Here is a 53,773-nt window from a genome sequence, read left to right as displayed (position 1 = left end):
AGGCCGCCCTCGGCTTTGATTTCCTCTTCCTCTTCCTCGAAGCCCCTATCGGGCTCGTGAAAGCCGCCCCGCTTCATTCGGTTGAACATGCTGCGTTTCGAATAGGCGCCCGCCTGCCAACCCGCGACCGTGGCCATGATCTCCTGCGCCGAAATCTCATGCTCGAAGAAGTCCAGGTTCGGCGTGACCTTTACGTCATCCGGGTTTGCGCCGATCCACAGCGCGATGTTCTTCAGCGCCCGTTCGAGGCCCGCGGCGCTGGTCATCGCAATGGTTTTCAGCGTCGCGGTCTGCTTGCCGAGACGCAGTTTCAGCGCCTCGCCGCTTTCCGCGGTGCGGTTTCGGTCTACGAGCAGTTGCGACCCGAGCGCGACGGCTCGATCGAGGGATGCCTGGATCGCCGTGCTCTGCGCCTCAAGACCGGCGCCTTCAAATTCGAGATACTTCGCATCGCCGCCCTTCGGCAATATCCATAGCACGGACGAGCCGATGGTCGCCGGCGCGAGACCATCTGCAACAGCGGCTTTCGGATCGTCAAACCCGATCGCCACGGGCGTCGGCTCCGACGTCATGTGCAGCGCGAAGGTATAGTCGGCATCGAGGCGGTAGATCCGCACCGCGACCTTGCCGAGCCCGTAGAGCGGCACATCGTCCGGGTCGGCCTGAAGATCGTTGGTGTTGACGAAGACGAACGGGATGAAATCGAGTGGGCGCCGTCGCGGGTCGGTCGCCCCGACAGGGTCACCCGGCACCCATGAATCGTTCATCTTCGTCCATTCGCGCGACTGAAACCGGCCGTCCTCGAGATAGCTCTCGCGATAGACCTCTTTGCTCTCCCACTTCCCGGTCTCACGGTTGAGCACCGACCCGCTTTCATCAAGCACCAGATAGTCGAGCTTCCGGTTCACGACGGCCCAGTTGATCGGCGCCTCCGCGACATAGCCGGCGATGTAGGGATCGCCACCCTCCGCGATGCCGGGCATCAGCCCGTAGCGGCCGACCGTCAGCAGCTCGATCGATATACGCCGATGAAGCGCCTCCAGCGTCAGCCCGTCACCGGTTGCGTTCTCGCGCAATCCCTCCATCGTCGACGGGAGCTTGATGTCGGCGGCCTGGTCGAGCATGGTGCCCACCGAGCCTCGGACCGTCGGCGCGACCAGCTCGGGAAACTCGGCGCGGGTCTTGTAGGCCTCATATGCAGCCTTCTTCTTGGCCGCGTCTTTCATCGCTGCGGTGCCGGATTTCATCGGCAGGTAGGTTTCGCCGGCACGCTTGATCGCGTCCTCGCCGTCGAAGGCGTCGCGCATCAGCTTCCACGCCGGCGCGAAGGCCTCATACATCGGGTGGCGGGTCGTGATGGCATATTCCATCAGTAAAATCCTGTGTCCTGGACCGCCGCGCCGGGATCGGCAGGCTTGTCGACATAAGTCAGAACGTAACCGTCTGCGTAGTCGGGGCTGGCGACCCCGCGCTTGGCGAGCGCTTCCTTGCGCTCGATGACGATCTTGCCCTTGTCGTTTTTTCCCCACTTCACCAGTGACAACTGGTGGCACAGGGCGTCGCTGTCCTTGTCGCCGCTCGGCAGGGAGACCAGCTCGTCGACCGGGTGCTCTTTGCCCCCGTCCTTGCCTTCGAGAAACAACACATGCTCATGCGTGCGCTGGAGGGCCGTCCTGGCGAGCCACCAGATCTCAGCCTTCAGGTTCCCGAACATCTCCTCGGATGTCCGCTTGTCCGGCCAGATGCGCTTCGTCGGCGGCAGCCCGGTGTTGACCGGCACGACGGAGAGCCCAGCGACGGGGTTCTTCATCAACGTCGATGAGACGCCGGCACCAACGCCCGGCGCGTCGAAGTTGAGCTGCTGGACGCCGCACTCTTTCGCGATGTCGAGGGCCCAAAGAGCCGTCTCGGTCGTGTCCGGTTCGCCGCGCGATCGTGGCTTGCCGACGACAGGGCCGTGCCGAGGGATCGCGATCGATTTGGCCTTGCCGGCGCCGACGTCGACCCCGAGCACGCCAAGCGCGGAGGCCTTGAGTCTCGGCTCGAGCACAGCCACCCGCTTCGCGCTATCGACCAGCTTGGCCGGGATACAGATGCCCTCGACCGATGCCGAATAGTCGATGTCGTACTCGCTCGCCCAGCCGCTCGGATCGGAATAGCTGGCCTCTTTCGCGGCCGCCCATTCCTCGGTCTTGCGCGGGTCGTCTCGCCAGTGGAGCCGGAACACCTGATGCGGCTTCAGTATCGAGTGACGCTTTCGGGCGAAGAGATTGCCCATGCCGTTGACCGACGAAACCCAGATCACGCAATCCGTGTTGCCGGAGAGCGCCTTCTCGACCGCTTCGGCGTTCGGCACGAAAGCCGCTTCATCAACGATGTAGATCGAGGAGCGGCCGCCGCGGCCCATTTCCTCGCCGCCCTCGCCCGATATCACCGCGCCGTTTTCGGGGTTGACGATGCGCATGTAGTTGTCGTTCTGCGCCGAGTTGTAGCCCACCGGCATCAGCTCGGGCGGGAGGCGCTTCAGCATGATCCGGAGTTTCGCGAAGATGCTGTCCGGATTGTCCTTCTTGTCGACCAGGTCGACTTTGCGGGAGCCGAAGGTCGCCTTGAAGCCGTTCAGAAAAAGCCAGCGATGGACCGTCCAGCCGCCGCAGAGATAGGTGACGCCGGTGTCGCGGCTCTTCTCGGCAAGCCCTTCCTCGGACGCTTCGAACCGCTCATCGAGCCAGTCGATGAACTCGCGCTGGCGCGGCCAGAGTTCGAAGCGGACATACGGGCTCTTGCGGGTCCCGTCCTCGTTCTTTTGCTGCAGCAGGCGCGGATCGTAGGTCCAGAGCCACTTGTCGAAAAAATAGTGGATGTCGTCCGCGCAGCGCTTTTTTTCGATCTCCCACCCGCCGCGCCGTCGTTCGACCTCGCGCCGCGCCTTTTCCGCGCGAACGGCGGCGAGCCCTTCACTGTAGTTTTGCAAGCGCCGTCTCGAGGACAGAGAGCTCGGCGTCGGTCATCCCTTGAAGCTTTTCGGGATCGAACTTCAAAACGCCGACCGCGCCGCCAAACCTGACCTTCTCGCTCTTGCCGCCGCGTGTCTTGTCCCACCAGATGAGGGCCCCAAGGTCGCCGTCCATAGCCTTTTCATACAGCTTGACGCCGATATTGTGGTTGGCCTGGATCAGCGACAAGTCGAGCTCATCGCGGTAGTGCAGGCGTAGCGTCTTGGAATCGATCCCGATATGGCGCGCGATGTTTTCCTGAGGGGTGCCGGTGCCACCCATCGACTTGACGGCGGCGCGCGTTGCGGCCGTCGGCTCGTGTGACGGCCTGCCGCCCTTCGGGTTTGCGACCTTCTTGGCCTTGGGCGTCGCCCTGGCTGTCTTCTTCGGTGCGGGCCTCGCCCGCGTCTTCGATGGCTTCGCCATTCTCTACCTTCCGCGCCGGCGCGCGGTATCACCGGACGCCGATGAACTTGTGTGTCTGGATGCTGACGCGCCAGCCTCGCTCGCGCGCCACCTCGATGCAGAGTTTCGTCGCCTTCTCGCTTTGCGAGAGCGGCTGGAGCCAGATCGCGCCGCGTACCCCGCATGGCGGCATGGCGGCGAGCAGCTTCTCGACATCGGCCATCTTGCCGACCGGCATCTTGATTTCGTCGGCGCGGCCGAACGCTTCGGGAAGCACCGACAAGCCGCCCGGCATGCCGATCTTGGGGCTCAGCGTCACCCAGGCATTGTCGGCCGCCCGGATATCCGCCGTGCCGCTGGTCTCGATCTGCACACTACGGCCCCGACCGAGAAGTGCTGCGGTCAGCGGCCGCAGGTCGTGGATGCAGGGTTCGCCGCCGGTGATGACGACATGCCGCGACTTCATGGCGCAGACGAGATCGACAAGCTCGGCCTCCTCGACATCGGCACATGTTGCCGTGTCGTAGACTTTTTCGACCATCTCGACCGTTGCGATCCGCCGCGCCTCCGCAAGCGGCCATGTGTGCTTCGTGTCGCAGAACGCACAACCGACATCGCAGCCCTGCAGCCGGATGAATACCGCCGGCGTCCCGGTCCACGCCGCCTCACCCTGCACGGTCTCGAACAGTTCGTTTACCGGCAAGGCCGTCATTTGGTTCGCTCCACGATCGCGCCGTTGCCGTCATGCTCGCGCAGCTCGACGCGCGCCACCCGGCACCGGCCCGAGGTGTCGTGCTCCGCAAGCCAGGCCTCGGCCCGCTCGAGGATCAGCCGGGCGAAAGCCTCGCAACCCGTTGCCGGCACGACGAGCAGGTCGATCACACCGGTCGAAGCGCCGAGCGTGAACCATTCGAGGTCCGGGTCGTCGGCGGCCACCAGCGTCTTGTGGTCGAATGTCGCCTCGAGCCAAGCCTTGAAGGTTTTCAGGCCGCCGAAGTCGACGACCCAGTTTCGCTCATCGAGCTGGTCGGCTTCGAATTCGACGCGGACGCTCAACGCGTAGCCATGCATGAACCGGCAATGGCTTTCCGCGCGCCACTGGCGAAAGGCGCAGCTCAGGCCGACCGCATGCGGCCAGGTCTTGGTCGATCGATAGGTCAGCGGCATGAGAACCCCTGACCCGCGATCGTCGCCAGAAACTCGGCCCGCGCCTTGGCGTCCGTCTTGAACAGGCCGCGCATGACCGATGTCGTCATGCTGGTTTCGTGCTCCATCACGCCGCGGAGCGTCATACAGCTATGGCGTGAGCGGATCACGACCGCCAGCGCCCTCGGCTTGATCAAGTCCTCGAGCTCGTCCGCGAGCTGGACGACCGCCTCCTCCTGGATCTGGGGACGCGCGAGAACCCATCGAGACAGGCGGGTGAACTTCGACAGGCCGATCACCTTGTCGCCCGGGACAACGCCGCACCATGCCTCGCCCTCGATCGGGCAGAAATGATGCGAGCAGGTCGAGCGCACCGCGATCGGGCCCACTGTGTAAAGCTCGTCGAGGTTCCGCGCGTTCGGGAAATCGGTCATCGCGGGGCGCTTTTCGTATCGCCCAGCGAATATCTCGCGCACGTACATCTTGGCAACCCGCTTCGCGGTGCCTTGCGTGTTGTGGTCGCGCTGTATCAGAAGCGCGTCCAGCACGTTCTCGAAGCGCTCGGCGACCTCGCCCTCGATCGCCGCGATGTCCTCGGCCGACAAATGCTCGGCTATCGAGTCGTTCGCGGCGAACGGCACGCGGGCCGAAATCAGACGATTGAGCAGAATATCCGCTTTGGGGCTCTGGCTCATGCCGGAAACCCGCAGGTTTCCGCGTGAAAATATCGTCCGCCCCCTGACGGAATTCTCTTGTCTGCCCCCGAAGAACAGGTGACGAGAATGGAACTCGGAACAAGGTGTTCCGTGGCCCAACGGAGGACACGATGGAAAAGACCTACTCCAACCGCTCCAACGCAAAGCGCGCGGCCACCGCACAAGGCATCGCCGACGAGGTGGACATCGTTCAGGTCGGTTCGCGGTTCTGCCTCGCGTGGAGGAAGGCGACAAAGGCCCTTCCGGCCAACCCAAGCCTCGTCGGCACGAAGCCGGTGATGCTCGCAACCGAAGACGGCGACCTCGGCCTGATCGAAGCGGCCAAAGCGCTGCAAGAGGCTAGCGAGGTCGCGAACGAGACCAATGCACCGGTGACCGTTCGCGACCCCGTCACCGACGACGTACTGGAAACAGTAGCGCCGGACCCCAAGCCCGCTGACGAGAACGAGGACATTCCGTCGTTCCTGCAGCGCCCCAAACCCACCCCGGAACAGGAGAAAGAGATGGCACGAGAAATCAAGGCGATCGAGGCGAAGGAGCGCGCCGCCAAGAAGGCCAAGGACGAGCAGAAGAAGGCCGCCGCCGCAAAGGCCAAGGCCCAGAGCGGTTCGAAGGCCACGAAGACCGGAACGAAGCGGCCGCGCAACGCCGGGCCCTCGGACAAGGTGAAGGAAATCATTCGCCTTGCCTGCCGCAAGAACGGCGTCACCCCGACCGAGCTCAACGAGTTCACCGGATGGACCGGCGCGCCGTGGAAGTGGCTCTTCGCAAACAAGAAGAAAACCGGTTACGCCGACCGCTTCGGCTACAGCTTTGTAGCGGAGAAGGTCGACGGCCAGACGCGGTACAAGCTCACCCCCAAGGCCTGACCCGCCGCCATCAGAAGGCCCTCTGGCATCGCCGGGGGGCCTTTTGCCGTTCTGCGTCGTCTCGACCGTTGCGCCGCACTCCCCGTCTTCCCAGACCGACACCTTGAAGCCGCGATCGAAACGGGCCGCCAGCGCCGCACCGAGCGTCCGCGCCATCGTCTCGCAGGACTGCGCACCCATGCGGCCGTCCTTGCCGAGCGCCTCGAAACCGGCCTTGGCCGCGTCCCTCAAATCGTGGAACTCGATGTCGCGCTCGTCATGGAAGACCTGCGTCGACACCTCGACCAGAAACAGGTGCCGGTGCTCGACGGCGAGATAGGCCCGGTGCGCCGGCGCGTCCGGCCAGCAATGCCAGCCCTCGACCGAGAAGCGGACCGTGATCGTCGCCGGGCTCATAGCGCGGGCCCCGCGATGTCGCAGCCCAGCGCCTCTTGCTGCTCGGCGGCCATCACCCGCATCGTGCTGCAGGCAAAGGTCGCGTTGTAGCCGCAGAACTGAACCGCCTTGTCGCGCCTTTCGTCGCTGGCGTCGGGCGACCCGGCCAGCGGATAGTTGAACCCCCGGTCGATGTCCCAGCAGCGCTTGTTCGCGACGACCGCCGCGTGAAAACCCCAGCGGATCGAGGACAGCCATGTGCTCGAGTCGCAGGAGTTGACCGGCCAGGCCGCGACCATTTCGCTTGCCGTCAGCCCGAGCGCATGGATCCAGAGATGCGGATGCTTGCGCCGGCGCTCCCATGCCGTCGCCATCAGGCGACGCCGGGTTTCCATGTCGGCCTGCACGACGTTGCCGATGCAGATGCGATCGTAGCGCGAGGCCAGCTCGTCGAAATAATCCCACCCGTCGTTGAGCGGGTGATAGACCGGGATCGGCCTCAGTCCGAGCGCCTCGAGCTTCGCGCGCGTCCTGATCTTGTTCTCGCGGCCGCCCTGGTCGATCTCGATATAGCCCCAGACCCGCTCTCCGATGTCGGTGACGAGCGAGACATAGCGCTTGAACAGATCCTCGAAGCCGTCGACGTCGGTCGGCGCCAGCGCCAGCGCCTCGTTCATCTTTAGGCCGTGGGACTTCGCGTGCTGCGTCGAGAGGTAGAAGACGCCGCTGTCGATCAGCACCGACTTGCCGGCCTTCAGGAAGCCGCGAAGGAACTTCATCTGATGCTCGCCGGCGAGCTCGTTCACCGCACAGAGCAGATAGTCGTGAAACGGCGCGCAGTATTGCAGCGTGTCGGGCTTCGAGGCCGTAAAATAGACCGGCCAGACATCCGGGCTCCATTTGCCCCCGGTGGCGATACGGGCGGTCATGCCGAAACCTTGCGGACAGACCGCCGCCCGTGGATTTCCGCGAAGCGATCGAGCACATGCCCGGCCGTGTAGGGATCGGGCTGCACCATCACCAGCGGATGCTCGCGCGCCTTCTTGCCATAGGCGACGAACGGGCCGGGGTACGGGCAGAAGATCGCTTCGCCTTCGAGGAACGGCGCCCACAGGTGCCAGTCCGTCATCACGCCGGCGCAGAACAGGCGGTGGCGCTTGTCGAGCAGCCAGACGTCGCCGCGTTCGACCTTGTGGCGCGGCTCGGCAATCGTGACCTTGATCAGATCGAGCAGCGCGCCGGACGTGTCGGCGTCTTCCTCGTCCGTCCGCGCGCCCTCGACGGCCTCATCGCCCGTCGCGGTCGCTTGCAGTTGACCGAGCTCGAGCATCGTGAAGCCGAGCGGCTCGATCTGAAAGTCGGCCTGCTTCAGACCCTCGATCTCGAGTGTCAGCGTCGCGATGTCCCAGGCGCTGAATTCTGCGACCCGGTTGTCTGCGAGCCGATAGGCCCGAGCCTCCTCCGGCGTCAGATCAGAGGCCACATGGATCGGGACGGTCTTGAGCTTAAGCTTCCGCGCGGCAAGGAGCCGGGTGTGGCCTGCGACCACGACCCCCTCGCGATCCACCACGATCGGCTGGCGAAACCCGAAGGTCTCTATGGACTTGGCAACCTTGTCCACAGCCTCGGCAGGGATGCGGCGCGGGTTCTGCTTGTACGGTTTCGGCCGGGAAACCGGCCAGAATTCGACGGCGAGCGTATTGCTGTTCTGCATGACACCAGACACAATTTCCCCGGCTGCGTGCGCGGCTGGCGGGGATGGCCGCACTAGGCGGCCGATGGGGCGGTCATGCGAGAGTTACGCTCGCGGCTAACGGCGTTGGCGCGCCGTTATCCCCCCGTCTCCTGTCGGAGGGGGCGGGTCTTTTTTTAGTCGGGAAAAACCTCGGCAAAGAGGATGGAGCGGCCCGCGGGAATCGAACCCGCTTCCTCAGCTTGGAAGGCTGGTCCCTGACCAATCGGGCAGAGCCGCGAACTTGTTTCGGGGAGCCGGTATCACCGGCAGGCTTGCGACGACGGCTCCGGAGAGCTGTCTGTCAGGCCCGCGTCACGGGCCGAGGCGCTTCGGTGCTGTCCGCCGTTCGGCGGGGCCGTGCCTACCTCTTGAGGTCGGCGCTATGTGTGCGCGATACCTGTGGGTGGAATTATTACGCGCGATGAAGGAGCGTTGTCAAATTGGCGCGGAGATTTGGTTATTAATAACCACGCTTCGCGGCCGCGGCTTCATAGCCTCACCGTCCGGTTCCTTCCTTCTCCGTCACCAGCATAGTCGGATCGACCGAGAGGCGCTTCCCCTTGAAGCCGTCGATCCAGAGACGAACCGCGCTTCCGCCCTCGAAATCCTGCGCCACCGTTGCGAGAAGCCCGGTGAGCGGGCTTTCCTCGGAAAAGGTGACGCGCTCCCCGCGCTTGAACAGGCGGGGCGGCGGTGGTGCCTCTTCGTCGATCCGCCTCACGATGCCATCCGCGTCCGCCCGCCCGAAAAGCGCGTCCATCACCTTGGCCGGCACGACGAGCGGGGTCTCCCCGCTGTGCAGGATCATCGTCAGACCCTTCGTCTCAGCCGCCGCGTAGAGCCCCTGCCCCGGCCGCACTCCGAAGAAAACATAGTTCGGGTAGAGCGGCAGGTTGCGCCATTCCGTCACCGGCTTGCGGCCGCGATAGATTGTCTTGCGTCGTCGCTCGAGCAAAAGCAGCGTGGCGTAGTTGAGCCGTCGGAACTCCTCCTCGACCTTCATTTCGGCTTTCGGCTCGGTGTAGGCAACGTGCCAGCTTTCAACGATGTCTTCGGTCATCGGGCCCCCTTACTCGTTTCACGTGAAACCTCTGCGCGCCGAGAGGCTCCCTGGTGCGCTGTTAGCAACGGCAGGCTCTTGCGCCATACTCTGCGCCAGCGGATTTCGCCTTCGCGGAGATGCTGGTTCCGGCCAATAGCGAGTAAGATTTCGGCGGCGTCGGTGGCGAAGTCGCGCCCTACCGAAAGCACGATCTCGTGCGTGACCCGAGTTTCCGGAACGATGATCCTCATGCAGCCGTCATCCATTCCGCCGTCCATATGCCTTGGTCATAACCTTCTCGATCTCGGATTTTGCCGCGGCGGTCAGCTCCGCGAATTGATGCGGCAGGATCAACGCCCCGCCGGCATGCCAGAATTTCCGGGCATAGCGGTTGATCGTGTTGGGATCGCCGGCGCCGGGCCCGATCAGCTTTCCGAGCGGCGATGTCGGGTCGGTCAAATGACCCTCCCGATCACCATGCCGGCATAGAACGCGATGAAGGCGACGCCGAACCAGTGGCGCGCGCAAGCGTCGGCGAAGCCCGCGAGAAAGGTCCACGGCGAACGCTGCGGTGGCGGCGCGGCGGCCTTCTCGAACTCCGCGTTCACCTCTTTCAGTGTTGCCAGCACGCGCTCGGCCGCATCGGCGACGTGCTTCATGTCCGGTTCCGGTGCGAGCGGCCAGACCGTTTCGACCGCACCGCCGACGGCAATCGCGTCCGCGACCTTGTAGAGCGCGGCGCTCGCCTCCCTGCGACCGTGAATGTCGGAGAGCGAATCGCCGATCTCCCAGAGGCACCGATGCGCCGACGCCATCCCGATGCTTTCGCCCGAAGCGGCATAGACGTGGTAGAGGCTCTGCCTGACCGACGCGCCGAAGATGCGGGGCTGATGGTTCATGCCGTTTTCTCCCGATAGGCCGCGAGCGACGCGCGGTCGACCAGCACCGCTTGCTGTACGGTTTCGATCTCGTCGATTTGCCGATAAGTCTTCTTGGTCGAAGGGTCGAAAACTTCGCCGTCTGCCACCACAAGCCAGTGCCCGGCGCCGCGGATGTTGATTGACGGGACACCGAGAACAGCGATCTCGGTTCTGATCGTCTGGAGCATGTCGGCTTCGGTGGGCCAGTAGAGCGCCGCACCGTGACGACGGAGCCAGCTGTCTTCCGGGAAGCAAGAACCGATGTTCCACCAGAGGTAGTTCGATATCCCGCGTTCAAACAGGCAGAGCGACAGCTCCTGTTCGATAACGCCGATGTATTCAACCTCGGGGTCGTCGGTTTTATCCTCCGTCGAGCGCTGTATGACGCTCGCGACGTCGGCCGAGTGTTGTAACCCGAGGATCATTGCGAGCGCCGCCATGCCGCATGAGTGCGGGCTATGTTGTTTGACCAGAGAGACGAGCTTCATGCCGCGTTCCTCTCGGCAAGAATGGACTTCGGCACAAGGCAGCCCTGTTCTCCGGGCCGCGGGCCCCATTGCGGGCTCCAGACGCCCTTCTCGCGCAAGCTTTCGACACGGCCGCGCCATCGCTGGTCGTCGCTCATGGCGGGGCCCGCGCCGGCAGATGTCGGTTTCTGCGCCGCGAACCGGACGGCATTCATCGCCCAGGTTCGCCACGCCGCCGACCAGTCCGCAAAGAGCGAACCGCGCGCGGTGTGGTGATTTCTGAACCGCTCGAACTCGTCCGTCGCGACGAGGCCCGTCGCGCCCTTCTCGCTCCAGTGCCCGCGCGCCCAATCGAGATCGGTGTTCGACGGAAAGTCTTTCGGCATCGGATGCTTGGCCTTGCGTCTCGGCTTTGCCGGTTCGCTTTCTCCAAGCAGGTCGGGTTGAGCCGCGCAAGCGGCCTCAGTCCTTTGTGACTTTCCGTCCTTTGTAGGAGTCTGTCCTTTGTATGTGTCCTGATTTGCCGTATCCGGTTTTTCAGTATCCGGTTTTTCAGGACGTGGTGTTTTCTCCACTTCCTGAATTTCAGGATGTGGCAGCGCTTCATCTGGCTGTTCGGAGGTTGATGAGACACCACTCCTTGGGGTGTCGTAGACGACGTATTCAATCTCCCCCATCTTTCCCTTGCGGCGGATGCGCTCGCGGACGATGTAGCCAGCCTGCTCGAGTTCGGCGAGCAGCTTGTAGCAACGGTCTCGCCCGGTGCCCTTCCGCTTCGTCAAATCCGGGATACGAACGCGCCAGTCTTGGGGCTTCGCTATGAGATAAACGAGAAGGCCGAGCGCTTCGTAGCTCAGGCTCATATCGTCCGACGTATCGTTCGGAATGATTGAAAAGCGGCTATCGTGTTTTCCCCGGCGTATCAAAATTTTCTCCCGTTCCATTCGGACAGCATCTTGTCGCCTTTACTCAGGTTGCACGGAGGGCAAGCAGTGGCGAGATTTTCTATTTCGTTGGTGCCTCCGCGAGAGACTGGAACGACGTGATCGCAATGCGGATCGTCGCACCCGTCCCCGCAGTAAACGCACTGATAGCCGTCACGCTCGAAAACGATCACGCGCAAGATGTTCCAGTCGCGGGGGTTCAGCCGCGCTTTGTCGGTCCGCTCGGGGATCGGGAGATAGCCCCACTCGCGCAGCTCGCGCGTGATCTGTCGATACTTGTCGCGGCCGATGTTGCCGTTCGCCATTACGTCGCTCGGTGAAAGCCGCTCCGGAGCGCCAATAGAGAGCCAGTAACCCAAGAAACCGATGTGATGAAACCGAAGCCGTTCGTCGTCAAACCACGCATGAGGCAGCGCGAATGACCCCGGTGGCACTTCGATGGAAACCGTCATAACGCGAGTGCCTCCTGGTCTTCCGCTGCCATTTCCTCGAACCGCGTCTGCGCGCCGTCGAACCGGACGATCCGCTTGCCGGCGCCCTTCCGGCCGCGTCCCTTTGCCTGAATCAGTTCGGCAAGGCCCTGCCAGCGCGACATCGCTTCCTGCCATTTCAGATATTCGGCGGTCCCGTCTTCTGGTTCCTCGCGCTCGAGGTAGTATTCCTCGCGATGCACGAAGACGACGCTGTCGGCGGCCTTCTCGATCGCCGACGAACCCATGAAGTCGGAGAGCTGCGGGCGTCGGTTGACGCGCTTCATCGCCTCGCGGTTGAGATGCGCGAGCGCGATAACCGGGATACCGAGCTCACCCGCCATCGCCTTGTGCTCCTCGACGACCTGGTCGATGCGTTCCTCGCGGCCGAGACGCGGGTCGTTGGCCTTGACCCAATGAAGATGGTCGACCACGACGAGGTCGATCTTGTGCCGGCGCCGCGCGAGGCGCGCGCGGGCGCGAAGCTGCGCGATCTTGAGGCCGCGCGTGTCGTCGATCCAGAACGGCAGCGTGTCGATCGCGTCCTGCGCGTCGCTTATCCTCGCGAATTCGGCCTCGGTGAACCTCCCGTCCGATATCCGGTCTGCCGGCACGCCGGAAAGCTGGGCGATAAGACGCGCGACCACGTCGTCGGCGCTCATTTCGTTCGAGAACAGGAGCACGCGCGCGCCTTCGATACGCGTGCCCGCCTCATCGACGCGGAAGTTCTGCGCGTTCTCAAAAACGATCTGCTGCGCGAGCGCGGACTTACCCATGCTCGTCGCACCGCCGACGATGAAAAGCCCCCCTGCCCGCAAAGGCCCGGTCATGGCGTCAAGGCTCGGAAGATAGGTCGAAAGTCCCGTCGGGCGGCCGAACTGATAGGCCAGCGCGGCCCCGTCAACAACGCGCCTGCCTGCCATGCCGGCAGCTTCCATGCCGCCGGACTGGCCGTGGACAAGCAGCGCGGCGAGCTTGACGTCCGCTTCCTCGACCATGGCCGCGGGATCGTCGGCGGCGGTGGCGAAGCGCGCGCGCTCGTCGATCTCTCCCGCGATCTGAATAATCTCGCGGCGGATCGCGAGTTCATGGACGGTACGGCCATATTCCTCGGCATTGATGATCGTCGAGGCCGCGCCGGCGAGGCGCGCAAGATACGTCGCGCCGCCGACTTCGCGCAGTGCCGGGTCGTCATCGAAGAGATGCTTGATCGTGACGGGCGTGACCGTGCGGCCTTCCGTGATCAGCTTGCCCGCCGCTTCGTAGATACGGCCGTGCAGCGCGTCGAAGAAATGCACCGGCTCCAGAAACGTCGCCACGCGGTCATAGGATCTGTTGTCGACCAGCATGGCGCCGAGCAAGGCCTGCTCGGCGTCGATGTTGTGTGGCGGCGGTGTGTAAAGCTCGTTCATGCCGACCGTCCTCCTGCGGCGCGCGCGGCCCTGTCAAGGCGATGCTGCAGCGGCTGGCGGGAGAGCTTTTGATGCGCCGGGCAGTAGCGCGGGCGCGGTGCGTTCTCGCCCGGTGCCGGCGCGCGTGTGCCGGTGCAGTAGTGGTAATCCGGCTGGCGCGGATCGCCGATCGGGAAGCCGCAGCGCTCGGTCTCGTCATGCAGTGCGTGGACCGCCGCGCAAGCGCCGTAGATAATCGGGAACCGCGCTTCCATCGGCACGCGCTTTTCGGGCGGCAGCGGCTTCGAGATTTTCTCGTCGGGGGTTTTGACGATTGTTGGCCGGTGGGCGTTCACTTTGCCGGGAACCTTGCTCACGCGATGCGGTCGGCTCGGCATCGCGCGGCCCGACAGACCAAGACGGTGTAGCTTGGAGATCACAGCATTGCGCGTGACGCTCCCGAGTTGCTTGGCGACCTGGCTGGCGCTCAGGCCCTCCAGCCAAAGCTTCTTCAATCTTTCGACGCGGTCGTCGGTCCATCCGCTCATGCAGCCTCTCCGAGTTCGATTTCCGGTAGGTCGTCCTCGACCCGCATTTCGTTGACCATCTCGATCAGTCCGTCGGTGTCGACGTCGCGGCCTTTGAAAATGAATCGGCCCTTGCCTGTCACGACGGGCTGGAACCCTTTTTCCTTGAGGTACTCGCGGAGGATCTGGCGCGCGTCTTCAGGCACCGACTTACCGGGGCGCGAGGGAGCGGCTGGTTCCTCCCGGTCGAGCGGCGCCGGCTCGTGCCTGACCGGCGCGAACGTCTTGGCGTGTTCCTCGATCAGCCGATGGCTGACAAAGGGCATCGTGCGGGGCTTGGGCGCCGCCGTTGGTTCCGGCGAAGCTTTGCGCCCGCTGCCGCGGCCATGCGCGACAAAGACGATGGTCTGGTCCCTGACCGCGTCCGACCAGCAAAGCCCGCAGGTGCCGCAGCAATCGGTCTTGCCCGTTTCGGCCGGGCAGACAATGCCTTCCGGCACCCGGTCGTCTTCGGGGATGCGGTAGATCGTCGTCGCGCCTTGCGGCTTGGCTTCGGCGTCCGAGAACCGGATCGCGAAGCGGTCCCATTGCGTGTCCGTGACGCGCTTGATCGCCGCGCCGATCTCGGATGAACGCGGCCAGGCCGTGTAGCCGAACACGCGAAGCGCCGGGAACGAGCGAAGAAAGCCCGCCCAGGCCGCGACATAGTCGACGGACCAGAAGTCGCCGAGAATATGCAGCCGCACGACGAAGCCGTCGGGGTGCGCATCCTGAAACGCCGTCAGCTCGTCTCGCAAGCCGCTTATCAATTCGTCCCCGTGCCGGTGGCGCCGGGACCAGTGGAGATTGTTCCCGTAGCAGGTCAAAAAATGGAAGCAACTCTCCGGGCAGGTGGCGCGTTCCTCCAGCGTCAGTGTGAAGATCGGCATGCCGGACCAAGGGCCTTTGATGACGCGGTCGCCGATCTTGCGGCTGTTGCCGCCGGAGACGAGCAGCGCCGGGCTGTCTGCCGGGTCGATCACGGTCTTTGGAAACAGGGTTCGCTTGCCGGTGACGGCTGGGTGATACGGCGCGAGCGGTTTCAGGCGATCAGGCGCAAGGGTCGGCTTGTCGGTGAAGCGGCGAAACGGCTTTCTCTTTCCGGCGGTCTCGGGTGGGGCGGTCGTCTCGGCGGCGCGCCGATCCTCGATGTGGGGCTCGCCGTCGAACAGCAACCGCCAGCGCGGCATTCCGAGCTGGCCTTCGTTTGCGAGGTAGCCCTTCTTGAGGAGATACGAGAGCGCGACATATGCGCCGGACCCACCCCTCGCATTGATCTCGGCTGTTGTGAACGAGCCCTGCAGCTTGAGAAGCGAACGGGCGGCCTGATAGGCCCTCGCCTGCGCGCTCGTCAGTGGCGGTAGCGCTTCGGGCCCGGCTGGAAGCGGAGAGGCCGGGCTCGGCTCGCAACCCGCCTCTCCGCCGTCCGCGCCGGCCTCATCAATGTCGGCCTCTGGCGCGGAATCCTCGTCGTCCTGTTCATGGGAGCCATGAGACGATTTGACGGTATGATCACCCCGGCTTGCGCCGGCCCCGCCGCGAACCGCGTCGTCTCTTTCTTGGTCGTCAGTCGGAAGGGCTCCCTCTCCCGCGGGAAGTGCCGCAGCGGGGTGGTTCTTGTAAATCAGCTTGAAAAGCGACTCGGCGGCGCCGAGCCATGCGGCGCGTTGATCTTCCGGCCAGACGCTTCCGGCATCGGGCAGTTCTTCGAAAAGCGCGTCGAGGATCCTTTGTCCGTCGCCCTTCATGCGACACCTCGCGCCATCTCTTCGACGGCCGAAGCGGCCGCATATGTCGGGTCGATTTCACGGCAGGTAAATTCGAGATTGATCAGTGCGTCCGCCGCATCGTCGCTTTCGGGCTTCCAGCCCCGCGCAATGCAGTAGCCGACGATCCGGCTCTTGAGCCATTCACGGCGCCTGTGCTTTGCAACGTCCGCCGGCGCGCGGGAGAACCCGAGCACCGTCTTGCGCGCCGTCGCCATGTGAATGCGCCGATAGGACAAACCCTTGTCCTTGCAGGTGAGCGCCACGGTTGCGTGAATGCCGAAAGTCGTCTCGATTGAGTCGATGCCGTTCGTCGGAATGTGAACCGGCGCTTCCGAAACGACATGGCTGATCGCGTTTTCGTCGATCTTGCTGCCGACAGCCGAGCGAACCGCATAGTAGAGCCGGCCGATGTCGCGGCCGGTCGACGAAAAGACCATCGTGCCCGAGACGAACGGAACCCCGGGCGCGCCGGCGGCCCACCCGAGATTCAATCCGATGTCGAGCGCGAGGATCATCAGTGCATCGCCGCCTGGCCGAGGGGTGTGTCCGCCAGCATGCCGAGCGCTTGCTTCATCAGGTCGAACTGGTCCTGCTGCTCGGCACTCAGTTTGTCCCGAACGCCATCGGCCTTGCGGCGCAGACGACGCTCCTGAAGGACGGCGTTGAATTCCTTGCGTGGAATGCCGTCATCCTCGTTGGCGGCTTTCTTGATGTCGGCGATCTGTTCGCGCAGCGGGGCGCATTTGTCCTTTGCCGCCTGCATGATCTCGTCGATTTCCGTCTGCGCTTCCTCGCATTCGGACACGTAGCCCTCGAGCTTCTTCTTGTCGTAGCCGTTGCTCCCGGGCGTCGGCGCCTTGACGCCGCCCTGCGGCTCGCCGCTCGCGGCCTTGCCTTTCTTCGCCATCGTCGTTCTCCTCTCGGGTTGGCCGCACTCAGGCGGCGGTTTTCGTCAAGCAGCCATCTGTCCGGGCAGCACGCCGCGCCGCTTGAGGCATATCTCGACAATTCGCATCTGCGCGGGCGCAAACATCTGGATAGGGATTTCGTGAGGGCGACCGAACAGGGTGTGGATGTCGTACATCGCGCCCACCGCATCTTCGGCGCGTCTGAACAACGCGGCGCCGGCCGCCAGGCCAAAGCCGGACGGAACATGCGTGATCGACCAGAGCACACCGGTCTCGCAGCTCGTCTCGGCCCTGACAGGCGTCACCGCAAGATCGCCAAGCATAAAGGCAAGAACGGATTTGGCCTCGCCGCCTTCAATGGCGATCGAGACCTGTCCGGTGATGACTTCGGCCGGGAGTTTCATTGACCGTTGTTCTCCATGGAACTGGCCTGCGCGCGCTTCCGCCGCGCATGGGAATGGAGGTACTTGTCGGGGCGCATGTCAGGCCCTTGGCTGCGTTTGCGCGCCGCTTCGCCCGAGAGCCACATCTTCCGAAGCGTGCGAAGTTTCCGGCGCCGCGACATGCCGGTGGTGCAGACGTAATCCTTGCGCTTGTTCTCCCGCGCGCCGACATGGCGCTTCTTCCTGCGGCCGTCACCGTCCTTGAACAACAGAAAATCTGCATGGCGAGACAGGCGAACCGACCCGGAGAAAGCTGGCGCGGACGCGAGACCGCCAAGAGTGAGCGCCGCTGCCATCGCCGCGCCCAGCATTCCGGATTTCTTCATCGCGCTACTCCCCGATCACGCCGCGATGCGGCACTTCAACAAATTCGCCGAGCTCGACCTGCCTCAGCCCAGGCTCTTCGAAGCGCACGCCGCGCGCGCGGAGCCATGTCTCCCATGCGCCGGCGCGGTTAAGAGCGCGCCAGCCCTTGTCGGCGTTCCTTCTCATCCGCCACAGGCCGTAGCGGTTCATCCATCGCCGCATTTGCGATCTTCCTTTCGAGGGCTTCGAGCTGGCCCTGCATTTCCTTCAGTTCCTGGGCGAGCGCATAGGGCCGAAGGCTGGTGCCGACGACCGGCTCGTAGACGAACGCAACAAACCGGTGGCCCCACCGCGACATCATCGCGACCATGTGGGCGTTCGACGGCAACGCGCCCGCGAGCCATTTCTCGGCCGTCCGCTCGCTGGCATCGAAAGCCCGCGCCGCAAGCTTGGCCGTGTCGCGCGGCCATTCCTGACGCATCCAGAAGCCGACACGGCTGCCGATCTCGGCGGTCACGTCAGTCATCGGCAATCTCCGGGGGTTCTTCCCGCTCGTTTTGCGCATCGCTCACTCCTAGGTTTGATGAGCGATACGGGAACGGAGAACGGACATGCGGAGCATCGGAGAGATCGCAAGGAAAGTCGTTGCGGAGGCGCGGGACCGGCAAGTCAGAAGCGCTTTCGGCAACGTGGTCGTTGTGGATTTCAGGCCCGGGCATGACGGACCTCCCGGCGTCGCGCCGCGCGCTTCGCTGCGGAAGAAGCTTTCGCCTCAAGGTCGCGCACCGTCTGTCTGATGACCCATTCGGGAACGCCCCAGTTGCGTTCCATATCCGCAGGCGTGTCGCCCTTCATCAGCGCCGATTCGACGAACAGCGGAAAAAACATCGGCGACATGCGCGCAGCCTCGATGTGGCGCCGGGCAGCGGCGTCTCGCACGGGCGGCATTTCGATGATTTCAGACATCGGCGTTGGCTTTCCTTCTCAGAAAAACCGGGACGTCTTCCTCGGCGGGTTGGGGCTTGCCTTGGCGGCGCGGTGCCGCTTTCCGATCGAACTCGATGTCTTGACGATGCCGGGTCTCGGTGCCGACATTGACGAGCCATTGGCCCTCGATGCCGCAATCGACGGCGCTGATCGCAGGCGGATCGAGCGCGGCAAGGAAGCCGGGCTCGTTCCGCATCTCCTTCAGGAGAGCGAGCACATGATTGAGGCGTTCGGTGGCCGTCGGCTTGGAGGGAAGCGCCGGCGCGGCAGTCGGTGTTGCGGGGCTGTTCTCAACATCGAGCCCCCGGCCCGCGTCGGTGGCGTCGAAGACGGCAGCGTTTTTGGAGCCGTTCGAAGAACCCTCGCCCGCGAGTGTTTCTGGAACGTCTACAATCTTTCGTGCAGGTCGCTCAGGTGCCGAGACTTTGTGCCGGTAATCGAACGCCTTTTCGTCCCCGGCCTTCCATGCTGCGACCCGGCGGCGCAGTTCGTCCCGGTCCCATTTTGCCTTTTGAGCCATTGTCATCGCGGCTACGCGACGATCCGGGTCCAGCGTGTTGAGCGCGGAATGGCAATCGAACGGCATGTTGAGAAAGCGCTTGTCGGCGGGCCACGCCTCGCCCGTGCGCATGTAGTTGTCGACCGCGCCTTGCGAAAGCTGCGTTATCTCAACCGCCTGCCAAAAACGCTCGCCAAGCGTTTCGCGCGCCAAGAGAAGTTCATCCACAAGCTCCCACGTCGCAACGCGCCGCTTGTCGGAAACGGACTTGAGGCGCCGGCAGGCCGCGTCGAAAGATTCCTCGTTGGTAAGGGGGCGGGTTTTGAGGCTCATTGTGCGGCCTCTTGGGGCGCGCGGAGCGCGGAGTTGGCGTTGTAAAGCGCTTCAACCGTCGTCGGGCACAGGCCCATAACAAGGTCCCAGTGCTTTTCCGGAATGCCGTTCTGGTTCCACTTTTTGACGGCCCACGAGGTCAGCTTTACCCCGCGCACCGAAGCTTCAGCCTCGATCCGGTCCGGGCCACCACATGCAGAGATGATTTCTGTGACAGTGTTCATGGACAGGGAATTTAGGGAATTAAAATCCCTTCCGCAAGAAGATTTTTCCCCGGCAAAAGGCCCGCCTGTCGCGCATTCTCCCCCGATGGAACATTGGTCAAAACGATTGGTGCTCGCGCTCCGAAAGCGCGACATGGATTATCCAGCGCTGGCGCAACGTTCCGGCGTCTCGCTGGAAAGCATCAAGAAATACGCTCAGGGCGGGGTCGACGCGCCGCGGGGCGGTATCCCCGAGAAGCTCGCGAAAGCCCTCCGGGTCCACCTTTCATGGCTGATGCTCGGCGAAGGGCCGATGGAAAAGGAGCATGTCGGCAACACACCCGACCTGCCCGAGTCGGCCCCGGATCGCACCACCGTCGATATCCCCGAATACGATGTCCGCGCCGGCATGGGTAACGGCTTTGTGGTCGATGCCGAGACGATCAAGGATCTGTGGACCTTCTCGCGCCGCTATCTGGTCGACGAGCTGCGCCTCGCAGCGCGCAATCTCGTGGTGATCGAGCTGATCGGTGACAGCATGGCACCCACCCTGCATTCCGGGGACCGCGCTCTTGTCGATATGAGCGACAAGCGCGTCGGCACGCCCGGCATCTTCGCCTTGTGGGATGGCGACGGAACCGTGGCGAAGCGGCTGGAGCGCATTCCGAATGCGAAGCCGGAAAAGATCAGGCTGATCTCGGACAATCCGCTTCATGGCACTTACGAGGTGATGGCCGAGGATACCAACATCATCGGGAGAATTGTCTGGTTCGCCAGACGGATGTGAGGGAGGGAAAGATGAGCGGCACTGCAATGCAATGGACGGGGACGGGACTGCTGGTTCTTTTTGCCCTGTGTGTCGCCGGTCCGGGCCACGCCGAGCGCCTGTCGCCGGCGAAGGAAATCACGTGGATCAGGGTGAACAAGGAGTTGGTGCAATCGACGCTGCGCGACCCCGCCAGCGCTCAATTCTCCAGCGTCCGGGTCTCCTACACGTCGGGGGCGCCGGTCGTCTGCGGCCTCGTAAACGCAAAGAACGCCTTCGGCGGCTATACCGGCAACCGGCGATTTGTCGGGGCCGGAAAAACGATCGGAACCTTCATCGAAGGTGAATCGGAAGACTTCGCCGCGCTCTGGAACATGCTGTGCTGACGGGAATGAGGTGAAAAAGCGGCGGGGCCGCCCCCGGCGGGGGCCGAAGTCAGGCGCTCTTCACCGCCGCGGCATCGCGTGGTTCGAGCCTGAGACTCACGCGCGCATGCTGGAGGTCATGATCGAGCCGCATGAAATACCCTGGAGTTTATCTATGTGACGATGCGAACGCCCGGAAGGCAATTCGGTCCGTCCGGACGGCGCTGACCTCTTAAGCCGGTCTTTCATATCGCCCTAGCCCGCCCCGCCTTGTGCGGGGCTTTTTGTTGGCCTGAGGGGACTGTAGCAAAAAATTCCCCGTTGAAGGGAATTTTCTTCTTGCCGCGCGCCGAACGGGGAATTATATTCCCTTCTGTCCCCGGCCGTACCCCCACGGCAGGCACCCACGAGGCCCCGGCGCCGACCCCGCCCACCCCGAGCGCCGGGGCCCAACAGACAGGAAACGGACATGAAAACCGGACGCAACATCGTCGACCTCGCCAAAGAGCTTCAACGCCAGGCCGAGTCGAAAAAGGATATCGTCGCCCCGACGAGCCTTCTCGCCATGACGCCGGATGCCAGCCTCAGCATTCGCATGAGCAGCGAAACGAGCCTCGGCGAGGTCGTCCCGGTCGGGCAGACCGCCCACCGGCAGATCGGCACGAAGCTCTCCATCCCCGCCGCATATTACGACCGCATGCTCCAGAACGCGCCGGAGCTGCTCGCCAGCAACGTCAACCACTGGTTCCACGACAAGCCGAAGCCGCACCTCGTCCGCATGCTCGACGGCCATGTGCGCGCCTTCCTGTCCGACCGCTACCAGCGGATCGACAATTACGAAGTCGCCGAAGCGGCGCTCAATCGCCTCGATGCCGCAGCGGGGATCGAACGGGGGCAAGCAGCATGAGCGCCACGCCCGAAATGCCTTTCGGCTCGCCACTCGGTTCCTCGACGCGCGGCCGTCTCGCGCTTGTCGCCGGCGAGCGCCGGGACATGCAGCCCTGCCCGGCCTGTGGCGGAAACGGGTTCACGGCCCACACGGTTCCGGAATGCTGCGGCAATCCCTATCCGGGCGGTGAGTGCAAGGGTCATTGCGCCGTGCCGTCCGAAAGGCAGGAGCAATGTTTCGCCTGTCTTGGCACCGGCGAGATTCCTTCGGCGGAGGCTTTCACGGCCGCCCACAATCGCGGTCTTGCGCGCCGGCCCTACCCCGGCGACACGCGGATCATGGCCGACTACCGCCGCCAGTTTCAAGCCGGGCGCGATCCGGTCGATGACGAAATTCTTTTCGAGCGTCAGGAAGAACGCGCGCGCCTCGGGCTTGTCTGGCGCGGCCGGCATCTTGTCGATGGAGGCGCGTGATGATCGGTCTCGATTACGGCCTCATCATTCAGCGCCGCGAGCGTCGCGCGTTGCGCCGGCGCGCGCTTCGCAAGGCACTTCACGCCGTCAACGGCGCGCGCCTCATATGGCGGCGGTTCCGCGCCGACATCGCAACGGTCCGGACGATGTTCATTCGCCCGGCGTCGGAGCCTTCCTTGCTTCGCCTGATGATCGAGGATTGCGGATACGACGCCCGCGAGGACCGGCGGGATATCTACAAAAAGCGCCGTCGCGCGCATCAGCGGAAGGAAGCGCGGGCATGACCTCGTTCGTCTCATTCGTGGTGCTTGCAGTCGGCTTTCTTTTTGCGATTTCAACCGGAGCGTTGAAGGCCGAGGGACGGAAGACGGAGGCGCGGGTCGGGTTCTTCTTCTCTGCGCTTCTTCTGATCATGGCTTGGGTGATTGCATGAACACGCTTCTTCTGGTCGACGGGTCGGCCTTCATTCATCGCGCCTATCACGCGCTGCCGAAGATGACGCGCAAGTCGGACGGTCAGCCGACAGGGGCGGTTTATGGCTTCTGCAACCTTCTGATGAAGTTTCTGGATGGCAGCAGGCCCGAGATTTCGCCAACGCACTGCGCCGTTGTCTTTGATCCGCCCGGCAGAAACTTCCGACACAAAATCGACCCGAACTACAAGGCCAACCGGGGTCCACGCCCATCTGACCTGACTTCGCAAATGGACCTGATGCGCGAAGCGACAGCAGCGCTCGGTGTGCATGGCGTCGAGGTTCAAGGCTTCGAGGCCGACGATCTGATCGCCACCTATGCGCGCCTAGCAGCCGACGCCGGCATGGATGTGATCATCGCGACGGGCGACAAGGACATGATGCAGCTCGTCAACGGGCACGTCGCGATCTTCGATCCATTCGCGTCGAAGTTCGTTCGGCGCGACGAGGTGATCCTGAAATTCGGTGTCCCGCCCGAAAAAGTCGTCGATGTGCAGGCGCTGGCGGGGGACTCGACCGACAATGTGCCGGGCGTGCCGGGCATCGGCATCAAGACGGCGGCGCGGCTGATCGAAGAATATGGCGATCTCGAAACCTTGCTGGCCAGCGCCGGAGAAATCAGGCAGCGCAAGTGTCGCGAGAGCCTGGTCGGCTTCGCAGAGCAGGCCCGCAAGGCGAAGCTGCTCGTATCGCTTGACGCGAATGTCCCGGCGGCTGTCGAGATAGACGCCATGACCGTCCCGCAGCCCGGTCGCGAAGACTTCGTGCGCTTCTGCACGCTGATGGAGTTTTCAGACCTGTTCCGCGACGAGGGGCCGTCTGACACGGCGATCGGGCGAGATGGCGATACGCCGACCGACCTGAACGAAGCGTTCACGTGGTGGCGCGATGCGCTGGCCGGCCTCAAGCCGCCGATCCATTCAGAACCGCATTGCGGGTTCTTTCAGCGGCGCATGGTGCGCGGCGGGGTTTGGGTTCCGGTCGCGATCTGGCTCGAACAGGACATCGACGCGGACACGGGCGAGCTGCTTTCCGACGAGCGGCTGGTCTGCGCGGTCGGCGGCAAGGAAGCGGACGCCGATGCCGAGTGGACGCATTGCGCCGGCAACCCGATCACCGAAGAGGAATACCGCTACCTGGTCGCGCGCGCGGAATGGGCGCGTGACTTCGCACCGAACGAACCGGCCGCACAGCCGTACAGGAAGATCGATCCCTTGGGCATCGAGCCCGTCTTTTGAGAGGAACGCCGCGATGGATATCGACGGACAGGATGCTTTCAACACAGTGCTGGACAGGCTCGAAGATCAAGCGGCGCAGCGCCTTCGCTTCGAAATGCGCGCGCAAGAGGCGGAGGTCAAGTGTCGCATTCTCGAAGACCAGAAGAAGAGCGTCGAGGCCGAAAATGTCGCCCTGCGTTCCGAGATCTCTTCGCTGCGCGCGCAACTCCCGAACTCTGACGCCGAAATTACATTCTGACCATCGCCCCACCGATTGTTGACGACGTGGAAACAGGAGAACCAACACCATGACAGACGCAGCCCTGGCCGAGCGTGAGCCCCGCATCGGCGACAACAATCCGCCCGACGAATTCGTCACGCTGAAAGACGAGGTCGACAAGTATCTCAAGACCGCCGATCTCTGGATCGCCGAGCGGCCGGAGTTTGTCGACAGCGAAATGGCCGCCAAAGCGCAGGACATGCTCAACCAGCTCGCAGCCTTAGCCCAAAAGGCAGACGGGATGGCGGAGGCAGAGAAGCGTCCGCTGATGGACAGGCTGGCTGAGGTTCGCAAGCGGTTCGCAAGCCTCACGGATCGCATCAACGACGCGAAGACGCTGCTGAACGCGCGCAAGAAGGCGTGGCTGGACAAGGAAAGCGCTCGCATTGCGAAGGAGAAAGCGGACGCAGAGGAGCGCGCCCGTGCAGCTCTGGAGGAGGCGCAGAAGAAGGCCCGCGAGGCGGAGGAGCTGGCCGCGAAGGCCGCCGCCGGCGATCTGAAATCTTCCGGCGTCAGCGTAACCGGCGCGATGGCGGAGGCCCGCGAGGCGGAGGAGCTGGCCGCGAAGGCCGCCGCCGGCTTCAAAGCGGCATCAAGCCAGAAGGCGTCGGTGCGCGGCGACCAGACGGGCGGCAAGGCCACCGGCCTCAAGACCTTCTACGTCGGCGAGATCGTCGACAACGGCAAGCTGCTCGCCTGGGTGAAGAAGAACCGTCCCGACGAGCTGATGGGCTTCCTGCAGAAATATGCCGACACCTACGCGCGGTCGCCGGAGCTCCGGAAGACCGGCCTGCCGGGCGTCGAGTTCAAAGCGGAGCAGCGGCTGTGACGACATACACCCGGAAATTCCACATCGCCGGCGTCAAGTTCCGCCTTGGCGCGGCCGAGCATCTGGAATCGATCGAGCACGGCGCGCCGATGGCCGTCGAGGCCGATCCGGAAAACGAGTTCGATCGGAACGCGGTCAAGGTGATGCACGGCGATCAGCATGTCGGCTTCATCCCGAAGGGGCCGAACGTCGAGGTCGGGGCGATGATCGCCGAGAACCGCATCGTCGCCGTCACGAAGCGGACGGGCCAGAGCGTCCAGATCGAATATCGCGCGGAGGTGCAGGCCGATGAATGAAGCCCGCGCCGAACCGACAGCGGAAGACCTGCCCGAGGGTCAATACGCGATTGTCGAGATCCTCGGGCACCGGACGCTGATCGGCCGGATCGACGAGATCGAGCGCTTCGGCACGAAGCTTCTGCAGATCGAGCCGATCTTTCGCGGAAGGCTTCTTGAGCCGGTCCTGCATCACGGCACCGCGATCTATGGCCTTGCGCCTTGCTCGCGGGAGGTGGCCTTCGAGAAGGCGCCGAAACAGGACTGGCAGTTGCCGGAGCCTGTCCGCGCGCGGCTCGAACCGGCACTCCTTGCCCCACCCACCCACGACGTCGAAGACGCCGAGTATGAAGAAGAGGAACTTCCGATATGAACACGCAGGTCAAGGACAAGCCCAAGACGGAGGACGTCGCCCGACCGGCAGAGAACAAGGGTTCGGTCGTAACGCTGGATCAGGGCGTCGACCAGGTCCGCGTTCAGTTCACCGAGCGGCAGGATCAGATCGAGGCGCTTTTGCCGCCCGACATCCCGTGGGACCGTTTCATCAACGCTGTCGCCCATGCGGTGGCGAAGAACCCCGATCTCTTGCGGGCCGACCGCCGGTCCTTGATCAATGCCGGCATAGAGGCCGCGCAGGACGGCCTGCTGCCCGATGGCCGCGAGGGTACGTTCAACATCTACAACAACAAGGTGAAGCGGAAGGACAAGGACGGCCGCGAAAAGGAAGAGTGGATAAAGTTCGTCAAGTGGATGCCGATGATCCGGGGCCTGACCAAGAAGGTTCTGGAGACCGGCAAGGTCAAGGAATTCTCGACGCGGGTCGTCTATGCAAACGACACGTTCGAGGTCTTCCTCGGTGACGACGAACGGATCGTTCACAAGATGAACGTGACGGGCGACCGCGGAGAAATCATTGCCGTCTACGCGATCCTGAAACAGACAAACGGCGGCATCGAGCGCGAGGTCATGACCCGCGCCGATCTCGATCGCGTCAAAGCCGTATCCAAGGCGACGAACGGCCCTTGGAAAGACTGGTATGACGAGATGGGCCGCAAGTCGGTCGGGCGGCGCCTGCTGAAACGAATCCCTCTCACGGCGGATGTCGACCGGATACTCGAGCGCGACGAAGCGCATTTCGTGCTCAATGCCCCCGCAGCGCGCCAGGTCGACGCGCCGCCGGCGCCTCGCCGGTCCGACTTCATCACAGGACCGATCGACCGCACAGCCGAAGAGGCTGTCACGGGCGGCGACGAGTCGGGCGTAGGTCTGGAAGAGATCGCAGTCGAGCTGCGCTTGACGCTCACGAACGCCAAAACCCTCGATGAAATGCGCGCTGCTTGGAAAGCCGCCGGCGAGGCGGGCGATCTCGATGCCATGCGCGCCGCCATGCCGGAAGAGCTCGCGGCGATCTCGGCCATTTACAACACGCGGTGTGCAGACTTTGAGACGACCGCCGCAGGGGCCGGAGAAAATGCCGCCGGCGAGAACCCCGCGCCAACCGCGACCGAAGCCGCTGACACGGAGCAGCAAAGCGACGCTGCCGACGAGCAGCAGCAAGCCGATCCGACTTTCATCGACCAGTCGATCGCTCACCTCCAGACGCTCAAATCCGTTTCCGGCATCACGCGCTGGTACGACAACACGTTCCTCGAAGAGGCAAACGCGCGCGACGAAGTGACGAAGGAACACATCGCGAAGGTGAACGCCGCGAAGAACGCGCGCCTCAAGGAGGTCATGAACCCACCGAAATAGAACCCGGCTTATGCCGGTAGGGCGGCGGCGGAAACGCCGGAGGCTATCCGAGTACCGCAGGCAAACGGAGAGATCGACGATGAAACCCACCGCAGAAGAAATCGAAGCCAAGGTCCGCACAGCGATTGCCGACGTGTTGGAAAGTCCGATCGACGGTCCGGCAGAGGCTGACCTAGAGGCGGACAGTCTCGACAAGATCGAGATCGCGATGAACCTCGAAAGCGCGTTCGGCTTCGAGGAATACTCGATCGACGACGAGAAGTCTGAAGGTCGCAAGTCGGTCGCGGACTGGTGCGAGGTTGTTTCCGATCTTCTGGATGCGCGGCGGGTCCGGGCATGACGATAGATCGCAATCACCCGCTTGTCGGTCGCGTCGTTGTCTACACGGAAGACGGTCGCCGCTGCATCTATGCGGGCGAGATTGATGGCCAAAAGTTCGTGCGCTTTCTTATCTCGGACAAGGAAACCGGAGACGAGTGGCCTTCGGATCGCCTGACCCCGGTGGCGCGCGTGCTCACCAGCGAGCCGGTCGAGACTTATGGCCCAAAGATTGAGGAGCAATTGGCCACGCTGAACGAACTGCGTTCGGAAGTCCAAAACGCAAAGTCAGAGCTATCGGAGATTGGCCGGAACAAGGCGGCAGCCGAGAAGGAAGCGACCCGCTACCCAGACATATCGCTGATGGTTGACTTCATCGAAGGGAGAATCACACACATAGTCAAAGCGAGTTATGACGCTCCGGAAATCGCCACCACCGCAGAAGCTCTGCCCTATCTCGATAACTACGGCAGAAACAACGGACTAAAGCTTTTAGCTATCCACGGCCACGAGGACGACGGCGGTCGGCGGCGCGTCAACTTTCATCTCAATCAGTATTACGACGGCAGCGGCATCGATACTTTGGTGTATCCCGCACACTCTGAGGACGAAGCGCGGCAGATCGTCCGGCGTCTTTTCGACGAGCGCATCGCAACGTGGCGTCTGGATCAACGGTCCCACTACATCGAATCCTTCATCAAGGCGCATCCGTGGCTCGACGTGCCGGAAGACTGGGCCGCTTGGGATGCCAAGAATAAGGAAGAGAGCCGGAAAGCCCAAATATCCAAGCTCCGCGAAGAGTTGGCGGCACTCGAAGGCGATCTCGCATGACCCTCCCCCGCCCACCCGCAGGATGGAAGCGCCCGGCCATGCCGAAGCGCGTCAAGGCGGCCGTCTTCGTCCGTCAGGGTGGGCTTTGCGCCGACACAGGCGTCAAGCTCGGCGTCGGGGACGACAAGTTCGAATACGACCATCGTCCGGCTTTGTGGGAGCGCGAGTTCGATCCAGACGCACGGCGCGGATTGGGCGACACGATCCCGCCAGCGAACGATCCCGACCACATTCAGGCGGTCGTCTGCCGGTCGCACAAGGCGCGATCCGCGAAGGACACGGCGCGCCGTTCGAAAGAGAACCGCATCACCGGCGCGACGCGCGGCCGGGACAAATCGGATCGGTTCGCTCCGCCCGCACGCGGCGTCGACGTTCTGCGTCCCGAGAAACCAAAAGAGAAGACCGGCCGGAGATACGACTGGCCCAAGCGCGCGCTCCAGTCGCGCAACAACCTGGCGCGGCGCACCCGCCCCGAACCCACAAAGGAGATCTGACGTGACCAAGCAGGACACCGCGCTCTACGCGGATATCGACAAGATCGACGTGCCGGCAGGCCTTCGCAAGCTCGACCGGAACCATGTCGAAACCATCGCCGCCTCGATCAAGGCCAAGAAGCGCCTCTATGTGCCGATCCTGCTCAAGGCGGCCAAGGGCGGACGCTTTGTCCTCGTGGACGGCCAGCACCGCCTCGCCGCTATGACGCAGAACGGCGAAACCCGGATCAAGTACGAGCTGGCCGAAGACGAAGACGCCGGCGACGTCGCCAATATGGTCCGCAAGCAATACAGCTTCGCCGAGCGGATCAAGGTCGTGACGCAGCGCAAGGCGGATGCGGACAGCGTGCTTGCCTCTGCCCTGGGCGTCACGGAGCGGAAGGTAAAGCAGCTCCGCCAGCTCTCGGCATTGCCGCAGGAGGTTGTCGATGCGGTCGACGCCGGGGTCATGAGCGAGCGCGTAGCGCAACGCGCGACGATGCTTCCGCCGAAGATGCTCGGTGAGCTGGCCAAGGCACTGCGGGGAGGCAAAATCCCCTATTGGGCCGAAAGCGTCGAAGAGATCAGCGAGACGATCGAGGATGTCCGCATTCCGACGCGCGCCGCTCTCTTCGACATCGAGGCGTCGGGTCTCAAATACGAGCGCGATCTGTTCGATGCCGATGGCGGCTACTTCCACGACGCCAAGGCCTTCATGCAGCATCAGGTCCGGGCGACCGAGGAGATCGCGCGCAGCCTGAGCGCCAATGTCGCAATCGCAAGCGGCGGAAAGAGCCCGAGCGACTGGTACAGCCACACCTCGTTTCACTATCGGGCCGGGCATGCGGCGGTCCGCGCCGCGCTCAAACCCGACGTCGCTGCCCGCGTCAAGGCGCTCGACACCGCGATATCCGGTTTCGAGAAGAAGGTCGCCGGGGGAAAGTCCGGCCTCAACCTCGATGTTCACGAGCAGCTCGATGCGTCTCGCGACCAGCTTTCGCGGCTCCTCGGGCGCCCGGACAGCTACGACCCCGAGAAGATGAAGAATGTCCGGGTGATCGCCAAGATCGATCGCCACGGCGAGGCCGAGTTCAAGATCATCCCGGCAACGGTTGCGGCAAAGGCGGGGAAGCCCGGAACCGCCGGCTCGGCCGGGAAGGCCGCGGCCGGTCCGAAGAAGCCGCTCGACCCGCACACCCGCAAGGCCTGTGCGATCGCCCGCGACCATCGCGACCTGCTCATTCAGGAAGCGATGCTGGCGAACGAGACCTTTGCCTTGAAGGTCATTCTTACGAGCCTCAAGACCGGCGGCGACTTCGGGGTGCGGATCGACGGCCGCGCCGTAACGCCCCTGACCGAAGATCACGGCAAGCGTCTCGGCCCGATCGCCGAACAGAAGTCGCGCGGTGACGATTCCTTCGATGGCGTATGGAAGCAACTCGGTGCGCTCAAGCGCGAGGAGCTCATTGCCGGCATCGTCAAGGCGATCACGCCGTTCGGCGCTCACGGCAGCGACTATCCGAAGATGCAGAACGAGGACAGGGAGAGGCTTCATGTGCTCCGGGAGGCCGTGGTGCTGACCGAGAGCCCGCCGCTGCCCTACGACTACTTCGCCGCCCACCAGAACGCGCAACTGCTCGCGATCCTCGCCAAGGTGAAAGGCAAGAAAGAGGCGGCGCTCTACGAGGGCAAGCCGAAGAAGACCGTCGCGGCGGCGGTGCAGGCCGCATGCCTCGAAGCCGGCTGGCTGCCCGACATCGTCGAATACGACCCGGTGGCAAAGCCGCGGAAGGCCAAGGCCCCCGCCAAGGCTCCGGAGAAGCGGAAAGCGGCATGAGCCTGACATCAAAAAAAGGCGACGCCATGCTGGCCGAGGCGCTTGGCGGCCGGGGCTTCGGTCCCGGCGGCTCGGGCGGCAAGCCGCTGCCGGCGCCCCCGCCGCCGAAGACGTTGCGTGAGGGAGATATTGAGCTCGGCCGGGCCAGCAACGGCGATCCGGTCGGCCTCCATCTCGGCAAGCTGATCGAGGGGCGCTTGCTCATCCAGGGCAACAGCGGCGCGGGAAAGTCCATGCTGCTGCGCCGCATCTTCGAGCAGGCTTTCGGGAAGGTGCAGTTGCTCCTGATTGATCCTGAGGGCGAGTTCTCGACGCTTGCTGAGGAATTCGACGTGGCGGTCTTCAGCGCATTTGACGTCGAGAGAATTGGCGGCCGGAAGTTCACTCTGCACATGCGCGAGCATCGCTACAGCGCAGTTCTGGACCTTTCCGATGCGGCGACGGAGGATCGCCTGCAGCTTGTCGCGGACATCACCGAAGGCCTCATCGATGCTCCGGAGCGCTTTTGGTTCCCGATGCTGGTGCTGATCGACGAGGCGCAAACGCTGGCACCCCACTATGACACCGGCGATGTAACCGCCGACATTCGCAAGCGAGCCATATCTGCCCTTGCAAACATGATGGTACGCGGCCGAAAGCGCGGAGTGGCGGGCGTCATAGCCAGCGCCCGCATCGCCGAGACATCTAAGGCTGTCGTGTCAAAAGCGACGAACGTGATAGTCGGCCGCACGATTTTCGACCGCGACCTGGAGCGCGCCGGCGCTGCACTGGGGTTGACGGCTGGATCCTCGAAGCCGCTTCGCACGCTTTCGGACGGCGAGTTCATGTGTCTCGGCCCGGCACTCGGCGGACCGAAGCGCATCCGCTTCAAGGCCGGGCCCGTGCTTTCCAGACACAAAGGGGACGCGCCCGAGATCATCGCGCCGCCGACGATCTCGGCGGCGGAGTCTGCTGCCCTTCTGCGAGAGATACCGACGATCGAACGCGACACGGAACGCGCCGCTTCATCCGTGCGAGCCAAGAAGGGCCCAGCGCCGCGCCAATGGCAAAAGGAAGAAGACGAGATCATTCGCGACGGCTACGAGGCCAAGCTGCCGGTTCTCCGTATATGCCAGCAGCTCGTCGACGCTGGCTATCGCAGCGTTTCCGTCAGCGGCCTTTCAACGCGCGCCCATGCGCTTGGCCTGGTGAGCGCCCGCGCGGCCGTCGCCTATTGCGACGAGGAGGACGAGATCATCCGCGATGCCTATGCCCGCGAGATCAAGCTCATCGACATTGTCGGACTTCTTGCCGAGAAGGGCTACACGCGCGGCCGCGTCGCAATCCAGATGCGCGCTATTCAGCTCGGCATCACCCGCGACCGGGTGAACTACTGGACCGAGCCCGAGAAGAAGATCGCGATCGAGGGCTTGGAGGACGGTACCCCATATCGCGAGATCATCCAGAACCTCAAGGCCGCCGGCTACGAGCGCGGCATCACGGCAATCATGAAATTCGCACAACGCAACGGCTACTCGCGGAAGGTCGAGGGCTGGACGGCGGAAGACATCGAACAGCTTCGCCAGCTTTACGAGAAGAAGACCCCGGTGAAGGAGATCGCTGAGGCTCTCGGCAAACCGATCAGCGGGGTTCGAGCCAAGGCGAGCAATCTCGGGCTCAAGCAGCGGACAGCATGGACCGAGAAGGAATACAAAATCCTTCAGGGGGCACATGAGCGCGGGGAAACGCTAGCCCATGCCGCGCAGTTGATCGGCCGCCCCTACCCGAATGTCGCCCGGGTCGCGAAGGACATCGGTCTTTCGTTCAGCAAGCGCGGAGCGAGCAAGTGAGCCGCGTGAACAAGAACCCGCATGCCGGCAAGACCGGCCCGACACGCGAGTTCATCAAGCTCGTGAACGACATGGCGCGGCAACGCAGGCACTCGGACATCATCAGAGACTTCGCCGAATGCGCGTATCTCGCCATCGCGCAGCGCGTACCGTTCACCGCTCCCGAAAGGGCGGCGCAGATGGAAGAACGGTTCGTCGAGATTGTGAAGCGTGGCGGGGGAGAACCGTATCGAGACCAGCTGTCCCGGCTGCTTGCAATGACGGTAGACGGGCTCGAGGAGGGCGGCGACTTCTTTGGAGCGATGGTTGCCGATCTCGGCGCCCTGAATGAGGGGTTCGGTCAATACTTCACTCCCTTCGAGGTCTCCCGCTTGATGGCGGAGATCAACCTCCCGGATGACGAGATGCGTCGGCTGGTTGAGGCGAATGGCTTCGTCACCGGATGCGAACCGGCAGCCGGATCGGGCGGCATGATCATCGCTTTCAGCGAAGTGATGAAGTCGCGCGGCTTCTCTCCCGCGACTCATCTTTGGTTCACCGCGGTCGACATCGATCCCTTCTGCTTTCACCTCTGCTACGTGCAGCTCGCCCTGCTCGACATCTGCGCCGACGTCTATCTGGGCGACTCCATCGCAAATCGCTTTCAGGAGGTCGCGTCTACGCCGGCGAAGCTGCGCTTCCTCGCCACGCACGGCAGCAAGGTCTCCGACTATGTGCGGCAAAGCAGGATCGAACCCACCGCTCCGGTCGCAACGGCTCCCGCGCGCGTGCCCGCGCCTCAACTCGACCTTTTCGGGGGAGCGCCATGACGGCGAAGAAGCCCGCGCGCAAGACGCTCCCGGACCCGCCGCTCGGCGCCGCCGACTTCGACCGCGACCTGGCGCGCCTAATCAAGGAGGCCGAGAAGCGGTTCTCCGGCGACGACTGGAACTGGTGGACCGAGGTCGCTCTTCATCTGGAGAGGGCGCGAACCCCTCTTCGGGCGGCGATGACGAAAGCGGAACGGAAGCGTTTGTGATGGCCAAGAAACCCGCATCCACCGAACCCCTCGACTGCCCGAACTGCGGCGAGCCCTCCGTTGTGAAGCGGACGCGGTATGGCCGCCGCGACGACTGCGAGCGCTGCGGACTGCACTCGTGGGACGGCAAGCCGATGGTCGGCCAAGAGGTCCATGAGGCGCGCAAGCACTGCCACGAGATATTCGACCGCCTCTGGAAATCGGCCGAGACGATGTACGGCATCGAGGAGCGGCCCGGCACGAAGGAATACGAGATCGCGGTAGCGCGCATCCGGCGCAGCGCGCGCAATCGCGCCTATCGCTTCATCGCCTTGATCACCCGAATGCCGGAGCCTGAATGTCATATGTCGGATCAGGCAGACATCGAAAAGCTGCGGACGATCTATCGCGCGGCGAAAGACGCCACGCCGGAAGGCATCCGCGACTGGTGGAAAGCCGAAGGCGAAGCCTGGTGGCAGGAAATGAACCCGAGGAAAACGAAGGCCAAGGAGGCCGATGCAGCATGAACGAGAAAGCAATAGAACAACCTCTCACTGCGACACAGCTCGCCGACGCGCTCGGGTATTTCTGGAACGCTGCTATTGGCGCGGCCCAAGGCAGCGACAATTCTTCGGCTTTCGCAACCGTGGGCGCGATGGCCGAGGGTTTTGCCGCTGTTCAACAGCGCCTGACCGAACACGCCGCCGTTCAACCTGAGATTGCACCTGACACCGCCCCCCGTTCTCGCTGCCGGGAAGAAATTCGAAAGTCGGGTAAACCGTATCCGAGATCTTGTCCGGCCTGCCAATTCGGGCCTTGCAAGAACGGGCACGATTACGGCGCTACGTCCAAAGTCTCTACCGAACGCCTCCGCGAGATGATAGGTGCCGGCGTGCCCTGCGTCTCTGCGAACGGCGTGGAGGCGGTGCATATGGCCCGCGAACTTCTTCTTGCGCGCGAGACCAACAACACTAGCGGATACGCGGTTAAGACCGCAGGCGGCGAAATCGACGTTCGCACTGTGTCGCCGACGATACGAGCGGCCAAGGTGAACGGAATTGTGCTGATCGGCTTCGCGGTCCTTCGTGACCACAACAACGAGTATGTCGACACTCTATGGGAGCGCGTCGCGTATGAAAGCGGCGCCACTATCGTAGCCGTCGAAGTCAGGGAGATAGCCTGTGTCGAAGGTTGACCACAACACCGAAAATCCCCGCACCATCGAAGACCGCGCCGGCGAAGCAATCCGCCGCTTCCGTCACGGCGAGATCAGGCCCTTGTGGGACGACATGCCGGACGACGGCATCCAGAAGCAGAAATGGCGCGACGCCGGCGCCTCGCTCATTGAATTCATGGGCCGTGTCGGTCTTGAGGTTAAGGTGAAGGAGAACGAAGACCGATGAAAATCGACCTTGGAAAAGTCTCGATCGACCTGAGTGATTATGCGAGCCAGGGCAACGCGATTCTCGGAATCCGGGACAGCGGCAAAACCTACACCGCGACGATGATCGCGGAACGGCTGATGGACGCGGGCGTTCCGATTATTGCGATCGACCCTGTCGGCATCTGGCGCAACCTGCGCGTTCCGGCTCCGGGTGTGAAGGGCGCCAAGGGATACCCGGTCGTCGTCGCGGGTGGCATGCATGGCGACCTGCCGCTGACGCCTCAATCGGCGCCCGAGATCGTGCGGGCCGCCATGCGCGCCGGCGTCTCCATCGTGCTCGACCTGTATTCCATGACCCTCAGCAAGGCCGACTGGAAGCGCATCGTCACCGACGTTCTCCGCGTGCTGCTTTACGAGAACAAGGACTTCGGTTTGCGGCATGTCTTTCTGGAAGAGGCGGCGGAGTTTTGCCCGCAACTTCTGCCGAAGGGCGATCCTGCGGCGTCGCACGTATATGCCGAAGTCGAAAAGCTGGCGCGGATGGGCGGCAACGCGCTGCTCGGCTACACGCTCATCAACCAGCGCGCCGAACAGGTGAACAAAGCCGTGCTGGAACTTTGCGACGGCATGTTGCTACACCGGCAGAAGGGCAAGAATTCCCTCAACTCGCTCGAAAAGTGGCTCGACCTTGGCACCGGTGCGGGCGGCAAGGAAATCCGCGCGTCTCTCCCGATGCTCACCGCCGGCGAGTGCTGGTACTGGCCGCCGATGTCGGACATTGCTCACCGCGTACAGATGCCGTCGAAGCGCACATTTCATCCAGACCGGCGCGCGATGCGAGACGGCACGGTCAAGGCGACGACGGCGGCGGTCGATGTCTCTGCCTTTGTGAAGCTGATGAAAGAGGTTCTGCCGAAGATTACGGCCGAGGCCGAGGCCAACGATCCGAAGGTGCTCAAGGCAGAGATTGCGAAGCTCAAGAAGGAACTGGCCGCGAAGCCGGCCACTGTTGCGGCCGCGCCGGACCCGAAAGCGATAGCGGAGGCGGAAGCCAACGGTTTCTCGCACGGCAAAGCGGTCGGCAAGGCGAACGGGTATGTCGAAGGGTGGGACGCTGCCATCAGCGCCATGCGCGTGACACTGGCGGACCTGCCGAGGCCGGACGTCCCGGCGCCCCCGGAAGCGCCGACATCGCGCCCTTCCCGTGTCGCGGCTGCGCCGGCACCCGTCCGCGAGAAGCCCAAGCCTGCGCCGGTTATTAATGACCAACCGAAGGCGACCGCCGAGGGCCTGACGCCCTCGCTCCAGCGCGTCCTCGACGCCCTTGCATGGTGGCGGCATATCGGCATCGAGCCTGTTCGGCGCGAGCGCGCCGCCGTCGTGGCCGGGTACAGCCCCAAGGCCTCGACCTTCGGCGTCTATATTGCGGACCTCGCGAAGCGCGGCCTGGTCGCGACGGCGCCCGGCACTGTGCAACTGACGGATGAAGGCCTCGCCGCAGCGAATACGCCGTCGGCGACTTCACAGGAAGATTTGCGCCTCATGGCGCGTGAGCTTCTGGAACCGCAACCGGCCCGCGTCTTCGATACGATCTACGACGCCTATCCGGCAAGCGTCCGTCGAGACGATGTAGCGGAATCGGTCGGGCTTTCACCGAAGGCATCGACGTGCGGCGTCTACATCGCGAAGGTCGCGGCCTACGGCATCATCGAAGCGGACGGAAGAGGCACGGTTCGCGCAGCGGATTGGCTGTTTCCATGAACCTTTCGCGTCGGGCAATCGTCTGGAGGGAAACCGGCACATCGAGGGGCCGTACCGCCGCACGCGCAGGCGCTCTGCCCGGCATGGCGCTTCACGATTTCCTGCCAGTAGCTTTCCCCGAGAACCGCGAAGGCCAGCTCTGCCTCAAGCTCTACGAGGAAGCCTATCTCGACGCATATCTGACGACCGCGACCGGGATTTCGCGCGAGCAATACTGGAAACAGAAGGAAGCGAGCTGATGGCCGAGAACAGCAAGATCGAGTGGACCGACCACACTTTTAATCCGTGGCTCGGCTGCACGAAAGTCTCGCCGGGCTGCGACGGCTGCTACGCCGAAGCGATGATGGATCATCGGTATGGTCGGGTGAAGTGGGGCGCCGGCCAGCCGCGCGTCAGGACAAGCGTTGCGAACTGGCGCAAGCCTCTCGCATGGAACAAGGCAGCGGCCAGCGGCGGAAAGCCCGTCTATGTGTTTTGCGCCTCGCTCTCCGACGTCTTCGACAATGAGGTCGATCCGCAATGGCGCACCGATCTGATGGAATTGATCGAGGCCACGCCGAACCTCACATGGCTTCTGCTGACGAAGCGCATCGGCAACGTGCTGAAGATGATCGACAGGCTCCCGGCCAACGCGGCCATCGGCGCGACGATGGTCGACCAAGCCGAATACGACCGCGACAGCGGGAAGCTTCAGGAAGTATCGGAGCGGCTTGGCCCGGCCTTCACCTTCGGCAGCTTCGAGCCCCTGCTCGGCCCGATCACGATGCACGGGGACGTTCCGGACTGGATCATCGTCGGCGGCGAGACGGATCAGGGCAAACACAAGGCGCGCATTGCCGAGACGGACTGGTTCCGGTCCATGCGCGACCAGAGCGCCATGCTCGAAGTAGCGTTCTTCATGAAACAAATGCCGCGCAAGGCGCCGATCCCCGCGGACCTCTTGATCCGGCAATTCCCGAAAGCGAGGGCAGCATGACCGACACACTTGCAAAAACCGCAGCCGCAGCGGTGATGGCGAATCTCCGCGACCGTGGCGAGTTCTGCCAGATCCTCGCGCTGGAGAAATCGAACCATCCGGCGTGGATCGCGGCGGACCTGCAGGCCGTGATGGAAGAGCGGTTGGCGCAGATCATCGGCGGCGTGTTCGCTTCCTCGCCAGCGCCCGACCACGAACAGATCGCCGGCATCAAGGCGCTGGCTGAGGCGGCATTGAAGGTCGCCCCCGGCAAATGGGAGAGTGAAGGCACTGTCAACGAAGACGGATATGGCGGGTTCATTTCCTACTCCGTCAGTCTTCCAGATGGCCGCGCCGTTTGCGACACACTCAATTCAGGGCTGATCGAAATCGAGCAGCAAATCGACGAGGATGGTCAACACGACTTCGACCGCGCCGGCCTCGCTTGTACGGAGTTTATAGCCGCCGCGAACCCCGCTGCCGTTCTCGGGCTCATTGCTCGGATCGAAGCCGAGAAGCGGCGGGCGGATGAGGCGAAGGCGCTGGCCGGTCTCCTGATGGAACATCTCCTTCGCGACCTCGACTTTGCAGCAATGGAGCGCTTCATACTCGGCGCAGAAGAGGAGTGGCGGCGAAAGTGGCTAACAGAAGCTATCGACGTGCTGTCGGGCATGAACGATGACGAGATTAACGAAGAGCTTCTCCCTCAGCTACGCGCCCTCGTTACCAAGGAGGCGGGCAGCGACAGCAAAGACGCGCCACTTTGCAGCGATTGTCCGCCCGTTGGCTACCCAACCGACGAAACGCGCTGCGGCGAATGCCCGCGCCGCTCCACCCCCTAGGACCGCCATGAAAGCCGGAAACCCGTCTTATCCACAGGAAATGCCTGCCCCGGAGCAGCCCTTGCGCTTGCATGTGGCGGCCGAGATCGCGTTTCCTGATGGCGGGGTATCAGCCTCCAGCCTCCGGCGCGAAGCCGCGCGCGGGAATCTCGAAATCGAGCGCATCGCCGGCAAGGACTTCACCACGCTCGCCGCCATAGAACGCATGAGGGAAAAATGCCGCGTCCAGCAAAAGGCATCCGGCTCTGGCTCCGGCGCGAAAGGCGGGACGGAAGGGGCCGCGTCAGGCCGGCGGTCTGGATCATCCGCGACGGAGACAAGCAGATCGTCACAGGCTGCGGTCGCGATGATCGCGAAGGGGCTCAAAAAGCGCTCTCCGAATACCTCGCCGAAATCTACCGGCCCGACGCTGGACAACGTGATCCCTCTAAGCTCCAGGTGAACGATGTTCTGGCCGTCTATGGCCGGGAGGTCGCACCATCGGTGGCGGCCCCGGAGCGCATCGGCTTCGCGCTCGACCCCCTTGCGGAGTTCTGGGCGGGGAAGTCGATCGATGAAGTGCGCGGCGGATCGTGCCGCGCCTATCTGACCTGGCGCACCTCTCAGAAATGGAAATCGGCAAAGACCGCCGAGCGGTTCGTCGGCGCCGGCACGGCACGGCGCGAGCTCGAGTGCCTGCAGGCCGCGATCAATTACTATGCTGCCGAATACCGGATGCAGAATGTGCCGGTCGTCACACTCCCCGAAAAGCCGGAAGGCCGCGAGCGCTGGCTGACGCGCGCCGAAGCCGCCGCCATGCTGCGCGCCGCCTACAGGAACCCCGACCACCACCACATCGTCCGTTTCCTGCTGATCGGGCTCTACACCGGAACCCGTCATTCCGCGATCCTGAAACTGAAATGGATGCCGTCGATCGACGGCGGTTGGGTCGATCTCGATGCTGGCTTGCTCTATCGGCGGGGAACGGGCGAGCGACGGACAAAGAAGCGCCAGCCGACCAGCCGCATACCGCCGCGCCTCCTGTTCTGGTTGAGGCGGTGGAAGGCCGCCGACGAGGCGGCAAACGCACTCCGGGCCGAAGAGGACAAGGACAAGATCGAGAAGCGGCCGCCATGCCTCCATATCGTCTCATGGGCGGGAAAATCGATCGCCAAGGAACGGCGAGCATGGAACGCCGTCAGGCAGGCGGCCGGGCTCGGATCGGAGGTCACGCCGCATGTCACGCGCCACACCGCGGCGACCTGGCTCATGCAGCGCGGCGCGGACATATGGGACGCCGCGGGCTATCTCGGCATGGACGCGACGACGCTGGAGCGCACCTACGGGCATCACCACCCGGACTATCAGAAGGACGTGGCGGCGCGCTTTTCGAGCGGGCGGTGAATGTCGCCACAGATTGCCACAGATTGGGCGTGAACGAACGACGAATATCTGTGGCGAACGTCGCCGGAAAGCCGCAGAAATCCGCGGGCTTTGCGATCGACACTGTGTTCACATCGCAGGGGTCACTGGTTCGAGTCCAGTACCGTCCACCATCCTACGCGCTGGCGCGCTTCGGATGGCGGGCCATCCCCGCGCCGACGCGCTTCGGCCGGAAAATCCTCCAATTTCCATTAAAGGATCAGGCCGCCGTCGACCGGCAGGGTCTGGCCGACGACATAGGCCGATAGCGGCGAGGCCAGGAACAATACGACGCCGGCCATGTCCGCCGGCGTGCCGAGGCGGCCGAGCGGGATGTTCTGCAGGCTTGCGGCGAGGCGCTCGGGGTTTTCGGTCGTGACTTTCGTCAGCTTGGTGTCGACGAGGCCGGGCGCGATGCCGTTGACGCGTATGCCCTCGCCCGCCCAGGCCTCGGCCAGTGTGCGCGTCAACCCGACGGCGCCGGTTTTCGAAGCGTTATAGGCCGGGTTGCCGCGCGTCGAATGATAGGCGGCGGTCGAACTGATGGTGATGAGCGAGCCTTTTGCGGCGGCCAGCATGTCGCGGAATTTCAGCGCGCAGGCCATCAAGCTGTTGAGATTGACGTCCATCACCTTGGTGAAACCGTCCATGCGGAATTCGCCCTTGCGATAGATGACCGTGCCTTGCGCCAGCACCAGCACATCGAGCGTGGCGAAGGGCGGCTTGTGAGCCTCTATGGCGGCGAAATCCGAGACGTCCATTTGCGTGTATTCGAGGCCCGTCATGTCGGAGCCCTCATCCGCCTTGTAGTCGGCCGCCGAGGCACGCGTCCCCCAAACATGAACCGCCGCGCCGTGCGCCCGGAAAGCCTGAGCAATTCCATTGCCGATGCCGCTCGAACCGCCGACCACAAGAACCGTTCTGCCGGTGAAATCCAGTGCCTCTTTCATTCGTTCCTCCCCGCGGCCGGGTCTCGCTCCCGGGCCCGTTCTGCTTGCTGAATGCCTCGATACCCCTGTCTCTACGATTTTGCAGGCCGGCGAGGCAATGGCCGCGGCGGCGCGCCGGCGCCTGCCGGGGCCGACGCTGCGGCATCTCCGCCCAGGTTTGTTAACTTTTGTTAATTCGTAACGGAATTCGTCCGGAATAGCGTTAATTGGTCATGAGGGAGTGCGACCCTAAACTGGCGTTTGAGGCCCGGCTGCCGCGGCGGCGCCGGAACGTCCGACGGGCGGAAGGACGATGAAGGAAAAAGAACTCAGGCTCGCGCTGGTTTGCTACGGCGGCGTTTCGCTCGCCGTCTATATGCATGGCGTGACCAAGGAAATCCTGAAGCTCGTGCGCGCGTCGCGCGTCTATCATCAGGATCTCGCCCGCTCGCACCGGCCATCGGCTTCATACAGCAACGTCGACCATGGCGATGCGCGCGAGACCGATACCGAAAAGCTTTATTTCGAACTCATTCAGGCGATCGGCGAAACCGTCGAGCTGCGGATATTCATCGACACGATCGCCGGCGCCTCGGCCGGCGGCATCAACGGTGTGCTGCTGGCGCGCGCGCTTGCTCACGATCTGCCGATGGACGCGCATCGCAAGATGTGGCTGGAGCAGGCCGACATTGTGGCGCTGATGGACGAGGCGCATCTCGCGAAGCGCTGGGACAAGCTGTTCATGAAGCCGCTCTTCTGGGGCTTCACCGACAAATGGCTGGCGCGCTTCGCGCCCGATGTCGAAATGCGCCAGAAGTTGCAGTTGTTCACACGCTCGCGCTGGTTCCAGCCGCCATTCTCCGGCGAAATCATGAGCGGGATGCTGCTCGACGCCTGCATGGCGATGGAAGACGACGTGGCGCCGACAAGCTCGCTGCTTCCGGGCGGGCATCGGCTCGACCTGATGGTGTCGGTGACGGATTTTCACGGCTACAGCCAGAACATTCCGCTGCACGATCCGGCGTCGATCCGCGAGCGCGAACACCGGCACATTCTGAAATTCAGCTATTTCCGGCACCCGAGCGGGCTCGTCGAAAGCGATTTCGACCGCGACCACATTCCGGGGCTTGCTTTCGCCGCGCGCGCGACATCGTCGTTTCCGGGCGCTTTTCCGCCGGCGCGGATCGGCGAAATCGACAAGGCGCTGGCGGCGCGTGAAATGGAATGGCCGACCCGCGATGTTTTTCTGCACGGAAACTTCAAGCCGCTGATCGCCGCCGGCTCCGACCCCGTGAAAGCCTCGTTCATCGACGGAAGCGTGCTCAACAACAAGCCCTTCGCCGAAGCCATCGCCTCGATCCGGGGGCGGCCGGCCTATCGCGAAGTCGACCGCCGGGTCGTCTATATCGATCCCGACCCGAAGGGCGGGCATGTGGAGGCCGGCGGCGCAGCACCCGGTTTCTTCCAGACCATCCGCGGCGCGTTGTCGGACATTCCGCGCAACCAGCCGGTGCGCGACGAACTCGAGTCCTTGCATGATTTTTCCGAGCGCGTACGCCGGTACCGGCAGATCGTTTCAGCGACGCGGCCGCATGTCACGGAGCGCGTGCGGCAACTCTTCAACGGCGATGCCGAGGCGCCGCCGACGCCTGCGCTTCTCGCCAAACTGCGCAACAAGGCCAATGCGCAATCGGCGCTGGAAGCCGGCTATGCCTATGACGCCTATATCCAGCTCAAGGTCAGCTCGGTTCTCGACCAGATCACGGATGTCGTCGCCAATCTTTCGGAGGCCGTGCATCATCCGAGCGACAGGCTGGCGCTGTCGCGCGCCGTCGAAGCCTGGGCGAAGCGGCAGAGCATATTTCCCGTGCTTTGGGCCCATCATTCGGGCGAAGGCGTGGAGCCCAGCAAGGAAGATGCGTGGGTGCGGTTCCTGCGCGAATTCGACATCAATTTCCGCGTGCGGCGCCTGCGCTTCGTCATTCGCCGCCTCAATGAACTTTATGAGCACAATGGCGAGGCCGACGCCGCCGAATGCGATGCGGACGCGCTCGACGATTTCAAGGCGAGCCTCTATATGAGCCTCGAGCGCCTGCAATCGGAATCCGCAAAGCGCCTCAGAACGCCGGAAGTGCGCGCGATCTGCAAGGCAATCTATGAGGGCGGTATCGCCGAGACGCGCGAGATCGATCATTTTGCCAGCTTTGTCGCATCGAAACTCGACCTTGTGGGCCTCGACCGCGAAACCGACGAAACGTTCGCGGAGATGGCTACGACCTGCCTGCCGCCGGCGGCGCGCACCGAGCTGGTGCAGGCCTATGTCGGCTTTCCGTTCTTCGACGTTCTGACGCTGTCGCTCAACAAGTGGCAGGATCTCGACGATGTCGACACCGTACAGGTTGACCGCATCAGCCCCGAGGATGCCAAGGCGCTGCGCGAAGGCGGCGCGCCGGCGACGCTGATGGGGCGCGATCTCGGCTACTTCGCTGCGTTCTTCAGCCGGCGGGCGCGCGAGAACGACTATCTGTGGGGAAGACTGCATGCTGCCGACCGGCTGGTCGACATCGTGGCAAGTGCCGCGCCGGCGGCCATCCATGCATCCGACCTCGATCTCGACCAGTTGAAAGCGCGGCTTTTCCGGTCGATCCTGAAAGCGGAGTTGCCGTTTCTCGAAAATATTCCCGATCTTTTCGACGATCTCGAACGCGAAATCGTCATCCGTTTCGGCGAAGAAGATGCAGAGAAAAAGGCGCCTGCCGTGGACGTGCAGGCGTCCGAAGACGATGACGAGGATCGCGACCAGCCGGTGCCGCGGCGCGCGTGAGGCTCAGCCGGCGGCCAGGCCGCCACAAGGCCGCAGGTCGTCGCGATCCGGGGCGGTTTCATTGCCGTCGATCCAGGCCTCGATATCGCGCCATACCGCCTCACGCTGCAGGTCGCGCAGCAGCATGTGCCAGCCTTCCGGATAGCAGAGCGCGGTGACGGAGCCAGCGCCGCCGCGCAGCGCCGCGAGGACGGCCGCCGTGGGCCGCGCCGGGATCAACTGGTCGTGGGCGCCATAGAGCAAAAGCACGGGCACGCCGATGCGGCCCGCCGCCTCATAGGCGCGATCCATCAGACCGACCAGTCCGTAGACGGCGTCGACGCGCGTTTCCTTGATGACCAGCGGATCGCGGCCGAGGGCGCGCAGCATCTCGATGTTGTCCGACGGCCAGATGTCGAGGCCCTGCCCGGTGAGGCGGCGGCCGGGGACGGTATGCGCGGCGATGCGCAGCGTCGTCGCGTAGAGGCCGTTCATCGCCGTCCAGCCCCAGACCGCGGGTGCCGCGAGGATCAGACCGTCGACGGCGGGCGGCTGCGGCAATGACATGGCGCGCATGGCGACGGCACCGCCCATGCTGGTGCCGAGCAGGTAGACCGGCAGGCCCGGATGGCGCGCGCGCAGCAGCCCAACGATCGCAGCGAGGTCTTCGGCCATGCGGGTGTCGCCGGCCCAAAGCCCGCGGCCCGGCGCGCTGCCGAAGCCGCGCTGGTCATAGGCATAGAGTGCAAGCCCCTGCGCGGCGAACCAGGGACCGGGGCCATGCTCGGCGAAGGCATTTCCGTAGTCGTTGAAGCCGTGCAGGCCAACGATGACGGCGCGCGGATTTTCCGGCACGAAAGCAAACACGGGGAGGCGCGCGCCGTCGGCCATGATGGCGGCAGTGACGGCCGAGCCATGTTCGAGGCGCGGCGCGAAGACTGCGTCTCCCACCGTCATCTGGCGCGGGGCGCAGGCCGGGGCAGCAAGAATCAACAGGAACGTCGCCAAAAACCGCAACATGCGGCCAGCTTATCGCAACAATGCACCACCATCGAGGCTGCGTAGCGGCGGGGAGACACTTCGCGCCTCCCCGCCATCCGGATCAAAAGTCCAAACTGGCCTGGATATAGAAAGACCGACCAGGCTCATTGACCTGAACCACCGCCGGGTCAAATCCGTTCGACCTGCTCAGATGCGACGCATAGGTCGTATCCAGGAGGTTGGCGACACCGCCGCGTAATTCCAAGGCTCCAGAAATCCTCCGACCGGCAAACAGGTCGATGACCGCGTAGCCCGGCGTCTCGCGAACATCAAGTCCCGAACCTGCCAACGGGTTCGTGTCGGAGCGTGTCTGCTTTACGGCCCAACGTGTCCTTATGCCCGCGCTCCAATCGGGCACTTCATAACCGAGTTCGAAAGCGCCCTCCAAAGGCGCTATCTGATAGAGCGGCCTGTCATCCGTCACATTCCGCCCATAGGTGTAGGTCGCGTCTCCCCCCAGTTTCCAGCCGGGCGCAAAGTGCCAGACACCTTCCAGATCGAGGCCCGTCAGTTCCGCATCGACATTGCGGAAGATACTCGCGCCATTTGCCATGAGCACGCCCGGCTGACCGCGTGCCGTGTCGCGACTGATGAAGTCGGACACGTTGTCGTGCCAGACGCCCGCCGAAGCGCTCCAGCGGGTGCGTCGCATCTCGACGCCGAGATCGATCTGATGATGCTTTTCAGGCTGCAACCCCGGATTGCCGACCCAACTGTTCGCTCCCGAGGCACGCGCGATGCCGCGTTCGGTTGCATCGGCTGTACGTACCGCCCGGCTTACGCCGAGCCAGCCGGCGAAGTATCCAAAGTCATGCGTTACACGCAACAGACCGCTGAAATTGGTCTCGTTACGATCCGTATCGGTGACGCCATAATAGGCGGCATAGAGTTGTCGTGCCGTGAGCGCACCCATACCGGCCGGCAACAGGTCCGCTTTTCCCGCCGTGATCGCCACAAGGTCGACGCGCGCACCGGCCGTCAATGCGGTCGTCTCCGTGAGCGATGTCTCGCTTTCGGCGAAAATGCCGGTATCCCGAATTTCGATGTCAGGCCATGTATAACCCGATATCGCTGTCGGCGGGATAACACCCATCGACATGCGTGAGACCGCATCGCGATTGTTGGACCGGTGATCGACACCAAGTGTCAGCATCGTGCCGGAGAAGGAAAATTCGCCGGCGAACCGGCCGCCCGTGGTATTCGACTCCGCATCTGTCCGCATGACCATCGCGGGTGGCGTGCGCAGCGAATAATTGTCCATGACGTGATCGACGAAGGAGCCGTAGATGCTCGCCTCGATACGGCGGAGCGCGCCCGGTCCCTCCACGTTGTGATTGAGCGCCAGACGGTAGGTGTCGGTTGCCGTCCAGGGCGAGTCCATGCCCGCACCTGCAAAAAGCGTGTCCTCGACGCGATCGGTCTCTACGGAAGCCGACAACGTCGATCCGGCGCCATAGCGCCAGCCCGCTTCGAGACCGCCCCCATACTGCTCGAAGGCGGAACGCACGTCACGACCATCGCCGTCCTTGTAGTTCCCGGCCCGGCGTGCGGTTGCAAAGGCGCGCGCATACCCGTCTTCCGCCACGCCGCGCGCTTGCATGGTCGCAAAGCGCTGTGCACCGTTCGACTCGATTCCACTCTCAATCCGGCCTGAGAACCCGGCGGCCATATCTGCCGGGTCGGCGCGCTCCATACGTATGGTTCCCGCGGGCGCCGGCGGGCCGTCGAGCACCGACTGATACCCGCGGCGTACCGTTATGCGGTCGCCGGACAGCAAGAGCATGGCGGAACTCGGCGGGTCCATGCGGTTTGGACATGCCCCAAACACATAGGCGCCGTCGCCGATGACGGCGATGCGGTCTTCGGATTGTCCGCGAATGGAAATTTCCGAGCCGTGGCCGCCCATTCGCCCGGCAGAAACACCGCGCAGGCGTGCAAGGAATTCGCCTGCGTCGCGCGCCGGCGACGCGTTGATCATGTCCGGTGTTACGACCTGCTGCGCGGGTTCGATTTCGGCCGGTGCCTCAACCAGAACTTCGGGCGCGTGGGGGATCGGATGTGTTTCGTTACCGGCACTCACCGGTTCCGGGATCGTGAAGGCGACGGCCAGCGCGGCCGATGCCGTGGTGGCACGCAGAAGAGCGCGCCGCCCCGCAAGGAAGCAATTGGATGACATCTGATTTTCCTGTTTGACCTGAAAAGAAACCGACTGGATTTCAGGAAAGGACAGGCGGGCCCCTTGGCGGCGGCGGCGGGTGATCCGCGGCATACGACGAAAAGACTTCCACCGCCGGACAGGGCAGATCCGGCGCGCATGGCCGCCGAAGCTGAACAAAGAGATCGTCGCGGAACTCTGCCAGAGCCAGCGTTGCGAGGGACGCGCAGAGACCCGGCGCAATATCGTAAGTGCCGCCGTCGGACGGATCGGTGTCGCCGTTTTCATCCAGTCGGATGACCTTCAGACCACTGCCCGTGCATATGACGATCCGGTCGCCGAATATGCCGGTCTCAAGTTGATGCGGCTGCTGGGCGAAGAGGACGCCGGACAGACCCGGCAGGAGAATTGAAACAGCGGCCAGCAGGATGATCAGACGTGCAGCACGTGTGGGCCCGCCGGCTTCCCGGAAGATGGCCGATCTTCGTTGCTGCGTCTTTTGCCGATCCAACACCGGATTTCCCCATTTCTCCGGTCAGTATCGGCACAGGACCCGTCATGTCAAAGCAGACACCAATTCCGCGTATGCGGCGCGGTGACGCATTTGAGGCCGCGTCAGAGCATCGGCATCGCCACCAGAAGAATGGCCGTGCCATGCGTCAGCGCTGCGGCCCAGATACCGTAACGCATGCGGACGAAGCCGCAGGCGATGCCTTCGATTGCGGTGAAGGCGAGAATGGGCCAGCCGCCATTGGTGACGGTGATTGCCAGATATGAGTGACAGGCGGCGAAAATGAGACCGCTCAGCAGTGCGGCGCGAACGGGCGTGACATATGCCTCGAGGCGGCCCTGCAGGTAGCCGCGGAAAAGGACTTCCTCGAGCAGATTTCCGCCATAGACGAGGATGACGAGCGCAAGGATGAATCCGGGCGCGAAATCCCAAAGCAGGGGTGAAAGGCCAGAGATCGAGGCAGCGCCGAGGCCGATCACAGCGCCGGCACCGAGGCCGACGGCGGCGCCTTCGACGAGCGAGCCCTTTCGCCAGACGAGGAGCGGACGCATGTCGCGCTCGACGGCAACGATAAGAACCACACCGAGGACCGAGCTTATGCCGAGCGTGGCGAGCAAGGCCGGGTTGTTGAAGAATGAAATCCGGAGGTCGTCGAAACTCCACAGGCCGGTTGGCGTCATCGCGTCCCGGACCAGAATGAAGATCGCGATATAAAGCGCAATGCGAATGCCGATAGCGGCGCGTGGCAGAAGCACCAGGCAGAGCGCAAAGGCAAGCAGGCCGGGCGCCATGCGCAGGTTGTAGGTTGCGAGCAAATCCATACCCTCGGCCATCGTTCGTTTCCTCATGCTTCGCCATCGTTGACAGACCGAAAGTCCTGCCACCAAGATCAACCAGAGAATAGGAAGCGAAGACAGTTCGCTCTACTCGCGTTTGGCGGAGGAAGAATGTGGCGGCCGGGTCAGCGAAAAACCGCGTCAGAAAGCCGGTTCAGCGGCGCTCCGAAGCGACCGTCGACACGATACTCGAGGCGGCTGCTCAGATTTTCCGGACGTATGGCGCGAAAGGCGCGACGACCAACCGGATCGCGGAACGCGCGGGCGTCTCCATCGGCTCGATCTATCAGTATTTTCCCAACAAGGAAGCGCTGCTCGTCGCGCTGATGGAACGGCATATCGGAAGCTCGATTGAACTGCTTGGCAAGACCCTTCGGGCGAGCGAAGACGCGGAACCGCGGGCACGTGTGCGCACCGCCATCGCCTGCGTGCTCGACATTCATATGGAAGACCCGGACCTGCACCGTGTGATCTTCGAGGAGGCGCCGCGGCCGCCGCATGTGAACCGGAAGCTCGAAGAAGGCGAAAAGCTGATGCGCGGGGCGCTGGAAGAATTGCTCGGCACCTTCCCCCGCGAGACCTGCGCCGATCCGAAGCGCAGCGCCTATATGGCGCTGGTGCTGGTCGAGAGCATGGTGCATCGCTACGTGACGGCGCGCGACAGGCCGATGGGGCCCGCCGCCTTCGCCGATCACCTGACGGAACTCGCGATGCGCGAAATGGCGCTCAGCTCACCGCCCGGAGCAGGTTGCGCGCGATGATGACCTGCTGGACCTGGCTGGTGCCCTCGTAGATGCGGAAAATGCGGACATCGCGGTAGAAGCGCTCAATGCCGTAGTCGGCAACATAGCCCGCGCCGCCATGCACCTGCACCGCGCGGTCGGCGATGCGGCCGACAGCTTCGGAACAGAAGAGTTTGCAGCAGGAGCTTTCGGTGGCGACATCCTCGCCCACGTCGCGGCGGCGGGCGGCGTCGATCACCATGCAGCGACCGGCATAGGCTTCCATTTTCGAATCCGCGAGCATCGCCTGCACAAGCTGGAGATTGCCGATGGGCGCGCCGAACTGCTTGCGCTCGGCGGCGTATTTCACGCTATCCTCGACGAGCCGGTCGGCGACGCCGATGCAGACGGCCGAGATATGCAGACGTCCGCGCTCCAGCACCTGCATCGCGGTGACGAAGCCCTTGCCCTCCTCCGCCCCGAGCAGGCAGTCGGCGGGGATGCGCGCGTCGTCGAAAACAACGTCGCAGATATGCGCGCCCTGCTGGCCCATCTTCTTTTCGGGCTTTCCGATATGGATGCCCGGAATGTCGCGCGGCACGACAAAGGCCGAAACGCCCTTGGCGCCCGGCGTCTTCGGATCGGTGCGCGCCATCAGCGTGAAGGCATGCGCCTTGTTGGCGTTGGTGATGTAGCGCTTGGTGCCATTGACGATGTAGTGGTCGCCGTCTCGAATGGCCGTCGCCTTCAGCGAGGCGGCGTCGGAGCCGGCCTCGGGTTCGGTCAGGGCGAAGCTGACGATGACCTCGCCGCTGGCGATTTTCGGCAGCCAGTATTCCTTCTGGTCCTGGCGGCCGTGCATCACGATGCCCTGGCTGCCGATGCCGACATTGGTGCCGATGACCGAGCGGAAGGCCGGCGAGGTGCGGCCGAGCTCGAACATCAGCAGGCATTCCTCCTCCATGGTGAGGCCGAGGCCGCCATATTCCACCGGAACGGAGATGCCGAAGAGGCCGAGGTCGCGCATTTCCTGCACGATCTCTTCGGGCACCTGATCGGTCTCCGACACCTTGTCCTCGATGGGGCGCAGGCGTTCGTCGACAAAGCGGCGGACGGAGGAAATGAGCTGTTCGCGTGTTTCGGCGTCGAGGGCCATGGGATTCCCGCTGGTCAGTGACAAGGCTGCGGGAATTTAGGCCATTCGAGGCGGCGCGGTCAAAAGCCGCGGCGGACGGGGGTGGCGGGTCAGAATGCGGCGACGGGCCGCGCGATCGAGGCGCCCAGAATGCGGTCCGCCCGCTCGCCGCCGATCGAAAGCGGCAGGTAGACGCCCTCGAACGTGACATCGCCGCGGCCCGGATAGTCCATGCGGCCGCGGGCGGCATAGGGCCGGCGCGATTCGGCGACAAACTTGTAGAAATCGAACAGCAGCGAGCCGAATCCGGACTTGTGCTCGTTGACGTCAAGAACGCGGCGACCGCGGAAATTGGCGCCATGCGCCGCGACGATATCTTCGCCGAGAAGGCGATATGTCAGATCGAACGGATCCCAGTTGACCTGCAGCATCAGCAGATTGGGCATGAAGCGGGCAAACTTGATCGGATCCATGTCGTCGGGACGCGGCATGTCGCGCGAACCGCGGACGCTTTTCCAGTACTCGAGCATGTGAATGCAGAGCGGCTCCTTCAATTCCTTCAGGCGAAGGAACTCGACCGATTCCGCACCGATCCCGTCGATGACGTCTTTGTAATCCGCAATCTGCGCCATTGGTCTCGCGCCCCACCTGCCCGCGACTCTCGCCGTTCGACATACAGCATGGGCCCAAGCTGCTAACGGATTATGAATCTCCCCTGAAATCGTGTGGAAAAGCGCGGAGTTTGGAAAAAACGCCGTTCCTGATAGAACCGCGCATCCGAAATTCACAACTCGCGGACCTGTTCATGAATATCGAGGCGCCGGGCCGGCTGTCCGGCTATGAAACGTGGGAAGGCCACGACCCTTTCGAGGACCATGCCGGACCCTTCTATTTCCGCCAGCATCCGGACGGGCGCGTCACCAGCGCCTTCGAGGCCAAACCGCATCATTGCAATGGCGGCGGCTTCCTGCATGGTGGGCTGCTGCTGACCTTTGCCGACTTTTCGTTGTTCGCGATCGGCCGGTCGGTCCTTCAGGGGCCGTCGGTCACGTTGTCGCTCAACGGCGAATTCACCGCTGCGGCGGGCGCCGGCGAATTCATCGAGGCGCGCGGCGACATCGTGCGCAACACGGGGAGCATGGTCTTTCTGCGCGGGCAAGTGTTCACGGGCCACGATGCGGACGAACGCATCCTGCTCAACTTTTCCGGCATCGTGAAGCGCGTGAAGAAGAGGCCGCTTTCGGCCTGAGGTCCGGTCAAGGCACGCGCGGCATTGCATGCGGAAGCGACGTCGTGGTCCAGCGCTCTGTCGCGCCTGTGTTGGAATAGTAGACCGTGGCGGCGATAATGCGGTCGACATGTTCGCCGTCGCTCGACAATGGCAGGTAGATCGCTTCGTAGTTGTTGTAGCTCCTGTCGACCAGGTCCTGGGTTCCGCCCGCGCCGACGGCGCGACGCGCCGTCACGACCCATTTGAAGAATTCGTGCAGCAGCGTACCGAGACCCGGGAGTTCCTCGTTGAGCGACAACAAGGAGCGGCCTTTCGGATTGAAACCGAAATTGGCGATCACGTCCTCGCCGACAAGGCGGAATGTCAATTCGAAGGGATCGCGATCGACCTGAACGATCAAGATTTTCGGCGCATAGCGCGCGAAGTCCGCGAGATTCAGGTCCGCAAGAGCCGGCATCGGCCGGTCTCCCTTTTTCAGGGTCCAGTAATCGAGCATGAACTTCGTCATCGGATCCGCCAATTCGGACAGGCGGATGAATCGCGTCGTCGTCGCCCTGGCGGCTTCGATCATCTCCTCCCTGGTCGTCATTGACTTTCCCCTGATTTGTGGCGACGCGCGCGGCATCGTCCACCTTTGTCGATGATGGATCGCGGCGGTTAACGCGGTTTTAACGCGTGGCAAGGTGCGTCGCGACGAATCATTCCGTTTCGGTTTGGAAAGGCCACGCGCCCTGCTACAAACGCGCATTGCGGCAGATACCCGGCCCAATCCTGTCCCAGACGGCGCCACCGGAACGAGGAAAAATTTCCCATGGTGACATTGAGCGTCCTCGACCAGTCGCCGATCCGCAAGGGCGGCGGCGCGGCCGAGGCCATCGCCAATACGATCGAACTGGCGCGTGCCGCCGAGCGCTTCGGCTATCGTCGCTACTGGCTGGCCGAGCACCACAACACATCTTCCTTCGCTGGCTCTGCGCCGGAAGTGCTCATCTCCGCGGTGGCGGGCGCGACATCGCATATACGCGTCGGTTCGGGCGGCGTGATGTTGCCGCATTACAGCCCATTGAAAGTCGCCGAGTGCTTCCGCGTGCTCGAAACGCTCTATCCCGGACGAATCGATCTCGGCCTCGGCCGCGCACCGGGCGGCGACATGCGTACCTCTCGAGCGCTGCAGCCGGGGCCGCAGGCTTATGATGTCGGCGTCTTTCCACAACAGGTGGAATTGCTGACACAGTTCCTCGAAGACGCGCAGGGGCTCGCCGGCGAGGCTGGCGGCTTTCCGGCCGATCATCCCTATGTGGGACTTCACGCGACGCCACGCGGGCCGGGCATGCCGGATCTCTGGATGCTGGGATCGGGCGGCGACGGCGCCGTCATCGCCGCGCAATTCGGCATGGCCTATTGTTTCGCTCACTTCATCAACCAGGATGCCGGCACGCAGCCGCTGGAACTCTACCGGCGGAACTTCCGTGCCTCGCGAAATCTTTCCTCGCCGCGCGGTTCGCTGGCCGTATCCGTCACGGTGGCGGATACGGAGGAAGAAGCGAAGCGAATTTCCGCTTCGCGCAACCTGTGGGTGATGCATCTTCTGCAAAACCGCGCCGGGTCCTTTCCGTCGATCGACGAGGCGCTGGAATATCCCTACACGGACGAGGATCGCGTCATGCTGCGCGCCATCGAACAGCGCGGCATCACCGGAGCGCCCGAACAGGTACGCGCGCGGCTGTTGGCAATGGGCGAGACATACGGGGTCGACGATTTCGTGATTCTCACGATCACCTACGATCAGAAAGACCGGTTGCGGTCCTATGAGCTTCTGGCCGAGACGATGGGCATCGGACCGGCGCGCCTCCGATGAAACGCGTTCGGTTGACGCAGGACATATTTGTGGCGAGGCTCGGAATGCCTGCGGTGGAACCATCGACCGGATGCGGTTCATGACTCAAGACCAAGCCGTCATTCTCGCCATACTGGCGGGCACTATTGCGATGTTCCTGTGGGGACGCTGGCGCCACGATATGGTGGCGCTGGCGTCGCTGCTGGCCTGTGTGCTGGCCGGACTTGTGCCGAGCGCGACGGCTTTCGCGGGATTCGGGCATCCGGCGGTCATCACCGTTGCCTGTGTGTTGATCCTCAGCGGCGGATTGCAACAGTCCGGCGCGGTCGATGCGCTTACACGCATCGCCTTGCCGCAATCGGCCGGCGCCCTCACAACCATCGCCGCCCTGACCGGCCTGGCTGCCGTTCTTTCGGCCTTCATGAACAATGTCGGTGCGCTGGCGCTTCTGATGCCGGTCGCGGTTCAGGTCGCCGCGAAGCAGAACCTGCCACCCGGCAAGGTGCTGATGCCACTGGCCTTCGGTTCGATCCTTGGCGGCATGACCACGCTGATCGGCACGCCACCCAACCTGATCGTTTCGGGTTTTCGCGCCGAAACCGGCGCGGGCAGTTTTGCCATGTTCGACTTCGCCCCGGTCGGGCTGGCCGTCGCGGCGGCCGGCGTGATCTTTGTGGTGATTTTCAGCCGCTGGCTCGTTCCGGTGCGCGAGCGCGCCGGCACGGAGGGCTTCGAAACCGGCGCCTACCTGACCGAAGCGCGCGTCACCGAGAAAAGCAAGGCCAAGGGCATGACCTTGCGCGAGATCGACAAGGTGCTGGAGGAAGCCGACGCCCAGATAATCGGCCTTGTGCGCAACGAGGTGCGCATTCCGGCGCCAAGTCCGTTTCGTGAAGTGACGCGCGGCGACATCCTGGTTATCGAAGCGGAGCCCGAGGGGCTCGTATCCGCGCTATCCGCACTCGGCCTCAAGCTGGAAGAAGACGTTCGCAACACCGGAAAGGAAGATGCTGAAGAAGGCGATGAGGCCGGCGACGACACCGAAAGCAAGGATGCCGACAATGAACCGGCGGACGAAGACGACTCCACGGACAAGCGCCGCAAGGCGATTCAATCCGACGATGTCGTCCTGATGGA

General features: G+C 63.6%; 67 protein-coding genes and 1 tRNA gene (2 of these 68 cut by a window edge). 33 read left to right on the top strand and 35 right to left on the bottom strand.

Annotation, left to right across the window (positions count from 1 at the left end; translation table 11 throughout):
- The 6 genes in view from KF719_RS15940 to KF719_RS15915 are tightly spaced (at most 28 nt apart) and all read right to left on the bottom strand, a layout consistent with a single transcriptional unit that may run on beyond the window.
- On the bottom strand, nt 1-1,370 hold the 5' portion of the coding sequence (locus tag KF719_RS15940) for a DUF4055 domain-containing protein (protein ID WP_293510032.1). It extends 31 nt beyond the left edge of the window; only the first 1,370 of its 1,401 coding nucleotides appear in the window; its start codon is at nt 1,368-1,370; its stop codon lies beyond the left edge, outside the window.
- A complete protein-coding gene (locus tag KF719_RS15935) occupies nt 1,370-2,974 on the bottom strand; it encodes a hypothetical protein (protein ID WP_293510030.1) in 1,605 nt (534 codons plus the stop codon). Before KF719_RS15935 ends, KF719_RS15940 begins: the two co-directional genes overlap by 1 nt.
- A complete protein-coding gene (locus tag KF719_RS15930) occupies nt 2,958-3,422 on the bottom strand; it encodes a hypothetical protein (protein WP_293510028.1) in 465 nt (154 codons plus the stop codon). Before KF719_RS15930 ends, KF719_RS15935 begins: the two co-directional genes overlap by 17 nt.
- A 28-nt stretch (nt 3,423-3,450) precedes the next feature.
- Nucleotides 3,451-4,113, bottom strand: coding sequence for a 7-carboxy-7-deazaguanine synthase QueE (queE, locus tag KF719_RS15925; RefSeq protein WP_293510026.1), 663 nt, complete (start codon nt 4,111-4,113; stop codon nt 3,451-3,453).
- The gene (locus KF719_RS15920; RefSeq protein WP_293510024.1) at nt 4,110-4,568 is read right to left on the bottom strand and encodes a 6-carboxytetrahydropterin synthase; all 459 of its coding nucleotides are present in this window, start codon (nt 4,566-4,568) and stop codon (nt 4,110-4,112) included. The genes queE and KF719_RS15920 overlap by 4 nt, the downstream gene beginning before the upstream one ends.
- Nucleotides 4,559-5,242 carry a GTP cyclohydrolase I gene (locus tag KF719_RS15915; protein ID WP_293510022.1) on the bottom strand — a complete coding sequence of 228 codons (684 nt, stop codon included), beginning with the start codon at nt 5,240-5,242 and terminating at the stop codon, nt 4,559-4,561. Before KF719_RS15915 ends, KF719_RS15920 begins: the two co-directional genes overlap by 10 nt.
- Nucleotides 5,243-5,373: 131 nt before the next feature.
- Between KF719_RS15915 and KF719_RS15910 the strand changes: the two genes are divergently transcribed.
- Nucleotides 5,374-6,132, top strand: a complete 759-nt coding sequence (locus tag KF719_RS15910; RefSeq protein ID WP_293510020.1) for a hypothetical protein — start codon at nt 5,374-5,376, stop codon at nt 6,130-6,132.
- A 392-nt stretch (nt 6,133-6,524) separates the two neighbouring features.
- On the opposite strand, the gene KF719_RS15905 is transcribed toward KF719_RS15910, so the two are convergent.
- The 20 genes from KF719_RS15905 to KF719_RS15810 form a co-directional block, all read right to left on the bottom strand.
- Nucleotides 6,525-7,436: a hypothetical protein gene (locus KF719_RS15905; protein ID WP_293510018.1), complete on the bottom strand. Its 912-nt coding sequence runs from the start codon at nt 7,434-7,436 to the stop codon at nt 6,525-6,527.
- Complete coding sequence (locus KF719_RS15900) at nt 7,433-8,221, bottom strand: ParB N-terminal domain-containing protein (protein WP_293510016.1); 789 nt, start codon at nt 8,219-8,221, stop codon at nt 7,433-7,435. Before KF719_RS15900 ends, KF719_RS15905 begins: the two co-directional genes overlap by 4 nt.
- Before the next feature lie 184 nt (nt 8,222-8,405).
- Nucleotides 8,406-8,479 (bottom strand) — tRNA-Gly (locus KF719_RS15895).
- A 259-nt stretch (nt 8,480-8,738) separates the two neighbouring features.
- Complete coding sequence (locus KF719_RS15890; RefSeq protein ID WP_293510014.1) at nt 8,739-9,302, bottom strand: transcription termination/antitermination NusG family protein; 564 nt, start codon at nt 9,300-9,302, stop codon at nt 8,739-8,741.
- Between the two features lie 240 nt (nt 9,303-9,542).
- Nucleotides 9,543-9,743 carry a hypothetical protein gene (locus KF719_RS15885; RefSeq protein WP_293510012.1) on the bottom strand — a complete coding sequence of 67 codons (201 nt, stop codon included), beginning with the start codon at nt 9,741-9,743 and terminating at the stop codon, nt 9,543-9,545.
- Entirely contained in the window at nt 9,740-10,183 is a 444-nt protein-coding gene (locus tag KF719_RS15880; RefSeq protein WP_293510010.1) for a hypothetical protein, read from the bottom strand. The genes KF719_RS15885 and KF719_RS15880 overlap by 4 nt, the downstream gene beginning before the upstream one ends.
- A complete protein-coding gene (locus KF719_RS15875) occupies nt 10,180-10,692 on the bottom strand; it encodes a hypothetical protein (RefSeq protein WP_293510008.1) in 513 nt (170 codons plus the stop codon). The genes KF719_RS15880 and KF719_RS15875 overlap by 4 nt, the downstream gene beginning before the upstream one ends.
- Nucleotides 10,689-11,615, bottom strand: a complete 927-nt coding sequence (locus tag KF719_RS15870; protein ID WP_293510006.1) for a hypothetical protein — start codon at nt 11,613-11,615, stop codon at nt 10,689-10,691. The genes KF719_RS15875 and KF719_RS15870 overlap by 4 nt, the downstream gene beginning before the upstream one ends.
- Nucleotides 11,594-12,067 carry an HNH endonuclease gene (locus KF719_RS15865; protein ID WP_293510004.1) on the bottom strand — a complete coding sequence of 158 codons (474 nt, stop codon included), beginning with the start codon at nt 12,065-12,067 and terminating at the stop codon, nt 11,594-11,596. The genes KF719_RS15870 and KF719_RS15865 overlap by 22 nt, the downstream gene beginning before the upstream one ends.
- Nucleotides 12,064-13,497 carry a DnaB-like helicase C-terminal domain-containing protein gene (locus KF719_RS15860; RefSeq protein WP_293510002.1) on the bottom strand — a complete coding sequence of 478 codons (1,434 nt, stop codon included), beginning with the start codon at nt 13,495-13,497 and terminating at the stop codon, nt 12,064-12,066. Before KF719_RS15860 ends, KF719_RS15865 begins: the two co-directional genes overlap by 4 nt.
- A complete protein-coding gene (locus KF719_RS15855; protein WP_293510000.1) occupies nt 13,494-14,024 on the bottom strand; it encodes a GcrA family cell cycle regulator in 531 nt (176 codons plus the stop codon). The genes KF719_RS15860 and KF719_RS15855 overlap by 4 nt, the downstream gene beginning before the upstream one ends.
- Entirely contained in the window at nt 14,021-15,790 is a 1,770-nt protein-coding gene (locus tag KF719_RS15850; protein ID WP_293509998.1) for a hypothetical protein, read from the bottom strand. Before KF719_RS15850 ends, KF719_RS15855 begins: the two co-directional genes overlap by 4 nt.
- Nucleotides 15,787-16,326 (bottom strand): hypothetical protein, encoded by a 540-nt coding sequence (locus KF719_RS15845; protein ID WP_293509996.1) that lies wholly within the window; start codon nt 16,324-16,326, stop codon nt 15,787-15,789. Before KF719_RS15845 ends, KF719_RS15850 begins: the two co-directional genes overlap by 4 nt.
- Nucleotides 16,326-16,718, bottom strand: a complete 393-nt coding sequence (locus KF719_RS15840) for a hypothetical protein (RefSeq protein WP_293509994.1) — start codon at nt 16,716-16,718, stop codon at nt 16,326-16,328. The genes KF719_RS15845 and KF719_RS15840 overlap by 1 nt, the downstream gene beginning before the upstream one ends.
- 45 nt (nt 16,719-16,763) lie before the next feature.
- Nucleotides 16,764-17,123 (bottom strand): hypothetical protein, encoded by a 360-nt coding sequence (locus tag KF719_RS15835; RefSeq protein ID WP_293509993.1) that lies wholly within the window; start codon nt 17,121-17,123, stop codon nt 16,764-16,766.
- Nucleotides 17,120-17,473 carry a hypothetical protein gene (locus KF719_RS15830; RefSeq protein ID WP_293509992.1) on the bottom strand — a complete coding sequence of 118 codons (354 nt, stop codon included), beginning with the start codon at nt 17,471-17,473 and terminating at the stop codon, nt 17,120-17,122. Before KF719_RS15830 ends, KF719_RS15835 begins: the two co-directional genes overlap by 4 nt.
- A gap of 143 nt (nt 17,474-17,616) precedes the next feature.
- Nucleotides 17,617-17,994, bottom strand: coding sequence for a hypothetical protein (locus tag KF719_RS15825; protein ID WP_293509990.1), 378 nt, complete (start codon nt 17,992-17,994; stop codon nt 17,617-17,619).
- A gap of 179 nt (nt 17,995-18,173) precedes the next feature.
- Complete coding sequence (locus KF719_RS15820) at nt 18,174-18,434, bottom strand: hypothetical protein (RefSeq protein ID WP_293509988.1); 261 nt, start codon at nt 18,432-18,434, stop codon at nt 18,174-18,176.
- Entirely contained in the window at nt 18,427-19,167 is a 741-nt protein-coding gene (locus tag KF719_RS15815; RefSeq protein ID WP_293509986.1) for a hypothetical protein, read from the bottom strand. The genes KF719_RS15820 and KF719_RS15815 overlap by 8 nt, the downstream gene beginning before the upstream one ends.
- A 116-nt stretch (nt 19,168-19,283) precedes the next feature.
- Nucleotides 19,284-19,511: a hypothetical protein gene (locus KF719_RS15810; protein ID WP_293509984.1), complete on the bottom strand. Its 228-nt coding sequence runs from the start codon at nt 19,509-19,511 to the stop codon at nt 19,284-19,286.
- A 133-nt stretch (nt 19,512-19,644) separates the two neighbouring features.
- On the opposite strand from KF719_RS15810, the gene KF719_RS15805 reads away from it, so the two are divergent.
- The 26 genes from KF719_RS15805 to KF719_RS15680 all read left to right on the top strand — a co-directional run bounded on the left by KF719_RS15805 (nt 19,645) and on the right by KF719_RS15680 (nt 38,035).
- Complete coding sequence (locus KF719_RS15805) at nt 19,645-20,277, top strand: S24 family peptidase (RefSeq protein ID WP_293509982.1); 633 nt, start codon at nt 19,645-19,647, stop codon at nt 20,275-20,277.
- Between the two features lie 11 nt (nt 20,278-20,288).
- Nucleotides 20,289-20,642, top strand: a complete 354-nt coding sequence (locus tag KF719_RS15800; RefSeq protein ID WP_293509980.1) for a hypothetical protein — start codon at nt 20,289-20,291, stop codon at nt 20,640-20,642.
- Between the two features lie 448 nt (nt 20,643-21,090).
- The gene (locus tag KF719_RS15795) at nt 21,091-21,528 is read left to right on the top strand and encodes a hypothetical protein (protein ID WP_293509978.1); all 438 of its coding nucleotides are present in this window, start codon (nt 21,091-21,093) and stop codon (nt 21,526-21,528) included.
- Nucleotides 21,525-21,983, top strand: a complete 459-nt coding sequence (locus tag KF719_RS15790) for a hypothetical protein (protein ID WP_293509976.1) — start codon at nt 21,525-21,527, stop codon at nt 21,981-21,983. The genes KF719_RS15795 and KF719_RS15790 overlap by 4 nt, the downstream gene beginning before the upstream one ends.
- Complete coding sequence (locus tag KF719_RS15785; RefSeq protein WP_293509974.1) at nt 21,983-22,267, top strand: hypothetical protein; 285 nt, start codon at nt 21,983-21,985, stop codon at nt 22,265-22,267. The genes KF719_RS15790 and KF719_RS15785 overlap by 1 nt, the downstream gene beginning before the upstream one ends.
- On the top strand, nt 22,264-22,416 hold the full coding sequence (locus tag KF719_RS15780; protein ID WP_293509973.1) for a hypothetical protein: 153 nt from the start codon (nt 22,264-22,266) through the stop codon (nt 22,414-22,416). Before KF719_RS15785 ends, KF719_RS15780 begins: the two co-directional genes overlap by 4 nt.
- On the top strand, nt 22,413-23,693 hold the full coding sequence (locus KF719_RS15775) for a 5'-3' exonuclease H3TH domain-containing protein (RefSeq protein ID WP_293509971.1): 1,281 nt from the start codon (nt 22,413-22,415) through the stop codon (nt 23,691-23,693). Before KF719_RS15780 ends, KF719_RS15775 begins: the two co-directional genes overlap by 4 nt.
- 13 nt (nt 23,694-23,706) lie before the next feature.
- Nucleotides 23,707-23,931 (top strand): hypothetical protein, encoded by a 225-nt coding sequence (locus KF719_RS15770; RefSeq protein ID WP_293509969.1) that lies wholly within the window; start codon nt 23,707-23,709, stop codon nt 23,929-23,931.
- Between the two features lie 49 nt (nt 23,932-23,980).
- Nucleotides 23,981-24,781 carry a hypothetical protein gene (locus KF719_RS15765; protein WP_293509967.1) on the top strand — a complete coding sequence of 267 codons (801 nt, stop codon included), beginning with the start codon at nt 23,981-23,983 and terminating at the stop codon, nt 24,779-24,781.
- On the top strand, nt 24,778-25,077 hold the full coding sequence (locus KF719_RS15760; protein ID WP_293509965.1) for an HIRAN domain-containing protein: 300 nt from the start codon (nt 24,778-24,780) through the stop codon (nt 25,075-25,077). The genes KF719_RS15765 and KF719_RS15760 overlap by 4 nt, the downstream gene beginning before the upstream one ends.
- On the top strand, nt 25,070-25,429 hold the full coding sequence (locus KF719_RS15755; RefSeq protein WP_293509963.1) for a hypothetical protein: 360 nt from the start codon (nt 25,070-25,072) through the stop codon (nt 25,427-25,429). Before KF719_RS15760 ends, KF719_RS15755 begins: the two co-directional genes overlap by 8 nt.
- Nucleotides 25,426-26,808 carry a recombinase RecT gene (locus KF719_RS15750; RefSeq protein ID WP_293509961.1) on the top strand — a complete coding sequence of 461 codons (1,383 nt, stop codon included), beginning with the start codon at nt 25,426-25,428 and terminating at the stop codon, nt 26,806-26,808. The genes KF719_RS15755 and KF719_RS15750 overlap by 4 nt, the downstream gene beginning before the upstream one ends.
- A gap of 79 nt (nt 26,809-26,887) precedes the next feature.
- Nucleotides 26,888-27,148: an acyl carrier protein gene (locus KF719_RS15745; RefSeq protein WP_293509959.1), complete on the top strand. Its 261-nt coding sequence runs from the start codon at nt 26,888-26,890 to the stop codon at nt 27,146-27,148.
- The gene (locus KF719_RS15740; RefSeq protein WP_293509957.1) at nt 27,145-27,957 is read left to right on the top strand and encodes a hypothetical protein; all 813 of its coding nucleotides are present in this window, start codon (nt 27,145-27,147) and stop codon (nt 27,955-27,957) included. Before KF719_RS15745 ends, KF719_RS15740 begins: the two co-directional genes overlap by 4 nt.
- Nucleotides 27,954-28,451, top strand: a complete 498-nt coding sequence (locus tag KF719_RS15735) for a hypothetical protein (RefSeq protein ID WP_293509955.1) — start codon at nt 27,954-27,956, stop codon at nt 28,449-28,451. Before KF719_RS15740 ends, KF719_RS15735 begins: the two co-directional genes overlap by 4 nt.
- 1 nt (nt 28,452) lies before the next feature.
- The gene (locus KF719_RS15730) at nt 28,453-30,267 is read left to right on the top strand and encodes a ParB/RepB/Spo0J family partition protein (protein ID WP_293509954.1); all 1,815 of its coding nucleotides are present in this window, start codon (nt 28,453-28,455) and stop codon (nt 30,265-30,267) included.
- A 26-nt stretch (nt 30,268-30,293) separates the two neighbouring features.
- Nucleotides 30,294-32,096 (top strand): DUF87 domain-containing protein, encoded by a 1,803-nt coding sequence (locus KF719_RS15725; protein ID WP_293509952.1) that lies wholly within the window; start codon nt 30,294-30,296, stop codon nt 32,094-32,096.
- The gene (locus KF719_RS15720) at nt 32,093-32,905 is read left to right on the top strand and encodes an N-6 DNA methylase (RefSeq protein ID WP_293509950.1); all 813 of its coding nucleotides are present in this window, start codon (nt 32,093-32,095) and stop codon (nt 32,903-32,905) included. Before KF719_RS15725 ends, KF719_RS15720 begins: the two co-directional genes overlap by 4 nt.
- Entirely contained in the window at nt 32,902-33,114 is a 213-nt protein-coding gene (locus KF719_RS15715) for a hypothetical protein (protein WP_293509948.1), read from the top strand. Before KF719_RS15720 ends, KF719_RS15715 begins: the two co-directional genes overlap by 4 nt.
- Complete coding sequence (locus KF719_RS15710) at nt 33,114-33,620, top strand: hypothetical protein (protein ID WP_293509946.1); 507 nt, start codon at nt 33,114-33,116, stop codon at nt 33,618-33,620. The genes KF719_RS15715 and KF719_RS15710 overlap by 1 nt, the downstream gene beginning before the upstream one ends.
- The gene (locus KF719_RS15705; protein ID WP_293509944.1) at nt 33,617-34,288 is read left to right on the top strand and encodes a hypothetical protein; all 672 of its coding nucleotides are present in this window, start codon (nt 33,617-33,619) and stop codon (nt 34,286-34,288) included. The genes KF719_RS15710 and KF719_RS15705 overlap by 4 nt, the downstream gene beginning before the upstream one ends.
- A complete protein-coding gene (locus tag KF719_RS15700; RefSeq protein ID WP_293509942.1) occupies nt 34,275-34,496 on the top strand; it encodes a hypothetical protein in 222 nt (73 codons plus the stop codon). Before KF719_RS15705 ends, KF719_RS15700 begins: the two co-directional genes overlap by 14 nt.
- The gene (locus tag KF719_RS15695) at nt 34,493-36,238 is read left to right on the top strand and encodes a hypothetical protein (RefSeq protein ID WP_293509940.1); all 1,746 of its coding nucleotides are present in this window, start codon (nt 34,493-34,495) and stop codon (nt 36,236-36,238) included. The genes KF719_RS15700 and KF719_RS15695 overlap by 4 nt, the downstream gene beginning before the upstream one ends.
- The gene (locus tag KF719_RS15690) at nt 36,235-36,477 is read left to right on the top strand and encodes a hypothetical protein (protein WP_293509938.1); all 243 of its coding nucleotides are present in this window, start codon (nt 36,235-36,237) and stop codon (nt 36,475-36,477) included. Before KF719_RS15695 ends, KF719_RS15690 begins: the two co-directional genes overlap by 4 nt.
- Nucleotides 36,477-37,214, top strand: coding sequence for a DUF5131 family protein (locus KF719_RS15685; protein ID WP_293509936.1), 738 nt, complete (start codon nt 36,477-36,479; stop codon nt 37,212-37,214). The genes KF719_RS15690 and KF719_RS15685 overlap by 1 nt, the downstream gene beginning before the upstream one ends.
- Nucleotides 37,211-38,035 (top strand): hypothetical protein, encoded by an 825-nt coding sequence (locus KF719_RS15680; protein ID WP_293509934.1) that lies wholly within the window; start codon nt 37,211-37,213, stop codon nt 38,033-38,035. The genes KF719_RS15685 and KF719_RS15680 overlap by 4 nt, the downstream gene beginning before the upstream one ends.
- A gap of 109 nt (nt 38,036-38,144) precedes the next feature.
- Here the strand turns inward: KF719_RS15680 and KF719_RS15675 are convergent, their stop codons facing one another.
- Complete coding sequence (locus tag KF719_RS15675) at nt 38,145-38,267, bottom strand: hypothetical protein (protein WP_293509932.1); 123 nt, start codon at nt 38,265-38,267, stop codon at nt 38,145-38,147.
- Between KF719_RS15675 and KF719_RS15670 the strand changes: the two genes are divergently transcribed.
- A complete protein-coding gene (locus KF719_RS15670; RefSeq protein WP_293509930.1) occupies nt 38,252-39,418 on the top strand; it encodes a site-specific integrase in 1,167 nt (388 codons plus the stop codon). The genes KF719_RS15675 and KF719_RS15670 overlap by 16 nt on opposite strands.
- Nucleotides 39,419-39,648: 230 nt before the next feature.
- Here the strand turns inward: KF719_RS15670 and KF719_RS15665 are convergent, their stop codons facing one another.
- Nucleotides 39,649-40,386, bottom strand: coding sequence for an SDR family oxidoreductase (locus KF719_RS15665; protein WP_293509929.1), 738 nt, complete (start codon nt 40,384-40,386; stop codon nt 39,649-39,651).
- 292 nt (nt 40,387-40,678) lie between these two features.
- Here KF719_RS15665 and KF719_RS15660 point away from each other — a divergent pair, with 292 nt between their 5' ends.
- Nucleotides 40,679-43,189, top strand: a complete 2,511-nt coding sequence (locus KF719_RS15660; RefSeq protein ID WP_293509927.1) for a patatin-like protein — start codon at nt 40,679-40,681, stop codon at nt 43,187-43,189.
- Nucleotides 43,190-43,192: 3 nt separating this feature from the next.
- Here the strand turns inward: KF719_RS15660 and KF719_RS15655 are convergent, their stop codons facing one another.
- From KF719_RS15655 to KF719_RS15640, 4 genes are all read right to left on the bottom strand, one after another.
- Nucleotides 43,193-44,161, bottom strand: a complete 969-nt coding sequence (locus KF719_RS15655) for an alpha/beta hydrolase (RefSeq protein ID WP_293509925.1) — start codon at nt 44,159-44,161, stop codon at nt 43,193-43,195.
- 109 nt (nt 44,162-44,270) lie between these two features.
- On the bottom strand, nt 44,271-46,478 hold the full coding sequence (locus tag KF719_RS15650; RefSeq protein WP_293509923.1) for a TonB-dependent receptor: 2,208 nt from the start codon (nt 46,476-46,478) through the stop codon (nt 44,271-44,273).
- Entirely contained in the window at nt 46,426-46,875 is a 450-nt protein-coding gene (locus tag KF719_RS15645) for a hypothetical protein (RefSeq protein WP_293509921.1), read from the bottom strand. Before KF719_RS15645 ends, KF719_RS15650 begins: the two co-directional genes overlap by 53 nt.
- A 104-nt stretch (nt 46,876-46,979) precedes the next feature.
- Nucleotides 46,980-47,708, bottom strand: a complete 729-nt coding sequence (locus KF719_RS15640; protein WP_293509919.1) for a CPBP family intramembrane glutamic endopeptidase — start codon at nt 47,706-47,708, stop codon at nt 46,980-46,982.
- A 116-nt stretch (nt 47,709-47,824) separates the two neighbouring features.
- On the opposite strand from KF719_RS15640, the gene KF719_RS15635 reads away from it, so the two are divergent.
- Nucleotides 47,825-48,472 (top strand): TetR/AcrR family transcriptional regulator, encoded by a 648-nt coding sequence (locus KF719_RS15635; protein ID WP_293509917.1) that lies wholly within the window; start codon nt 47,825-47,827, stop codon nt 48,470-48,472.
- On the opposite strand, the gene KF719_RS15630 is transcribed toward KF719_RS15635, so the two are convergent.
- Together KF719_RS15630 and KF719_RS15625 are read right to left on the bottom strand one after the other, a co-directional pair.
- Entirely contained in the window at nt 48,438-49,589 is a 1,152-nt protein-coding gene (locus KF719_RS15630; RefSeq protein ID WP_293509915.1) for an acyl-CoA dehydrogenase family protein, read from the bottom strand. The genes KF719_RS15635 and KF719_RS15630 overlap by 35 nt on opposite strands.
- An 89-nt stretch (nt 49,590-49,678) precedes the next feature.
- Nucleotides 49,679-50,200 (bottom strand): PAS domain-containing protein, encoded by a 522-nt coding sequence (locus tag KF719_RS15625; protein WP_293509913.1) that lies wholly within the window; start codon nt 50,198-50,200, stop codon nt 49,679-49,681.
- Nucleotides 50,201-50,373: 173 nt separating this feature from the next.
- On the opposite strand from KF719_RS15625, the gene KF719_RS15620 reads away from it, so the two are divergent.
- Nucleotides 50,374-50,817, top strand: coding sequence for a hotdog domain-containing protein (locus KF719_RS15620; RefSeq protein WP_293509911.1), 444 nt, complete (start codon nt 50,374-50,376; stop codon nt 50,815-50,817).
- A gap of 7 nt (nt 50,818-50,824) precedes the next feature.
- Here KF719_RS15620 and KF719_RS15615 read toward each other — a convergent pair whose 3' ends face one another.
- Entirely contained in the window at nt 50,825-51,388 is a 564-nt protein-coding gene (locus KF719_RS15615) for a PAS domain-containing protein (RefSeq protein WP_293509909.1), read from the bottom strand.
- Between the two features lie 222 nt (nt 51,389-51,610).
- Between KF719_RS15615 and KF719_RS15610 the strand changes: the two genes are divergently transcribed.
- Nucleotides 51,611-52,657: an LLM class flavin-dependent oxidoreductase gene (locus tag KF719_RS15610; RefSeq protein ID WP_293509907.1), complete on the top strand. Its 1,047-nt coding sequence runs from the start codon at nt 51,611-51,613 to the stop codon at nt 52,655-52,657.
- A 79-nt stretch (nt 52,658-52,736) separates the two neighbouring features.
- Nucleotides 52,737-53,773, top strand: partial view of an SLC13 family permease gene (locus tag KF719_RS15605; protein ID WP_293509905.1) — the 5' portion only. The gene runs 838 nt beyond the window's last position; 1,037 of the gene's 1,875 nt are visible here — the first part of the coding sequence; its start codon is at nt 52,737-52,739; the stop codon falls past the right edge of the window.

This window comes from Parvibaculum sp. (assembly GCF_019635935.1).
Classification (GTDB): Bacteria; Pseudomonadota; Alphaproteobacteria; order Parvibaculales; family Parvibaculaceae; genus Parvibaculum.
This window is presented reverse-complemented; position numbering and strand designations above follow the sequence as displayed.

Excerpts from the sequence above, each read along its gene's own strand:
- KF719_RS15930 (WP_293510028.1), bottom strand. The coding sequence starts at position 3,422 with ATGGCGAAGCCATCGAAGACGCGGGCGAGGCCCGCACCGAAGAAGACA.
- queE (WP_293510026.1), bottom strand. The coding sequence starts at position 4,113 with ATGACGGCCTTGCCGGTAAACGAACTGTTCGAGACCGTGCAGGGTGAG.
- KF719_RS15920 (WP_293510024.1), bottom strand. The coding sequence starts at position 4,568 with ATGCCGCTGACCTATCGATCGACCAAGACCTGGCCGCATGCGGTCGGC.
- KF719_RS15915 (WP_293510022.1), bottom strand. The coding sequence starts at position 5,242 with ATGAGCCAGAGCCCCAAAGCGGATATTCTGCTCAATCGTCTGATTTCG.
- KF719_RS15910 (WP_293510020.1), top strand. The coding sequence starts at position 5,374 with ATGGAAAAGACCTACTCCAACCGCTCCAACGCAAAGCGCGCGGCCACC.
- KF719_RS15905 (WP_293510018.1), bottom strand. The coding sequence starts at position 7,436 with ATGACCGCCCGTATCGCCACCGGGGGCAAATGGAGCCCGGATGTCTGG.
- KF719_RS15900 (WP_293510016.1), bottom strand. The coding sequence starts at position 8,221 with ATGCAGAACAGCAATACGCTCGCCGTCGAATTCTGGCCGGTTTCCCGG.
- KF719_RS15890 (WP_293510014.1), bottom strand. The coding sequence starts at position 9,302 with ATGACCGAAGACATCGTTGAAAGCTGGCACGTTGCCTACACCGAGCCG.
- KF719_RS15880 (WP_293510010.1), bottom strand. The coding sequence starts at position 10,183 with ATGAACCATCAGCCCCGCATCTTCGGCGCGTCGGTCAGGCAGAGCCTC.
- KF719_RS15875 (WP_293510008.1), bottom strand. The coding sequence starts at position 10,692 with ATGAAGCTCGTCTCTCTGGTCAAACAACATAGCCCGCACTCATGCGGC.
- KF719_RS15870 (WP_293510006.1), bottom strand. The coding sequence starts at position 11,615 with ATGGAACGGGAGAAAATTTTGATACGCCGGGGAAAACACGATAGCCGC.
- KF719_RS15865 (WP_293510004.1), bottom strand. The coding sequence starts at position 12,067 with ATGACGGTTTCCATCGAAGTGCCACCGGGGTCATTCGCGCTGCCTCAT.
- KF719_RS15860 (WP_293510002.1), bottom strand. The coding sequence starts at position 13,497 with ATGAACGAGCTTTACACACCGCCGCCACACAACATCGACGCCGAGCAG.
- KF719_RS15855 (WP_293510000.1), bottom strand. The coding sequence starts at position 14,024 with ATGAGCGGATGGACCGACGACCGCGTCGAAAGATTGAAGAAGCTTTGG.
- KF719_RS15850 (WP_293509998.1), bottom strand. The coding sequence starts at position 15,790 with ATGAAGGGCGACGGACAAAGGATCCTCGACGCGCTTTTCGAAGAACTG.
- KF719_RS15845 (WP_293509996.1), bottom strand. The coding sequence starts at position 16,326 with ATGATCCTCGCGCTCGACATCGGATTGAATCTCGGGTGGGCCGCCGGC.
- KF719_RS15840 (WP_293509994.1), bottom strand. The coding sequence starts at position 16,718 with ATGGCGAAGAAAGGCAAGGCCGCGAGCGGCGAGCCGCAGGGCGGCGTC.
- KF719_RS15835 (WP_293509993.1), bottom strand. The coding sequence starts at position 17,123 with ATGAAACTCCCGGCCGAAGTCATCACCGGACAGGTCTCGATCGCCATT.
- KF719_RS15830 (WP_293509992.1), bottom strand. The coding sequence starts at position 17,473 with ATGCTGGGCGCGGCGATGGCAGCGGCGCTCACTCTTGGCGGTCTCGCG.
- KF719_RS15825 (WP_293509990.1), bottom strand. The coding sequence starts at position 17,994 with ATGACTGACGTGACCGCCGAGATCGGCAGCCGTGTCGGCTTCTGGATG.
- KF719_RS15820 (WP_293509988.1), bottom strand. The coding sequence starts at position 18,434 with ATGTCTGAAATCATCGAAATGCCGCCCGTGCGAGACGCCGCTGCCCGG.
- KF719_RS15810 (WP_293509984.1), bottom strand. The coding sequence starts at position 19,511 with ATGAACACTGTCACAGAAATCATCTCTGCATGTGGTGGCCCGGACCGG.
- KF719_RS15805 (WP_293509982.1), top strand. The coding sequence starts at position 19,645 with ATGGATTATCCAGCGCTGGCGCAACGTTCCGGCGTCTCGCTGGAAAGC.
- KF719_RS15800 (WP_293509980.1), top strand. The coding sequence starts at position 20,289 with ATGAGCGGCACTGCAATGCAATGGACGGGGACGGGACTGCTGGTTCTT.
- KF719_RS15795 (WP_293509978.1), top strand. The coding sequence starts at position 21,091 with ATGAAAACCGGACGCAACATCGTCGACCTCGCCAAAGAGCTTCAACGC.
- KF719_RS15790 (WP_293509976.1), top strand. The coding sequence starts at position 21,525 with ATGAGCGCCACGCCCGAAATGCCTTTCGGCTCGCCACTCGGTTCCTCG.
- KF719_RS15785 (WP_293509974.1), top strand. The coding sequence starts at position 21,983 with ATGATCGGTCTCGATTACGGCCTCATCATTCAGCGCCGCGAGCGTCGC.
- KF719_RS15780 (WP_293509973.1), top strand. The coding sequence starts at position 22,264 with ATGACCTCGTTCGTCTCATTCGTGGTGCTTGCAGTCGGCTTTCTTTTT.
- KF719_RS15775 (WP_293509971.1), top strand. The coding sequence starts at position 22,413 with ATGAACACGCTTCTTCTGGTCGACGGGTCGGCCTTCATTCATCGCGCC.
- KF719_RS15770 (WP_293509969.1), top strand. The coding sequence starts at position 23,707 with ATGGATATCGACGGACAGGATGCTTTCAACACAGTGCTGGACAGGCTC.
- KF719_RS15765 (WP_293509967.1), top strand. The coding sequence starts at position 23,981 with ATGACAGACGCAGCCCTGGCCGAGCGTGAGCCCCGCATCGGCGACAAC.
- KF719_RS15755 (WP_293509963.1), top strand. The coding sequence starts at position 25,070 with ATGAATGAAGCCCGCGCCGAACCGACAGCGGAAGACCTGCCCGAGGGT.
- KF719_RS15750 (WP_293509961.1), top strand. The coding sequence starts at position 25,426 with ATGAACACGCAGGTCAAGGACAAGCCCAAGACGGAGGACGTCGCCCGA.
- KF719_RS15745 (WP_293509959.1), top strand. The coding sequence starts at position 26,888 with ATGAAACCCACCGCAGAAGAAATCGAAGCCAAGGTCCGCACAGCGATT.
- KF719_RS15740 (WP_293509957.1), top strand. The coding sequence starts at position 27,145 with ATGACGATAGATCGCAATCACCCGCTTGTCGGTCGCGTCGTTGTCTAC.
- KF719_RS15735 (WP_293509955.1), top strand. The coding sequence starts at position 27,954 with ATGACCCTCCCCCGCCCACCCGCAGGATGGAAGCGCCCGGCCATGCCG.
- KF719_RS15725 (WP_293509952.1), top strand. The coding sequence starts at position 30,294 with ATGCTGGCCGAGGCGCTTGGCGGCCGGGGCTTCGGTCCCGGCGGCTCG.
- KF719_RS15715 (WP_293509948.1), top strand. The coding sequence starts at position 32,902 with ATGACGGCGAAGAAGCCCGCGCGCAAGACGCTCCCGGACCCGCCGCTC.
- KF719_RS15710 (WP_293509946.1), top strand. The coding sequence starts at position 33,114 with ATGGCCAAGAAACCCGCATCCACCGAACCCCTCGACTGCCCGAACTGC.
- KF719_RS15705 (WP_293509944.1), top strand. The coding sequence starts at position 33,617 with ATGAACGAGAAAGCAATAGAACAACCTCTCACTGCGACACAGCTCGCC.
- KF719_RS15695 (WP_293509940.1), top strand. The coding sequence starts at position 34,493 with ATGAAAATCGACCTTGGAAAAGTCTCGATCGACCTGAGTGATTATGCG.
- KF719_RS15690 (WP_293509938.1), top strand. The coding sequence starts at position 36,235 with ATGAACCTTTCGCGTCGGGCAATCGTCTGGAGGGAAACCGGCACATCG.
- KF719_RS15685 (WP_293509936.1), top strand. The coding sequence starts at position 36,477 with ATGGCCGAGAACAGCAAGATCGAGTGGACCGACCACACTTTTAATCCG.
- KF719_RS15680 (WP_293509934.1), top strand. The coding sequence starts at position 37,211 with ATGACCGACACACTTGCAAAAACCGCAGCCGCAGCGGTGATGGCGAAT.
- KF719_RS15670 (WP_293509930.1), top strand. The coding sequence starts at position 38,252 with ATGCCGCGTCCAGCAAAAGGCATCCGGCTCTGGCTCCGGCGCGAAAGG.
- KF719_RS15665 (WP_293509929.1), bottom strand. The coding sequence starts at position 40,386 with ATGAAAGAGGCACTGGATTTCACCGGCAGAACGGTTCTTGTGGTCGGC.
- KF719_RS15660 (WP_293509927.1), top strand. The coding sequence starts at position 40,679 with ATGAAGGAAAAAGAACTCAGGCTCGCGCTGGTTTGCTACGGCGGCGTT.
- KF719_RS15650 (WP_293509923.1), bottom strand. The coding sequence starts at position 46,478 with ATGCCGCGGATCACCCGCCGCCGCCGCCAAGGGGCCCGCCTGTCCTTT.
- KF719_RS15640 (WP_293509919.1), bottom strand. The coding sequence starts at position 47,708 with ATGGCCGAGGGTATGGATTTGCTCGCAACCTACAACCTGCGCATGGCG.
- KF719_RS15630 (WP_293509915.1), bottom strand. The coding sequence starts at position 49,589 with ATGGCCCTCGACGCCGAAACACGCGAACAGCTCATTTCCTCCGTCCGC.
- KF719_RS15625 (WP_293509913.1), bottom strand. The coding sequence starts at position 50,200 with ATGGCGCAGATTGCGGATTACAAAGACGTCATCGACGGGATCGGTGCG.
- KF719_RS15620 (WP_293509911.1), top strand. The coding sequence starts at position 50,374 with ATGAATATCGAGGCGCCGGGCCGGCTGTCCGGCTATGAAACGTGGGAA.
- KF719_RS15615 (WP_293509909.1), bottom strand. The coding sequence starts at position 51,388 with ATGACGACCAGGGAGGAGATGATCGAAGCCGCCAGGGCGACGACGACG.
- KF719_RS15610 (WP_293509907.1), top strand. The coding sequence starts at position 51,611 with ATGGTGACATTGAGCGTCCTCGACCAGTCGCCGATCCGCAAGGGCGGC.